This window comes from Pseudomonas sp. ML96 (genome assembly GCF_000761545.1).
Classification (GTDB): Bacteria; Pseudomonadota; Gammaproteobacteria; order Pseudomonadales; family Pseudomonadaceae; genus Aquipseudomonas.
In genome coordinates, this window is the sequence record NZ_JPMY01000006.1 from 165,238 (window position 1) to 220,659 (window position 55,422).

General features: G+C 64.6%; 55 protein-coding genes and 2 tRNA genes (2 of these 57 cut by a window edge). 33 read left to right on the top strand and 24 right to left on the bottom strand.

The window, feature by feature from the left end; genetic code table 11:
• On the bottom strand, positions 1-630 hold the 5' portion of the coding sequence (gene arcA, locus IP89_RS04785) for an arginine deiminase (RefSeq protein ID WP_043308044.1). Its footprint begins 621 nt before the window's first position; only the first 630 of its 1,251 coding nucleotides appear in the window; it begins with the start codon at positions 628-630; the stop codon falls past the left edge of the window.
• Between the two features lie 15 nt (positions 631-645).
• Complete coding sequence (arcD, locus tag IP89_RS04790; protein WP_043308045.1) at positions 646-2,073, bottom strand: arginine-ornithine antiporter; 1,428 nt, start codon at positions 2,071-2,073, stop codon at positions 646-648.
• A 358-nt stretch (positions 2,074-2,431) separates the two neighbouring features.
• On the opposite strand from arcD, the gene IP89_RS04795 reads away from it, so the two are divergent.
• Positions 2,432-2,803, top strand: a complete 372-nt coding sequence (locus tag IP89_RS04795) for a DUF5064 family protein (protein WP_043308046.1) — start codon at positions 2,432-2,434, stop codon at positions 2,801-2,803.
• An 8-nt stretch (positions 2,804-2,811) separates the two neighbouring features.
• On the opposite strand, the gene IP89_RS04800 is transcribed toward IP89_RS04795, so the two are convergent.
• From IP89_RS04800 to IP89_RS04835, 8 genes are all read right to left on the bottom strand, one after another.
• Positions 2,812-4,176 (bottom strand): sigma-54 dependent transcriptional regulator, encoded by a 1,365-nt coding sequence (locus IP89_RS04800; RefSeq protein ID WP_043308047.1) that lies wholly within the window; start codon positions 4,174-4,176, stop codon positions 2,812-2,814.
• On the bottom strand, positions 4,173-5,981 hold the full coding sequence (locus IP89_RS04805; RefSeq protein WP_043308048.1) for an ATP-binding protein: 1,809 nt from the start codon (positions 5,979-5,981) through the stop codon (positions 4,173-4,175). The genes IP89_RS04800 and IP89_RS04805 overlap by 4 nt, the downstream gene beginning before the upstream one ends.
• Before the next feature lie 93 nt (positions 5,982-6,074).
• Positions 6,075-6,150 (bottom strand) — tRNA-Thr (locus IP89_RS04810).
• 344 nt (positions 6,151-6,494) lie between these two features.
• On the bottom strand, positions 6,495-7,700 hold the full coding sequence (locus IP89_RS04815; protein ID WP_043308049.1) for a methyltransferase: 1,206 nt from the start codon (positions 7,698-7,700) through the stop codon (positions 6,495-6,497).
• A gap of 71 nt (positions 7,701-7,771) precedes the next feature.
• The gene (locus IP89_RS04820) at positions 7,772-8,461 is read right to left on the bottom strand and encodes an ABC transporter permease (RefSeq protein WP_043308050.1); all 690 of its coding nucleotides are present in this window, start codon (positions 8,459-8,461) and stop codon (positions 7,772-7,774) included.
• Positions 8,461-9,153 carry an ABC transporter permease gene (locus IP89_RS04825; protein WP_043308051.1) on the bottom strand — a complete coding sequence of 231 codons (693 nt, stop codon included), beginning with the start codon at positions 9,151-9,153 and terminating at the stop codon, positions 8,461-8,463. The genes IP89_RS04820 and IP89_RS04825 overlap by 1 nt, the downstream gene beginning before the upstream one ends.
• A 55-nt stretch (positions 9,154-9,208) precedes the next feature.
• On the bottom strand, positions 9,209-9,961 hold the full coding sequence (locus tag IP89_RS04830) for an ABC transporter substrate-binding protein (RefSeq protein WP_043308052.1): 753 nt from the start codon (positions 9,959-9,961) through the stop codon (positions 9,209-9,211).
• A gap of 11 nt (positions 9,962-9,972) precedes the next feature.
• The gene (locus tag IP89_RS04835) at positions 9,973-10,746 is read right to left on the bottom strand and encodes an ABC transporter ATP-binding protein (RefSeq protein ID WP_043308053.1); all 774 of its coding nucleotides are present in this window, start codon (positions 10,744-10,746) and stop codon (positions 9,973-9,975) included.
• A 371-nt stretch (positions 10,747-11,117) separates the two neighbouring features.
• On the opposite strand from IP89_RS04835, the gene IP89_RS04840 reads away from it, so the two are divergent.
• Genes IP89_RS04840 through IP89_RS04850 form a run of 3 tightly spaced genes read left to right on the top strand, consistent with a single transcriptional unit; the run spans position 11,118 to position 14,368 of the window.
• The gene (locus IP89_RS04840; RefSeq protein WP_052080955.1) at positions 11,118-12,956 is read left to right on the top strand and encodes a CHASE2 domain-containing protein; all 1,839 of its coding nucleotides are present in this window, start codon (positions 11,118-11,120) and stop codon (positions 12,954-12,956) included.
• Positions 12,953-13,453 (top strand): SH3 domain-containing protein, encoded by a 501-nt coding sequence (locus IP89_RS04845; protein WP_043308054.1) that lies wholly within the window; start codon positions 12,953-12,955, stop codon positions 13,451-13,453. The genes IP89_RS04840 and IP89_RS04845 overlap by 4 nt, the downstream gene beginning before the upstream one ends.
• A 15-nt stretch (positions 13,454-13,468) precedes the next feature.
• Positions 13,469-14,368, top strand: coding sequence for a M48 family metalloprotease (locus IP89_RS04850; protein ID WP_052080956.1), 900 nt, complete (start codon positions 13,469-13,471; stop codon positions 14,366-14,368).
• 34 nt (positions 14,369-14,402) lie between these two features.
• Here the strand turns inward: IP89_RS04850 and IP89_RS04855 are convergent, their stop codons facing one another.
• From IP89_RS04855 to IP89_RS04885, 7 genes are all read right to left on the bottom strand, one after another.
• Positions 14,403-16,352, bottom strand: coding sequence for an HD family phosphohydrolase (locus tag IP89_RS04855; protein ID WP_052080957.1), 1,950 nt, complete (start codon positions 16,350-16,352; stop codon positions 14,403-14,405).
• Between the two features lie 114 nt (positions 16,353-16,466).
• The gene (locus IP89_RS04860; protein WP_043308055.1) at positions 16,467-17,117 is read right to left on the bottom strand and encodes a DedA family protein; all 651 of its coding nucleotides are present in this window, start codon (positions 17,115-17,117) and stop codon (positions 16,467-16,469) included.
• Positions 17,118-17,259: 142 nt separating this feature from the next.
• Positions 17,260-18,288, bottom strand: coding sequence for a WD40 repeat domain-containing protein (locus IP89_RS04865; protein ID WP_043308057.1), 1,029 nt, complete (start codon positions 18,286-18,288; stop codon positions 17,260-17,262).
• 69 nt (positions 18,289-18,357) lie between these two features.
• Positions 18,358-18,433: transfer RNA gene (locus IP89_RS04870), tRNA-Phe, on the bottom strand.
• Positions 18,434-18,557: 124 nt separating this feature from the next.
• Positions 18,558-18,830 (bottom strand): oxidative damage protection protein, encoded by a 273-nt coding sequence (locus IP89_RS04875; protein ID WP_043308058.1) that lies wholly within the window; start codon positions 18,828-18,830, stop codon positions 18,558-18,560.
• Positions 18,827-19,894, bottom strand: a complete 1,068-nt coding sequence (gene mutY / locus IP89_RS04880) for an A/G-specific adenine glycosylase (RefSeq protein ID WP_043308059.1) — start codon at positions 19,892-19,894, stop codon at positions 18,827-18,829. Before mutY ends, IP89_RS04875 begins: the two co-directional genes overlap by 4 nt.
• Positions 19,891-22,116: an AsmA family protein gene (locus tag IP89_RS04885; RefSeq protein WP_043308060.1), complete on the bottom strand. Its 2,226-nt coding sequence runs from the start codon at positions 22,114-22,116 to the stop codon at positions 19,891-19,893. Before IP89_RS04885 ends, mutY begins: the two co-directional genes overlap by 4 nt.
• 279 nt (positions 22,117-22,395) lie before the next feature.
• Here IP89_RS04885 and IP89_RS04890 point away from each other — a divergent pair, with 279 nt between their 5' ends.
• Entirely contained in the window at positions 22,396-23,613 is a 1,218-nt protein-coding gene (locus IP89_RS04890; RefSeq protein ID WP_043308061.1) for a sterol desaturase family protein, read from the top strand.
• On the opposite strand, the gene IP89_RS04895 is transcribed toward IP89_RS04890, so the two are convergent.
• Positions 23,610-24,008 carry an acetyl-CoA sensor PanZ family protein gene (locus tag IP89_RS04895; protein WP_043308063.1) on the bottom strand — a complete coding sequence of 133 codons (399 nt, stop codon included), beginning with the start codon at positions 24,006-24,008 and terminating at the stop codon, positions 23,610-23,612. The two genes, IP89_RS04890 and IP89_RS04895, sit on opposite strands and share 4 nt — an antisense overlap.
• Positions 24,009-24,158: 150 nt before the next feature.
• Between IP89_RS04895 and hisB the strand changes: the two genes are divergently transcribed.
• From hisB to IP89_RS04930, 7 genes are all read left to right on the top strand, one after another.
• Positions 24,159-24,752: an imidazoleglycerol-phosphate dehydratase HisB gene (gene hisB / locus IP89_RS04900; RefSeq protein WP_043308064.1), complete on the top strand. Its 594-nt coding sequence runs from the start codon at positions 24,159-24,161 to the stop codon at positions 24,750-24,752.
• The gene (gene hisH / locus IP89_RS04905; protein ID WP_043308065.1) at positions 24,753-25,391 is read left to right on the top strand and encodes an imidazole glycerol phosphate synthase subunit HisH; all 639 of its coding nucleotides are present in this window, start codon (positions 24,753-24,755) and stop codon (positions 25,389-25,391) included.
• Complete coding sequence (locus IP89_RS04910) at positions 25,392-25,649, top strand: DUF2164 domain-containing protein (RefSeq protein WP_043308066.1); 258 nt, start codon at positions 25,392-25,394, stop codon at positions 25,647-25,649.
• A 37-nt stretch (positions 25,650-25,686) separates the two neighbouring features.
• The gene (gene hisA / locus IP89_RS04915) at positions 25,687-26,424 is read left to right on the top strand and encodes a 1-(5-phosphoribosyl)-5-[(5-phosphoribosylamino)methylideneamino]imidazole-4-carboxamide isomerase (RefSeq protein WP_043308067.1); all 738 of its coding nucleotides are present in this window, start codon (positions 25,687-25,689) and stop codon (positions 26,422-26,424) included.
• 11 nt (positions 26,425-26,435) lie between these two features.
• Positions 26,436-27,194, top strand: a complete 759-nt coding sequence (gene hisF / locus IP89_RS04920; protein WP_043308068.1) for an imidazole glycerol phosphate synthase subunit HisF — start codon at positions 26,436-26,438, stop codon at positions 27,192-27,194.
• A gap of 250 nt (positions 27,195-27,444) precedes the next feature.
• Entirely contained in the window at positions 27,445-28,200 is a 756-nt protein-coding gene (locus IP89_RS04925; RefSeq protein ID WP_043308069.1) for an ABC transporter substrate-binding protein, read from the top strand.
• Between the two features lie 144 nt (positions 28,201-28,344).
• Positions 28,345-29,103 carry an ABC transporter substrate-binding protein gene (locus IP89_RS04930; protein WP_043308217.1) on the top strand — a complete coding sequence of 253 codons (759 nt, stop codon included), beginning with the start codon at positions 28,345-28,347 and terminating at the stop codon, positions 29,101-29,103.
• 57 nt (positions 29,104-29,160) lie between these two features.
• Here the strand turns inward: IP89_RS04930 and IP89_RS04935 are convergent, their stop codons facing one another.
• From IP89_RS04935 to gpmI, 3 genes are all read right to left on the bottom strand, one after another.
• Positions 29,161-30,477: a S41 family peptidase gene (locus tag IP89_RS04935; protein ID WP_043308070.1), complete on the bottom strand. Its 1,317-nt coding sequence runs from the start codon at positions 30,475-30,477 to the stop codon at positions 29,161-29,163.
• Positions 30,478-30,506: 29 nt separating this feature from the next.
• A complete protein-coding gene (locus IP89_RS04940; protein WP_043308072.1) occupies positions 30,507-31,754 on the bottom strand; it encodes a murein hydrolase activator EnvC in 1,248 nt (415 codons plus the stop codon).
• A 250-nt stretch (positions 31,755-32,004) separates the two neighbouring features.
• The gene (gene gpmI / locus IP89_RS04945; protein ID WP_043308074.1) at positions 32,005-33,540 is read right to left on the bottom strand and encodes a 2,3-bisphosphoglycerate-independent phosphoglycerate mutase; all 1,536 of its coding nucleotides are present in this window, start codon (positions 33,538-33,540) and stop codon (positions 32,005-32,007) included.
• A gap of 141 nt (positions 33,541-33,681) precedes the next feature.
• On the opposite strand from gpmI, the gene IP89_RS04950 reads away from it, so the two are divergent.
• The 3 genes from IP89_RS04950 to secB are packed head-to-tail and all read left to right on the top strand — an operon-like array spanning position 33,682 to position 34,859.
• Positions 33,682-34,095, top strand: coding sequence for a rhodanese-like domain-containing protein (locus tag IP89_RS04950; protein ID WP_043308075.1), 414 nt, complete (start codon positions 33,682-33,684; stop codon positions 34,093-34,095).
• A 1-nt stretch (position 34,096) separates the two neighbouring features.
• The gene (grxC, locus tag IP89_RS04955) at positions 34,097-34,351 is read left to right on the top strand and encodes a glutaredoxin 3 (RefSeq protein WP_043308076.1); all 255 of its coding nucleotides are present in this window, start codon (positions 34,097-34,099) and stop codon (positions 34,349-34,351) included.
• A gap of 34 nt (positions 34,352-34,385) precedes the next feature.
• Positions 34,386-34,859 carry a protein-export chaperone SecB gene (gene secB / locus IP89_RS04960; protein WP_043308077.1) on the top strand — a complete coding sequence of 158 codons (474 nt, stop codon included), beginning with the start codon at positions 34,386-34,388 and terminating at the stop codon, positions 34,857-34,859.
• A 44-nt stretch (positions 34,860-34,903) separates the two neighbouring features.
• Here secB and trmL read toward each other — a convergent pair whose 3' ends face one another.
• A complete protein-coding gene (gene trmL, locus IP89_RS04965) occupies positions 34,904-35,365 on the bottom strand; it encodes a tRNA (uridine(34)/cytosine(34)/5-carboxymethylaminomethyluridine(34)-2'-O)-methyltransferase TrmL (protein ID WP_043308078.1) in 462 nt (153 codons plus the stop codon).
• A gap of 144 nt (positions 35,366-35,509) precedes the next feature.
• Between trmL and IP89_RS04970 the strand changes: the two genes are divergently transcribed.
• From IP89_RS04970 to IP89_RS05050, 18 genes are all read left to right on the top strand, one after another.
• On the top strand, positions 35,510-36,385 hold the full coding sequence (locus tag IP89_RS04970) for an MSHA biogenesis protein MshI (RefSeq protein WP_256203099.1): 876 nt from the start codon (positions 35,510-35,512) through the stop codon (positions 36,383-36,385).
• Positions 36,385-36,996: a PilN domain-containing protein gene (locus IP89_RS04975; RefSeq protein ID WP_043308080.1), complete on the top strand. Its 612-nt coding sequence runs from the start codon at positions 36,385-36,387 to the stop codon at positions 36,994-36,996. Before IP89_RS04970 ends, IP89_RS04975 begins: the two co-directional genes overlap by 1 nt.
• Positions 36,989-37,666, top strand: a complete 678-nt coding sequence (locus tag IP89_RS04980) for a type II secretion system protein GspM (RefSeq protein ID WP_043308081.1) — start codon at positions 36,989-36,991, stop codon at positions 37,664-37,666. Before IP89_RS04975 ends, IP89_RS04980 begins: the two co-directional genes overlap by 8 nt.
• Entirely contained in the window at positions 37,659-37,970 is a 312-nt protein-coding gene (locus IP89_RS04985) for a general secretion pathway protein GspB (protein WP_256203100.1), read from the top strand. Before IP89_RS04980 ends, IP89_RS04985 begins: the two co-directional genes overlap by 8 nt.
• Positions 37,971-37,975: 5 nt before the next feature.
• On the top strand, positions 37,976-39,580 hold the full coding sequence (locus IP89_RS04990; protein WP_043308220.1) for a pilus (MSHA type) biogenesis protein MshL: 1,605 nt from the start codon (positions 37,976-37,978) through the stop codon (positions 39,578-39,580).
• Between the two features lie 4 nt (positions 39,581-39,584).
• Positions 39,585-40,511: an ExeA family protein gene (locus IP89_RS04995; RefSeq protein WP_043308082.1), complete on the top strand. Its 927-nt coding sequence runs from the start codon at positions 39,585-39,587 to the stop codon at positions 40,509-40,511.
• On the top strand, positions 40,508-41,869 hold the full coding sequence (locus IP89_RS05000; RefSeq protein ID WP_043308083.1) for a lipopolysaccharide assembly protein LapB: 1,362 nt from the start codon (positions 40,508-40,510) through the stop codon (positions 41,867-41,869). Before IP89_RS04995 ends, IP89_RS05000 begins: the two co-directional genes overlap by 4 nt.
• Positions 41,866-43,602 carry a GspE/PulE family protein gene (locus IP89_RS05005; protein WP_305809607.1) on the top strand — a complete coding sequence of 579 codons (1,737 nt, stop codon included), beginning with the start codon at positions 41,866-41,868 and terminating at the stop codon, positions 43,600-43,602. Before IP89_RS05000 ends, IP89_RS05005 begins: the two co-directional genes overlap by 4 nt.
• Complete coding sequence (locus IP89_RS05010) at positions 43,599-44,834, top strand: type II secretion system F family protein (RefSeq protein ID WP_043308084.1); 1,236 nt, start codon at positions 43,599-43,601, stop codon at positions 44,832-44,834. Before IP89_RS05005 ends, IP89_RS05010 begins: the two co-directional genes overlap by 4 nt.
• On the top strand, positions 44,831-45,349 hold the full coding sequence (locus IP89_RS05015; RefSeq protein ID WP_043308085.1) for a hypothetical protein: 519 nt from the start codon (positions 44,831-44,833) through the stop codon (positions 45,347-45,349). Before IP89_RS05010 ends, IP89_RS05015 begins: the two co-directional genes overlap by 4 nt.
• 17 nt (positions 45,350-45,366) lie before the next feature.
• Complete coding sequence (locus IP89_RS05020; RefSeq protein WP_043308087.1) at positions 45,367-45,903, top strand: type II secretion system protein; 537 nt, start codon at positions 45,367-45,369, stop codon at positions 45,901-45,903.
• A gap of 21 nt (positions 45,904-45,924) precedes the next feature.
• A complete protein-coding gene (locus IP89_RS23810) occupies positions 45,925-46,413 on the top strand; it encodes a type II secretion system protein (RefSeq protein WP_081963175.1) in 489 nt (162 codons plus the stop codon).
• A 6-nt stretch (positions 46,414-46,419) separates the two neighbouring features.
• A complete protein-coding gene (locus IP89_RS05025; RefSeq protein WP_043308088.1) occupies positions 46,420-46,863 on the top strand; it encodes a Tfp pilus assembly protein FimT/FimU in 444 nt (147 codons plus the stop codon).
• 14 nt (positions 46,864-46,877) lie between these two features.
• Positions 46,878-47,315 (top strand): prepilin-type N-terminal cleavage/methylation domain-containing protein, encoded by a 438-nt coding sequence (locus tag IP89_RS05030; RefSeq protein ID WP_043308089.1) that lies wholly within the window; start codon positions 46,878-46,880, stop codon positions 47,313-47,315.
• Positions 47,315-48,196: a type II secretion system protein J gene (locus IP89_RS05035; RefSeq protein ID WP_043308090.1), complete on the top strand. Its 882-nt coding sequence runs from the start codon at positions 47,315-47,317 to the stop codon at positions 48,194-48,196. Before IP89_RS05030 ends, IP89_RS05035 begins: the two co-directional genes overlap by 1 nt.
• A 43-nt stretch (positions 48,197-48,239) precedes the next feature.
• Complete coding sequence (locus IP89_RS05040; protein WP_256203101.1) at positions 48,240-48,605, top strand: hypothetical protein; 366 nt, start codon at positions 48,240-48,242, stop codon at positions 48,603-48,605.
• Complete coding sequence (locus IP89_RS05045) at positions 48,602-52,390, top strand: DUF6701 domain-containing protein (protein WP_052080958.1); 3,789 nt, start codon at positions 48,602-48,604, stop codon at positions 52,388-52,390. The genes IP89_RS05040 and IP89_RS05045 overlap by 4 nt, the downstream gene beginning before the upstream one ends.
• Positions 52,391-52,800: 410 nt before the next feature.
• The gene (locus IP89_RS05050; protein ID WP_043308092.1) at positions 52,801-53,547 is read left to right on the top strand and encodes an ABC transporter substrate-binding protein; all 747 of its coding nucleotides are present in this window, start codon (positions 52,801-52,803) and stop codon (positions 53,545-53,547) included.
• Between the two features lie 32 nt (positions 53,548-53,579).
• On the opposite strand, the gene IP89_RS05055 is transcribed toward IP89_RS05050, so the two are convergent.
• Both IP89_RS05055 and dbpA read right to left on the bottom strand, forming a co-directional pair.
• A complete protein-coding gene (locus IP89_RS05055) occupies positions 53,580-54,827 on the bottom strand; it encodes a diguanylate cyclase domain-containing protein (protein WP_043308093.1) in 1,248 nt (415 codons plus the stop codon).
• A gap of 13 nt (positions 54,828-54,840) precedes the next feature.
• On the bottom strand, positions 54,841-55,422 hold the 3' portion of the coding sequence (dbpA, locus tag IP89_RS05060; RefSeq protein WP_043308094.1) for an ATP-dependent RNA helicase DbpA. 792 nt of this gene lie beyond the right edge of the window; the window shows 582 of its 1,374 coding nt (coding positions 793-1,374); its start codon lies beyond the right edge, outside the window — the gene reads right to left on this strand; its stop codon occupies positions 54,841-54,843.

The window sequence follows — 55,422 nt, forward strand, 5'->3', positions numbered from 1 at the left end:
GCCGTACCAGATCTGGAAGTCGGCGTTGACGAAGTCCTGGTGGTATTTGTAGATGGCGCTGGCCAGCAGGGTTTCCTGGCGGCGCGCCGGCCAGTACATGGGGTTGAGGGTGACACCACCGTAGATCCAGCAGGTGGTGTCGCGAGTGAACTGGGTGTTGGGTAGTGGCGGGAAGATGAAGCTGGACTCACCCAGGTAGGCGTTGAACATCTTCGCCACCTCGGAATCCTTGTGCTTGGCCAGGTCGGCGCCGGACACGCCACCGATCAGGTACTCGGCGATGCGGCGTGGCTCCAGGCCTTCGATGAAGGAGCGCACTTCGTTCTGCAAACCAAGGCCAACGCTGTTGGGGGTGAGCTTGCGGTCGAGGATCCACTTCAGGGCCTCGGGGCTGCGGACGGTCTCTTCGAGGAGGTTGTGCATCTCGACGACCTCGATGCCGCGTTCGCGCATCTTGGTCATGAAGTCGAAGTGGTCGCGCTTGGCCTGGGAGACCCAGATCACGTCGTCGAACAGCAGCTCGTCGCAGTTGTTGGGGGTGAGGCGCAGGTGGGCGAGGCCCGGCGAGCACACCATGACTTTGTGCAGTTTGCCGGCCTCGGAATGGACGCCTAGAGGTTTATTGGACATATCGAACTCCTTCTCTTACAGACTCAGGAAGCCGTCATACAGGCCGTAGGCGGCGATGGCGGCACCGATCAGAACGACGATGAAGATGATCTTCTCGACGTTGGTGAACACGGGTTGGTTGAGCTCGCGCTTGGCCTTGGCGAACAGGATCACGCCAGGTGCGTAGAGCAGGGCGGAGAGCAGCAGGTACTGCACGCCGGCGGCGTACACCAGCCACACCGCATAGAGGGTGGAGACCAGGGCGATGAACATGTCCTTGTTGCGCTCGCCGGGCGCGTTCTCGTAGGTCTCGCCGCGCCAGGCCAGCAGCAGGGCGTAGGCGCTGGACCAGAAGTACGGCACCAGGATCATCGAGGTGGCCAGGTACAGCAGGCTCAGGTAGGTGGAGCTGTTGAACAGGGTGATGATCAGGAACAGCTGGATCAGCCCGTTGGTCAGCCACAGCGCATTGGCCGGCACCTGGTTGGCGTTCTCCTTGCGCAGGAACTCCGGCATGGTGTGGTCTTTGGCCGAGGAGAAGATGATCTCGGCGCAGAGCAGGGTCCAGGACAGCAGGGCCCCGGCCAGCGACACCAGCAGGCCGATGGAGATCAGTTGGGCGCCCCACGGGCCGACCACCTGCTCAAGCACGCCGGCCATCGACGGGTTCTTCAGCCCGGCCAGTTCGGCCTGGGCCATGATGCCCTGGCTCAGTACGTTGACCAGCACCAGCAGCAGGAGCACGGCGATGAAGCCGATCACGGTGGCCTTGCCGACGTCGCTACGTTTCTCGGCGCGGGCGGAGAAGATGCTGGCGCCCTCGATGCCGATGAACACCCAGACGGTGACCAGCATCATGTTGCGCACCTGATCCATCACGCTGCCCAGCTTGTCGTTGCCGGCACCCCAGAAGTCGGTGGTGAACACATCGAGCTTGAAGGCGATGGCGGCGATCACGATGAACAGCGCCAGCGGCACCATCTTGGCGATGGTAGTGATGGTGTTGATGAAGGCCGCTTCCTTGATGCCGCGCAGGACCAGGAAGTGCAGCAGCCAGAGCAGGATCGAGGCGCAGATGATGGCGGGTAGCGTGTTGCCTTCGCCGAACACCGGGAAGAAATAGCCGAGGGTGGAGAACAGCAGCACCATGTAGCTGACGTTGCCGATCCAGGCACTGATCCAGTAACCCCAGGCCGAAGAGAAGCCCATGTAGTCGCCGAAGCCAGCCTTGGCGAAGGCGTACACGCCGCCGTCGAGTTCAGGCTTGCGGTTGGCCAGGGTCTGGAACACGAAGGCCAGGGTCAGCATGCCCACGCCGGTGATCAGCCAGCCGATCAGTGTGGCGCCGGCGCCGGCGCTATTGGCGATGTTCTGTGGCAGGGAAAATATCCCGCCGCCGACCATCGACCCGATTACCAGTGCGATCAGCGCGCCCAGTTTTAGTTTGTTTGCCGAATCAGACATCAAACACCTCCAAATGGCGGAGAGAAGTTATGAGCAAATTGGGCGCGCTATTGGGGGCGAGGATATTGACGTCGATCAATAGCTTGCTATCCATTGCTCGATACTACTGTCCCTGTATTGCTGGCAGAGTCGGGGTGGGCCCCGTGGGGTCGCGGATAACGCCGAGATAGAGCGGCTTGTGGGCCATGCTGCAAGCGAGGCGTGAAAGGAAATCTAGTACAGGTTTTATCGCTTGCAAGTTGCAGAAGTAAGACGGTTATTCGTAATGGCTAATTGCTAGCGTTAATTTCGGATAACTACTGGATTTGATATTTCCAATTGGTCTAATTATTTGGCGGGGGAGTTGAGGAGGTAAAAAATGTTCAGCCAAGGCCATCTCGAAGTGCATCGAGAGCCCCTGCAGGTAGGGGTTGGCATCCACCTGTGCTTCGACTATCAGGTGTGCCGGGACGAGTCCGGCTGTCATGTGGACTTTCGCCTGTCAGGCGAGGTGGGCGGGCGCCCGGTGGCGGACGATTTCAGGCTGCGCGATGACGTTGCCTACAACGTTTTGCAGAGCGCCAGACGCAGCCTGCGCCGGCAGGGCGTGGAGGCCAGCGAGCCGGCGCTGTTCGCCTTGCGCGAAGAGCTGGAGCCTCTATTCAGCGATCTGCGCCGGCAGCTGCACAGCGAGCCGGGCGACGCCGTCGATCTGCCGCGCTTCCTGCTGGATCGAGGTGTACGCGACTAGCTCGGGGCTCAGTCCTGCTCGTCGCCACCCCAGTCCAGGCCGTGTTTGCGCAGCTTGTCGTGCAGGGTCTTGCGCGGCAGGCCGAGCGCCTCGGCCAGGCTGCGCAGGGAGCCGTGCTCCTTGGCCATCTCCGCCGTGATCAGCGCCTTCTCGAAGGCCTCGACTCGCTCGCCGAGGTTCTGCCCTCCAGCACCCGCCACCGGCACCGCGCCGGGTATATCGAGGCCCAGGCCCAGGCCCATGGCAAAGCGTTCGGCGGCGTTCTGCAATTCGCGCACGTTGCCCGGCCAGGCGTGGCTGAGCAGCTGGGTTCGTTGGCCCTGTTGCAGCTCGCGGTTCGGCAAACCATGGCGCTGGGCCGCAGCCTCGGCGTGGTGCTGGAACAGCACGAGGATGTCCGCGCCGCGCTCGCGCAGCGGCGGAATGCTCAGCGGGGCGACGTTCAGGCGGTAATACAGGTCGGCGCGGAAACGGCCCTGGTCGGCGGCGATGCGCAGGTCTTCCTTGGTCGCGGCGATCACGCGGATATCCAGGGGAATCAGCTGATTGCCGCCGAGGCGCTCGACCGCGCGCTCCTGCAACAGGCGCAGCAGCTTGACCTGCACATCCGGGCTCATGCTTTCGATCTCGTCGAGGAACAGGGTGCCGCCGTTGGCGAACTCGAACTTGCCGATGCGGCGCTTCTGCGCCCCGGTGAAGGCGCCGGCCTCGTGGCCGAACAGCTCGCTCTCCACCACCGACTCGGCCAGCGCACCGGCGTTGATCGCGACGAAGGGCCCCTTCTTGCGCGAGGACAGATCGTGCAACGCGCGAGCTACCACTTCCTTGCCGGCGCCGGTTTCGCCGAGGATCAATACATCGGTGTTGATCGCGGCCAGGGCGCCGACCTGCTCGCGCAGGCGCAGCATGGGCGCGGACTGGCCGATCAGGCGTGCGCCGAGTTCGCTGCGGTCGGCCAGGGCCAGGCGCAGGCCGCGGTTGTCCAGAACCAGGCGACGCAGTTCCAGGGCGCGGCGCACGCCATCGAGCAGGGCCTCGCTGGCGAAGGGTTTTTCCAGGAAGTCATAGGCGCCGGCGCGCATGGCCTGCACGGCCAGCGGCACGTCGCCATGCCCGGTAATCAGCAGCACCGGCAGCTCGGCATCCTGCTGGTGCAGCTGTTCGAGCAACTGCAGGCCATCGATACCGGGCATGCGAATGTCGCTGACCACCACGCCGGGCCAGTCCGGCTCGATTCGTTCGGCCACACCGCGGGCATCGGCCAGCGTTTCGACCCGCAGGCCCGCCAGGTCGAGGGTCTGCGCCAGGGCCTGGCGCAGGTGCGCGTCGTCGTCGATCAGCAGGACCTGGGTGCGGGCGTCTATGGCGCTCATGAAAACTCCTCGGGCTGTTGCAGGGTGGCGCCGGGTGCGGCGCTGCGCAGCTGCAGGGTAATCAGCGCGCCGCCATCGGGATGATTGGCCAGCAGCAGCTCGCCGCCCAGGGCGCGCATCAGCGTCTCGCAGATGGCCAGGCCGAGGCCGAGGCCCTGCGTGCTGGTCTTGGTGGTGAAGAAGGGCTCGCGCGCATGGGCCAGGGCCTGCTCGGAGAAGCCCGGGCCATTGTCACGTAGCAACAGGTTGACGCCCTGTTCGGTTACTTCGGTACTCAGCCAGATGCGCCGCGGCGGCGCCTTCTCGGCCAAGGCGTCGAGGGCGTTGGCCAGCAGGTTGCCGAGCACCTGGCGCAGACGCGTCTCGCCGGCCTGCACCCACAGAGTGGCGTCCGGCAGGTCGCGGATCAGCTCGACGTCCAGCGCCCGCCGGCGCTTGGCCAGCAGGGCCAGGGCATCTTCCAGGGCCGGCTGCAGGGCGACGCTCTCCGGTGCATGGCGGTCGCGCCGGGCGAAAGCGCGCAAGTGAGCGATGATCGAGGCCATGCGCCCGGTCAGCTCGCTGATCTGCTTCAGGTTGCCGCGCGCATCGTCGGTGCGCTGGTGATCGAGCAGTACGCCGGCGTTGTCGGCGTAGCTGCGGATGGCCGCCAGCGGCTGGTTGAGTTCATGGCTGATGCTGGCGCTCATGGTGCCCAAGGCGCTCAGCTTGCCGGCCTGGACCAGCTCGTCCTGGGTGCGCAGCAGCTTCTGCTGGGCCTGCTCGCGCTCCAGTACTTCGTCCTTGAGGCGGTTGTTGAGTGTCTCCAGGTCGCGGGTACGCTCTTGCACGCGGACTTCCAGTTCGTGCCGCGCCTGCGCGTCCAGGGCGATGCGCTCTATATAGTGGCGCCGCCGTTGCAGCATCAGGCCGAGCAACAGCAGCAGAGCCAGCAGCGCCGCGCCGCCGACGGCCAGCGTGGTGCGCACCTGGCGGTCGACCAGTTGCCGTGGGGCTAGGATGCTCGCGGTCAGCCCGGTTTCCTGCAACTCACGGCTCTGGATCAGCCAGACGCCATCGTCCAGGCGCAGGGGCGACGGCGACGGGGTCGGGTATGGCTGGTTGGCGACGATGGCGGCGCGCTCGGCCTTGTCCAGTTCGCGGGTGGCGCGGAAACGCCAGTCACTGCGCGAGGAGACGATCACCACGCCATTGCTGTCGGTGACCAGCAGCTGCTCCGGCGTATTGCCCCATAGGGCCTCGGAACCATCCAGGTCGACCTTGACCACCAGGATGCCGATCACCCGTTCGCCGTCGCGTACCGGGCTGGAGAAGAAGTAGCCGCGCTTGCGCGAAGTGGTACCAAGGCCGAAGAAACGGCCCTGCTTGCCGCCCAGCGCCTCGCGGAAGTAGGGGCGATAGGAGAAGTCGCGGCCAACGAAGCTGTCGGCCTGGTCCCAGTTCGACGAGGTCAGGGTCATGCCCTGCGGGCTCATCAGGTAGATCACGTCGGCGCCGGTTTCCTCGCGCACTCGGGCGAGCAGATGGTTGGCCTGTTCCTGGCGGGCCGCGTCGGTTGGCGATGCGAGCAGGGTGCGCAGGGGTGGCAGGTCGGCGAGGATGCTCGGCAGCACCTCGAAGCGGCGCAGGTTGCCGAGCAGGTTGGCGGTGTAGAGATCAAGAGTCTGGCGATTCTGCTCGACCAACTCGCCCCGGTAGTAACGCTCGGCAAAGAACTGCAGCGGCCACAGCAACGGGGCGAGTAGCAACGCCAGCAGAGCCAGGCTGCGCCAGCGGGGGCGGTGGGGAGTGGGGACTGCGCTCATGCTGTGTCTGCGTTCCGGGAGTCGCCTTAGTATGCCAGCGCCTCGGTCGCAGAAACGAAAAAGGCCCGCATAGCTGCGGGCCTTTATGTGTCATGGTGCCGGCACCAGGAATCGAACCCGGGACCTACTGATTACAAGTCAGTTGCTCTACCAGCTGAGCTATACCGGCGAAGGGGCCGCCATTATAGCCATTGCTTCGACCCTGTAAACCGAGCAGATCAATCTGTCTCTCTGGGGCATGGCTGGGAAGCTCTTTGGGGCGCGCAAGGTGTGCTGCAGACAGGCCCAGATATCAGCAGCGATATGTTTATGCACAAATAAGAGCTGGGCTTCTGGCGTGCTGCACGGATTTTGTGCGTTGTGCCCGCGTTTCGCATAACGATATGTTTTTTATGGATTTTTTATCTTTGTTCGAAAAATAGGCATCCGGCTCTGACTCAGCTGCGGCAGGCTTTGCAGCGAGTTCTGCAGAAACTGCGCACAGAGTTATCCACAGCTTCTGTGGATGAGCGATCAGCCCCGCTCGGCCAGCAGCAGGAGGTTGCGCGGGGTCAGTTGGTAGGGGCAGAAGGTGCCCAGGCGCACCCGGTAGCCCTGTTCTTCGAGGAACAGCGCGCGATCAAGCAGCAGCCATAGCTCTAGCGGACGGCGGAACAGGCTGCGCAGCAGCTCCAGGTTGCGTACCTGGGCCAGGCGTTGCCAGCCGGCGGCCTCGAGGCTTGGCCAATCGATCGCGTCGTGTAGCTCCACGCCTTTGAGCCCGGCCAAGTCGCGGCAATAGGTGGCGAAATCCTTGTCCAGCCAGCTGACCGGCAGCGAGGGGGTCGGCAGATAGTCGTCCACGCAGCGTTGCTGGCGTTGTAGCAGGTCGAAAGCTAGGCGCCTGGCCATGGACTGATTGCGCTGACGGCGCTGGCGCTGGCCTGCGGTGACGGTCTCGGCCAGGGGCAGGCGCAGGTCGTCGTGGGACAGTTGCAGGCCTGATGCCTGGGCCGGTGTCGACAGCGCCTGGTAGTGCTCGGCGGTGATGCGGTTGTAGCAGCAGGGCGCTACCGCCAGCTGCGTGCAACCGGCCGCGCTGGCCAGCTGCAGCAGGCGCACGTGCAGGTCGCCGCAGGCGTGTAGCGCAACCGGGCTGTGTTCGGCGTGTAGCTGCAGTCCTGCGTCGGCGGCCAGCACGTCCTGCAGCAGGTGAGTGGCCGGCAGGTGCAGGCGGTCGCTGAGCTGCTGCCCGGTCTCGACCAGTTGTGGATCGTATTCCAGGCAGGTCAGCTGCTGGCCGCCCTGAGCCAGCAGGCGGCCCAGGTGACCCTTGCCGGAGCACCAGTCCAGCCAGTGAGTGGGCTGTTGCCGGAACTGCAGGCGCCCGGCGAAGGCTTCGATCTGCTGCCACTTGCGTCCCGGCACATCGACATTCAGGCGCTGTGGCAGGGCGCCCAGTGGTCGCTCGGGGTGCTCGCCCAGCGCTGTGAGCGCAGTGGCTTGCTGCGCCAGTTCGGGGAAGGGGGCGGGGGCCGGCAGCAGCTCGGGGTGATTGTGCTCGGCTTCGGCCTGTTCCAGGCTGCGCGCGCTCAGCCAGGCTGCCAGTTCGGGATGCTCGGCCGCCCAGGGTTGCACAAGGTGGACGAAGGGCTTCGGCCGCCACAGGTGCTGGTGGGCAACGAGGAAGTCGTCCAGGGCCTGAAAGCGTTCACGCAGGGCGGGGCCGGTGAGGATCATGTGGGCGCTGAGGTGATGTTGGTGTGGCGCATTCTATCCCTCTCCCGTTGCGGGAGAGGGATTGGGCAGCCTCAGCGGCCCTGGCAGGCGTCGACGCGCAGCTTGCGTTCCAGCAGCTTGAAGGCGCGCACCATCACGTAGGCGATGACCAGGTAGAACACCCCGGCGGCGAAGAAGATCTCCACCGGCAGGTAGGTGCGGGCGATGATCGTGCGCGACATGCCGGTCAGTTCCAGCAGGGTCACGGTGCTGGCCAGGGCGCTGGCCTTGAGCATCAGGATCACTTCGTTGCTGTAGGCCGGCAGGCCGATGCGCGCGGCGCGCGGCAGGATGATGTAGAGCATCGACTGGGCGCGTGACATGCCCAGCGCACGGGCGGCCTCGACTTCACCGGGCGGCACGGCCTGGATAGCACCACGCAGGATCTCGGCGATATAGGCCGCGGTGTGCATGGTCATGGTGATCACCGTGCACCAGTACGGATCACGCAGGTAGGGCCACAGCGGGCCCTGGCGCACCGCATCGAACTGGGCCAGGCCGTAGTAGACCAGGAACAGCTGCACCAGCAGCGGCGTGCCGCGGAAGAAGAAGATGTAGCCGTAGGGCAGGGCGCGCACGTACCAGTGCTTGGAGGCGCGGGCGATACCCATGGGCAGGGCGAGGATCAGGCCGGCCAGCACGGCGATGGCGACCAGCTCGACGGTCAGCCAGGCGCCTTCGAGGAGCCTGGGCAGGTACTTGTAGATTACTTCCCAGTTCATCAGGTGCTCCGGACGAAGCCGCGGCTGGCGCGCTTCTCGAGGAAGTACATGCCGATCATGGCGATGACGGTCAGGCCCAGGTAGATGAAGGCGGCGACCATATAGAAGGTGAAGGCCTCTTTGCTCGCGGTTACGGCGATCTGCGAGCGGCGCATGATCTCTTCCAGGCCGATCACCGAGACCAGCGCGGTGTCTTTCATCAGGATCATGAACAGGTTGCCCAGGCCGGGCAGGGCGATACGCCACATCTGCGGCAGGATCAGCTTCCAGAGAATGCGGGCCTTGGACATACCGAGGGCCATACCGGCTTCACGATGGCCCTTGGGGATTGCCAGGATGGCGCCACGGAACACCTCGGTGGCGTAAGCGCCGAAACACAGGCCGAGGGCGATGGTGCCGGCGGCGAAGGGGTTCAGCTCCAGGCTGCCGACGCCGAGGAATTCACCGAGGGCGGCGAGGCCCTGGACGGTGCCGAAATAGATCAGCAGCACCCAGAGCAGTTCGGGTATGCCGCGAACGATGGTCGAGTAGGTTCCGCCAAGCCATTGCAGGGGCTTGTACGGGGAAGTCTTGGCCAGCGCGCCGAGCAGCCCGAGCACCAGGCCGAGGGCCAGGGCGGACAGGGCCAGCTGGATGGTCACCAGCGTGCCGGCGGCGAGGGCGGGGCCGAAGCCGTGCAGGTCGAGGATCATGGGAGGCTACTGCAGAATGACGGCCGCCGCCCGGAGGCGGCGGCGGTCGGACGCATCAGTAGATGCTGAACGGGAAGTACTTGTCGTTGATCTGCTTGTAGGTGCCGTCTTCGACGATGGCCTTCAGCGCGGTGTTCAGCTTCTCGCGCAGCGGGTCGTTCTTGCGCACGGCGATGGCGATCTTGTCGTTGTCGAACACCGGCTCACCCTTGAACTCGAAGTCCTTGCCGGCATCGCTCTTCAGCCATTCCCAGTTGACGAACTTGTCAGCCAGCACGCCGTCGAGGCGGCCCGAGGACAGGTCGAGGTAGGCGTTTTCCTGGGTATCGTACAGCTTGATCTCGACGGTGTCGGCCAGGTTGTCTTCCAGCCAGGTGCCGGCGATGGTGGCGCGCTGGGCACCGATGACCTTGCCTTTCAGGCTGGCTTTGTCGGCCTTGAAGTCGGAGCTCTTCGGCGCGATGAACTGCAGCTTGTTGGTGTAGTAGGCGTCGGTGAAATCAACGGCCTGCTTGCGCTCTTCGGTGATCGACATGGAGGCGGCCAGGAAGTCGAACTTCTTGGCGTTCAGGGCCGGGATGATGCCGTCCCAGTCGGAGGTGACCACTTCGCACTCGGCGCCCATCTTGGCGCACAGGGCCTGGGCGATCTCCACGTCGAAGCCGCCGACCTTGCCGCTGGCGTCGATCAGGTTGAAGGGAGGGTAGGCGCCTTCGGTGCCGATCTTCAGTTTGTCAGCGGCCATGGCCTGGGTACCGAAAGCCAGAGTGGCGACGGCGGCCAGCAGGATCTTCTTATAGTTCTGCATGCGTGTTGCTCCTAGTGATTGCTGGACATGAATTGTTTACAGCGAGCCGACTGCGGGTTGTTGAACACCTGCTCGGGCGATCCCTGTTCCTCTACCAGACCCTGGTGGAGGAAGACCACTTCACTGGACACCTGGCGAGCGAAGTTCATCTCGTGGGTGACCAGCAGCATGGTGCGACCTTCGTCGGCCAGCGCGCGGATCACGTTAAGCACTTCCTGTACCATTTCCGGGTCGAGGGCCGAAGTTGGCTCGTCGAACAGGATCACCTTGGGCTGCATGGCCAGGGTACGAGCGATCGCGGCGCGCTGCTGCTGGCCGCCGGAAAGCTGATTCGGGTAAGCGTGGCGCTTGTCGGCGATGCCGACCTTGGCCAGCAGCGCCTCGGCCACCTCGGTGGCTTCCGCGCGACTCTGGCCCAGCACACGACGAGGCGCCTCGATGATGTTGTCGAGGATGGTCATGTGCGGCCACAGATTGAAGTTCTGGAAGACGAAGCCGATCTCGCTGCGCAGGCGATTGATCTGCTTGTTGTCGGCGGCGACCAGGTCACCGTTCTTCGCCGCCTTCAGCTTGAGTTCCTCGCCGGCCACCAGAATCTGGCCCTGGTGCGGGTTCTCCAGCAGGTTGATGCAGCGCAGGAAGGTCGACTTGCCGGAGCCAGAGGAGCCGAGGATGGAGATCACGTCGCCGTCGCGTGCCGTCAGCGAGATGCCCTTGAGCACTTCGAGCTCGCCGTAGCGTTTGTGCAGGTTGCGGATTTCCAGCGCGGGCGTTGCCTCGGCCATGGGGGGTCCTCTTGTTATGCGGATGCGCTCCGGCTGCTGACCGCCTTCCTAGCGTGCGGCTGAACCTAGCATAGCGCCAGCGGCAGCGCCAAGCAGGGTTCCGGCCACGTGCAGGGCGGTTGCGGCCGGTTGTCGCATCGTGACAGTTGCGTGTCGCGCTCAAACAAAAAGCCCGATGCATGGATCGGGCTTCGACGGTTCCGGCCGAGCCTGGGGCCCGTACGCGGAGCGGCGCGCAGTGTACTGGAGCACTCCGGTCAGGTGAAGTGCGCGGCACGCTGGCCAATGGCCAGGGCGCGGACCTTCTTGCTAGAGTCGAAGAGCTCCCCAGAGGATCGGGTCGAGCCCGACCCACTACCAGGGAGTGCGCCATGTCGCAGGCACCGCAGTCGTCGAGGGCCTTTCACGCCAGCCTGTGGCTGGCCTGCGCCCTGGTCATGCTGCTGGTGCCTGTGCTGCTGTTATGGGCGCCGGTGCAGCGCTGGAGCAATGCCCACGGCGACTGGCTGATTCGCCAGCGGGCCACGCTGCAGGTGCCAGACCCACGCATCATCGTGGTCGATATCGACGACACCAGCCTGCAGGCGCTGGTCGGCGAGGCCGGCAAGTGGCCGTGGCCGCGCTCGGTGCATGCCGAGCTGCTCGAACACCTGCTGGCGCAGAAGGCCGAGGCCGTGGTGTTCGATGTGCTGTTCAGCGAGGCCGATCGCTTCCATCCCGATGCCGATGCCTATTTCGGCGAGGTGCTGGCCGGTAGCGACAGGGTCTACCTGGCGGCGTTGCAGCAGCAGGCCAGCGACCCGGCCAGGGCGCCATTGATGACCTCCTACCCGCCGACCACCGGCCTGCTGCCGGCTGATCCGCAGCAGCGCGGCGTGCTGCTGTTGCCGCGGGCCGTCGCCGCCGCGCACTGGAAGACCGGCACCATCAACTTCACCCAGGACGGTGACGGCGTCGGCCGCCGCTACGACGTCTACCGGCGCTTCGGCGACTGGCGCATGCCCTCGCTGCCGGCGCGGGTGGCGATGGGTCGGGGCGTGACACTGCCGGTCGGCGACAGCTTCCTGCTCGACTGGCGCAGCGCCGAGCGCGTGCCCTATCCGCGCGTCCCCTTCGCCGCCGCCCTGGCCCAGGCACGAGGCGAGAGCGGTCAGCTGCCGGCCGATTACTTCGCCGGCAAGATCGTGGTGATCGGCACCACCGCCGCCGGCCTCTACGACCTGCGGCGCACGCCGCTGGACGATCTCTACCCGGCGGTGTTCATCCTAGCCACCGGCATCGACAACCTGCTCAACCAGCAGCAACTGCAGATGGCGCCGGCCTGGAGCATGGCGCTACTGAGCATCGCCCTGCTGCTCGGTCTGCAGCTCATGCTGCTGCGCGAGCGCCTGCTGGCCGCCAGCCTGTTCACCTTGGGCGCCAGTGTGGCGCTGCTGCTCGGCGCCTATCTATTGATAGTGCAGGGCGTGCTGGTCACGGTGCTGCCCAGCCTGCTGGCGTTGTGGCTGCTGCTGGCCCTGGCCCTGGCGGTGTTCTACCGGCGGCGCCGGCAGCAGCTGTCCAACACCATCAGCATGTTCAGCCGCTTCCTCGACCCGCAGGTGGTGGCGCAACTGGTGGCGCGCGAGGACCCGCAGGCGCTGCTGGCCAGCCGTGAGTGCCAGCTCACCGTGCTGTTCTCCGATATCCGCAACTTCACCACCATGTCCGAGCGGCACAGCGCCCAGGAGATTATGCAGATCCTGGAGAACTACTTCGCCGGCCAGGTGGACGTGCTGTTCCGCCACCGCGCGACTCTCGACAAGTTTATCGGCGACGCGATCATGGCCTTCTGGGGCGCACCGCAGGACAACCCCAACCAGGCGGTGGATGCGGTCAACGCGGCGCTGGAGATGATCGACAACGTCGAGCGCTACCAGCGCGATTTCGATCACCCCGACTTCGATATCGGCATCGGCCTGCACACCGGACCGGCGGTGGTCGGCATGGTCGGGACCAGCAAGCGCTATGACTACACTGCCATTGGCGACACGGTGAACCTGGCCAGCCGCATCGAGGGGCTGACCAAGGGCCGCGCGCGCCTGCTGGTGTCGGCCGCGACCATGCAGGCCTGTGGCGATGCGTTCGACTTCGTGGCCCATGGCGACTTCCAGGTGAAAGGCCGCGTCGAGCCGGTGACCCTCTTCGAACCCAGGAGAAAGACTCTATGAGAAACACCCTTACCGCTGCCCTGCTGATCCTGGCAGGTTGGCTGGGCAGCGCTGTGGCGCTGGCCGAAGTGCGCAGCGGCATCACGGTCGAGGCCACCGCCTTGCGCGAGTCGGCCTCCGCCGGTGCGGCGGCGCTGCAACAGTTGCCGGCGCAGACACGCCTGAGCGTGCTCAAGCGCCAGGGTGGCTGGTACCAGGTGCAGACCGGCGCCGGCCAGCAGGGTTGGGTGGCCTTGCTGGCGATTCGTTTCGATAAGTCCGCCGGGGCCAGCGGCGGCAATATCGGCTCGCTGCTCGAGGGCAGCACCGCGGTGGAGCCGGCCAGCGGCGTGGCCACCGGCGTGCGTGGCATCAGTGACGACCAGGTGGGCGGTGGCGGCGGCTCCGGCAGCCTGGCGCTGCAGCGCCTGGATCGCTACGCGGTGACGCCCGGCGCGGCGCGCTCGTTCGCCCAGCAGGGCGGCCTGCGCAGCCAGTCGATTGCCTACCCCCACTGAGTCGGAGAGCGAGCCATGCACAAGATTTTCTGCCGTAGCGCACTGCTCGTCGCCATCTGCGCCGCGCTGCCCGCCTGTGAAAACCTGCAGGCACTGGAGGGCGTGCAGATCCAGGGCGTCGACCTGTCGCCACTGGCCAGCGCCGGCCGCAGCCTCAGCGACATGGGCGAGAAGACCCAGGACGAGGAGCTGGTGATCGGTGCCAGCACCGCCGAGCTGCTGCTCAAGCAGGCGCCGTTGCTGGACAACTCCAGCGTACAGTCCTACGTCAACGAGGTCGGCCGCTGGGTCGCCCTCAATAGCGAGCGCCCCGATCTGCCCTGGCGCTTCGGCGTGCTCGATAGCCGCGTGGTCGGTGCCTACGCCGCGCCCGGCGGTTACGTGTTCATCACCAGCGGCATGCTGGCGCAGATGAATAGTGAGGCCGAACTGGCCGGCGTGCTGGCTCACGAGGTGGCGCACGTGGTGCAGAAACACCACCTCGACGCGATCAAGCAGAAGGCCGGCGCCGGCCTGCTCGCCAGCGTCTCGCGCTTTGCCCTGCAGGCCAGCAAGGCCAGCTCCGGGGACATCAGTAGCAGCGATCCGGCGGCCACGCAGAAATTTGACCAGCTGGTGACCAACCTCTATACCCGTGGCCTGGACCGGGGCGACGAGTACGAGGCCGACCAGATGGGCGCGGTGATTGCCGCCCGTGCCGGCTACGACGCCTACGGGCTGGCCAATGTGCTGCAGGACCTGGGCACCATGAAGCAGGATGACGCCACCCTGGTGACCTTCCTCAAGGTGCACCCGAACATCAATGATCGCCTGACCCGCCTGGAGCCCACCTACCAGTATCTGGACAAGGCCGCCGCCGGCGGCAGCCAGCAGACCCTGGAGCAGCGTTACCAGAAGGCGCTATCGACCAGGTGAGAAAGAGCAGGGCGGCCATGAGCCGCCCTTCTCATCAGTGCTGGTGCTTGTCGCAGGGCTCGTAGTCGCAGACGTGGTGGGCGTACACCGGTGCGCCATTTGGCGGCGGCGGTGTTGCCGGCAGCGCCACGCCCTGGGCCGGGTTGAGGTAGCAGCGCGAGTCGATGAACACCTGGACCAGGTCGCCATCCAGCAGGCCGCTCTTTACCTCCGACTGCAGGATGTCCAGGGCCTTGTCCACCGGCACCGCCGGCTTGTAGGGGCGGTCCGAGGCGGTCAGCGCGTCGTAGATGTCGCAGATGGTCATGATCCGCGAGCCACAGGGGATCTGCTCGCCGGCCAGGCCCTTGGGATAGCCGCTGCCGTCGAGCTTCTCGTGGTGCGCTGCGGCGATTTCCGGGATGCCCTGCAGCGCCGGCGTCCAGGGGATCAGGCGGAGGAATTCGCGGGTGTGTACCACGTGGCGCTCGATTTCTTCGCGCTCCTCCTGGGTCAGGCTGCCGCGGCGAATGGCCAGGGCGCCGAACTCGCTCTCCGAGAGCAGGCCGATCAGGCTGTCGTCGTGGCTCTTCACCACATGGCCCTGGATGTCCTGCAGGTGATGGAAGTCGCCCTCGGTCAGCACGCTCGGCTCGTTGGCCTTGAGGATGTCGCGCAGGTACTGGTCCAGGCGCTCGCACTCCACCGCCAGCTCGGTCTCCCATTGCAGGCGCAGCTGTTCGTCCAGCGTGCCGTACTGCCGGTAGGCCTGCAGCATGCGCCGCAGGGTCTGGTTCTGCAGGCTCTCCTTGGCCAGCGCCACGCGGTAGCGCAGGTTGTCGACCACCGGGTCGGGCAGCTTCTTGGCCTTGGTCAGCACGTGCTCACGCACGCCGACCTTGCCGAAGTCATGCAGCAGGGCGGCGTAGCGCAGCTCGCGCATGCCCTCGTCGCCGAGCGCCTGGTTGCGCAGGTGGGCGTGGGGCGCCTGGGGTAGCTGGCGGGCCAGGGCGATGCACAGGTCGGCGACGCGGAACGAGTGGCCGGCGGAGGTCGGATCGCGCTGCTCGATGGCGAACACCGAGGCCTGCACGAAGCCGTCGAACAGCTGGCTGATGTCATCGAGCAGCTGGCGGTTCTCGATGGCCACCGCAGCCTGGCTGGCCAGAGCGCGTAGCGAGGCCGCCACCACTTCGGCGAAGGCGATCGCCTCGCCCTCGGCGTTCTGGCAGTTGATGAACTCCAGCACGCCGACCACCTCGTGGCGGTGGTTGAGCATGGGAATGGCCAACAACGACATGGTGCGGTAGCCGACCTGCATGTCGAACGAGCGGTTGAAGCGGTAGGGCGCGTCGGGCGGAATGGCGTAGGCGTCGGCGATGTTCAGCTCGGTGCTGGTCAGCGCCACGTAGCCGGCGATCGAGGCCTTGGTCAGCGGCATGCGCTGCTCCTGGAAGCGAGTCGGCATCGAGCTGTTCTGCGTCAGCTTGAACAGCAGCTGCGGCAGCTCGCCCTTCTTGTCGACCAGGAACAGCGAGGCGGCATCGCTGTTGGACAGGCGGCGGCCCTCGGTGAGGATCTTGCTCAGCAGACGTTCCAGGTCCTTCTCGGCGGACAGCGCCAAGCCGACGTCGACCAGTTTCTGCAGGTCGCCGTCCTTGTTCTGCAGGGCGGTGGCCAGTTGGTCGGTCTTCTGTTTCAGGCGGAACTGCTCGGCGGCGAAACCGAGCAGGGCCAGCAGTTCTTCCTCACTGGCCGCCTCGGGCAGTGGCAGGACGCCGGGCGGGGCGTCGAAGGCCACCAGGCTGGCGCCGCAGGCCTGCCATTGGCCCAGCTCATCGGCGCGCAGCAGGCTGTTGTCGAGCAGCAACACTTCCAGGCTGCCCGGGGTGATCTCGCTGGCCTGGCCGACGATGCGCAGGGTGACGCCGGCGCGGGCGAGGCGGGTATGCAGGCTGGTCTCGGCGAAGAGTGGGCTGTGCCCCACCGTGAAGCTGGCTGTCATCACTGATTACCCTCGGCGGCGCGCCGACTCTGGGCGAGGAGCGCTCGCCTGAGTATTGCACCGGTCGCCGGGAGCGACCAGATCAGTGAGGGCGCGTTCGTCGCACCGTTCGGCTTACTCGGCGCGGGCCGCCGCGCGGCGATGACGGAGGACTTCGATCACCCCCGGCAGTACCGAGACGAAGATGATCGCCACGATCAGGTAGTGCAGGTTGCTCTGCACCACCGGCAGGTTGCCGAAGAAGTAGCCGGCGTAGCTGAACAGGGTGACCCAGACAACAGCGCCGATCACGTTGTAAGCGGCGAAGCGGCGGTAGGGCATGTGGCCCATGCCGGCGACGAAGGGGGCGAAGGTGCGCACGATGGGCACGAAGCGGGCGAGGATGATGGTCTTGCCGCCATGCTTCTCATAGAAGGCTTCGGTCACTTCCAGATAGCGGCGGCGGAAGATCTTCGAGTCCGGGTTGGCGAACAGCTTGGCGCCGAAGAAGCGGCCGATGCTGTAGTTGACCGCGTCGCCGAGGATGGCGGCGACGATCAGCAGCGGCACCATGATGTGCACGTTCATCGCGTCCTGGGTGGCGATGGCGCCGGCGACGAACAGCAGCGAGTCGCCGGGCAGGAAGGGCGTCACCACCAGGCCGGTCTCGCAGAAGATGATCAGGAACAGGATGCCGTAGATCCACGGCCCGTAGGCGGCGGTCAGCTCCGCCAGGTGGCGGTCGATATGCAGGATGAAGTCGATGACAAGCTGGATGAATTCCATCTGGGTTCCCCGGTTGAAGCGCGCATGTTAGGAACGGTGCCAGGCTGGGGCAAGCCGTTTGCCGTTACGGGATTCAGTCGGTTTCGCTGCACAGCAGCCTGACTGGACCATCGGGCTGTCAGGCTGCTCGGCCGCTTTAGCGTTAGTCGAGCGTTGCCCCGGTGATCCGCCGCCCGTGGGCAATCAAGCCCATGCGCAAAGGGGCGAGCATTTCTGCCACGGCGAAGTTGCTGCGGGCGGGGAAGCGTAGCGCCTCACCTTTCTGCAAGTCGATCAGTTCTATCTTGCCGTCTTTCAGCCCTCTGGGGTCGAGGGTGCCGGCCAGCGCCAGCCAGGGCATGCCGTCGGCAAAGGTGGCCTGGTGTGCCCATTTCAGCGTGCTGGGGATATCCCGCCGCTTGCTCAGGTCCGCGGTGCTCCATTCGCTCACACCGCCTTGGCGGTTGGCGCTGATCAGGCCTTGCCCATCGGTGCTGAAACCTAGGGCAAGGATCCAGTTACCTGTCTCGTAGGGTTTGCTTTCTTTGAGCAGGCTGAGGTGTAGGCGCCCGTCCTGCTCTGTGACTCTCCACACCTGGAGCGATCCCGATGCATTGCCTGCGGCGATCAGGTCGCCCTGCGGGCTGCTGGCGAGTGCGGTCACACTGTCCATGGCCTTGTAGCGCTCTGGCAGGACCTGCCGCTGTTCCAGATCGTAGAGCATCAGTTCGCCGTCGTTGTTGGCGATCAGGTACAGGTCTTCTCGTGGGCCGAGGGCGACTGGGCCGCGAGCATCGGCGATGGTTGCTAGCGGTTTGCCGCTCTCGCTATCCCAGAGGTGGGTGCTGTCTTCGAAGTAGGAGTTGCTGAAGAAGCTGGAGCCGTCGCGGCTGAACAGCAACTGATTCGCGCGGTATTGATGGGCGCGCAGGCTAATGTGCGCCTCGCGCTGTGTCGCATCCCAGATATGCACTTGGCCTGACTCCATGCCGATCAGCAAACGCTTGCTGGCATTGTGGAAGCGCATGGAGGTTGCGCGGTCGCCATCGGCAAAGCGCTGTTTGAACAGGGCCTGAGTGAATTCGGGGTGTATCGGCGGGAACAGGATGAAGCGCCAGAGCAGTGCGGCGGAACCGGCCAGGAGAGCCAGCAACAGGATGAGGAGCAGTAATTTGCGGCTGTGGTTCTGCATTACGCCTCCGTGCGTAATTTTCGACCAAACGCAAAAAAGCCCGCCTAATGGCGGGCTTTTCTGAAATTTTGGTGCCCAGAGACGGAGTCGAACCGCCGACACGGGGATTTTCAATCCCCTGCTCTACCGACTGAGCTATCTGGGCAACGGGGCGCAATTAAACGGATTTGAAGGAGCAGTGTCAAGCGAGGGAATGAAAAAAATTTCAGTGCAGACGGGCGGTTACGAATTTCCGGGGTGGCGCGGGGCGTTTCCGACCCGCGTCCGCATCAGGCACTCGGTGGCACGTAGCCGTCGGCCTTGGCGTAGTCCTCGCCGGAGAGGAACTTGTCCATCTCGGCCTGGAGGAACTTGCGGTCCTCGGCGTTCATCATGTTCAGCCGACGCTCGTTGATCAGCATGGTCTGGTGCGCCTGCCACTCGTCCCAGGCCTTCTTCGACACGTTGTTGTAGATGTCCTCACCCTTGGCGCCAGGGTAGGGCGGGCGATCGAGGCCGGGCAGGTCTTCGTTGAACTTGCGGCAGTGGACGGTACGGCTCATGACTTTTCTCCTGCATTCAGTGCATCCGCGGCTCGCTTGAGGAGCTTCTTCACCGGGGCGGCCAGGCCCAGGCGCGGCGGGCTGGCGAGGTTATACCAGAGCCAGTCGCCCTCGGCCACGGCGGGGCTGGCCTGCTCCACCCGTACCAGCCAGGGTTCGATGGCCAGCTGGAAGTGGCTGAAAGTATGGGTCAGCCCGGCCAGTTCGCGCGGGTCGCCCAGGCGCAGGGAGTGCTGGCTGGCCAATGGCGCAAGGCCGGCCAGGTCATCCACCTCCGGCAGGCTCCACAGGCCGCCCCACAGGCCGCTGGAGGGGCGGCGATAGAGCAGGATGGCGCCGTCGTGGTTGGCCAGCAGCGGCATCAGCGTGCGCTTCTGCGGCAACGCCTTGCGCGGCTTGGGTTCGGGGAAGTCGCTCTCGCGGCCGAGCAGGTGGGCGCGGCAGCCGTCGCGCACCGGGCACAGCAGGCAGCTCGGCTTGCTGCGGGTGCAGAGGGTGGCGCCCAGGTCCATCATCGCCTGGGTGTAGTTGTTCACTCGCTCATGCGGGGTCAGCTGCTCGGCCAGTTGCCACAGCTGCTCGGCTACCTTGGGCTCGCCGGGATAGCCGTGCTGCGCCTTGTAGCGGGCCAGCACGCGCTTGACGTTGCCGTCGAGGATCGGGGCGCGCAGGCCCATGCTCAGGCTGGCGATGGCGCCGGCGGTGGAGCGGCCGATGCCGGGCAGCTCGGCGAGCTGCTCGACCGAGCGCGGGAACTCGCCGCCATGCTGCTCCACCACCATTTTTGCCGCCTTGTGCAGGTTGCGCGCGCGGGTGTAGTAGCCGAGGCCGGTCCACAGGTGCAGCACTTCGTCTTCCGGTGCTTCGGCTAGTGCCTGTACGGTCGGCAGAGCGTCCATAAAACGGTCGAAGTAGCCGAGCACGGTGCTGACCTGGGTTTGCTGCAGCATGATCTCGGAGACCCATACCCGGTATGGGGTGATGCCCTGTTGCCAGGGCAACTCCTTGCGCCCGTGCAGGTCGTACCAGGCCAGCACGGCGCCATTGAACTGCTCGGGGCTCATCGGTTGAACAGGCCCTTCAGTGCGTCCTTGAGTTCCGGGCTGACCTTGTCGCCGAGCTTCTCTTCCAGCTTCTGGTTGAGCTTGTCGCCAGCCAGCTTGGCGGCGATCTTGCCGAGGCCGTCCTTGTCCAGGCGACAGGCCTTGGCGCCCAGCTCCAGCGGGCCGCGGCAGCGCAGCGGCCATTCCAGGCCGACGTAGCGCTCGTTGACCTGGCAGGCCGGGTCCGGCATGGCGCCCTTGTCGCCCTCGATGACGATGCCGACGCGGTAGTCCATGCCCAGCACGCGCAGGTCGAGGTCGCCGTCGCCGTTCACTGTCAGGCCGGGAATGCGTGCCTTGAGGTCGGGGTTGCTGGCCACGCCATTGGTGAACTTGAGGTTGCCATGCAGCTCCTCGAACGGCGTGTCCTTGCCGCGCGGCTCACCGGACAGCGACTTGCGATTGAGGGTGGCGATGCCCTGGCACAGCTGCTGTTCGAGGTTGGCGTCGACCAGCACGCCATCGCTCAGACTGAAGCTGGCGGTGCCGTTGAGCGCGTCGATCCAGGCCTTCTCGCTGTTGCCCTGGGTCCGCACATCGGCGCTCAGGTCGAGCTGGCCGCGTACCGGCGCCTTCTCGCCGCGGGCCTCGATCAGCTTCTCCACCGGGATGCGCTTGAGCTGCTTGTTGGCGGTCAGCAACGGGATGGACTGGCGCGCGTCGAGCTGCGAGCGCACGGCGAATTCGCCGCCGTACAGGTCGCCACGCAGCTCCTTGAGGTCGATCACGCCGCCCTTGGCGGTCAGGCCGATGCGTGCGTCTTCGACCGGCAGCTTGCTCAGGGTCAGCTGGCCGAGGCTGATGGCGGCCTCGATGTCGAGTTTGCGCAGGGTTTCCAGCGGCAGCAGCGGCGTGCTGCTCCAGGCCTGTTGGGTCGGCGCGCTGGGCAGTTGCGAGGTGCCGTTCTTGCCGGCGGCGGCTACGGCATCCTTGACCTCGTTCTTGCGCGCGGCGCCGGCATCGGCGTCCTTGTTCTGCGGCGGCAGGTAGCGGTCGAGGTCGAGCTTGTCGCCCTTGAGCTGCAGGCGCAGGGCCTGCTTGGCGAAGTCGTTGACTGCCAGGCTGCCGCTGAAGCTGCTGTCGTCCAGCTTCAGTGCCAGGTCGTTGAGCTGCAGGCTGCTCGGCGTGCCGGCCAGGCGGCTGGACAGCTCGAAGCGGCTCAGTGTGCTGTTATCGCTCATGGCCGGCAGGGCGACGCCGAGGCCGTCGAGGAACTCGCGCAGGTTGAACTGTGCCAGCGACAGGTTGCCTTCGAGCTGGGCGGTCTGGTCCAGGTTGCGCAGCTTCAATTCGCCGAGCGCGCGCAGCTGGTTGGCGGAGAGCTTGATGCCGGTCCACTCGGCCACCTGGGCGGATTGGTCGAGCAGCAGCTGGCCCTGGCTGGCGAAGGTCAGGGTCTTGCCGTTGAGCGGCTCACCGGAGGCCTCGCCGGCCAGCTTCACGTCCTGCAGCTGGTAGCGCTTGAGCGCGCGATCGAAGCGCAGCAGACCCTGCAGCTCGGTCTTGGCGCGCAGTACCGGCTGGTTGGTGCCGAGGAAGGCCAGCAGCTTGACCGGGATGTCGGCGCCTTCGCGGATGGCGCCGGAGGACAGCTCGATGCCCTCGGCGCTGAACTGCTTGCCGCTCTTGGCGTCGTGGTAGTCCACCCGCGAGTTGCTGATGGTCAGGCTGTCGATGTCCAGCTTGAGCGGCTGGCGCTCCTCGCTGGCCGGCTCGGCAGGCGCCTGCGGCTGCTCGCCGGTCTGGGCGGTGCTCGGAGCTGGGGTTGCCTCGGTCTTGGCCGGGCGGCCCACGCCTTCCCAGTTGCCGTGGCCCTTGTCGTCGCGCTGCAGGGTCAGGTCGAGGCCGTCGACGCGGATGTCGCTCATCTGCACTTCCTTGTACAGCAGCGGCAGTACGCGTACCGACAGGCCGAGCAGGCGCAGGTTGGCGAAGGGTTTTTCCGGGGTATCGGCGCTGGCCAGGGTGGCGTCGGTCAGCTCCAGGCCGAGCCAGGGGAACAGGCTCCAGCCGATATCGCCGTTGAGTTTCAGCTCGAGATTGGCCTTGTCGCGGGCCAGTTGCTGGATCTCGTCCTTGTAGTCGTTGGGGTCGAATAGATGGGTCAGGGCGAAGCCGAGCGCGACGATGATCAGCAGCAGGCCAAGCACTACCAGACCCAGGATTTTGCCAAAGGCTTTCATGGACCAGTCCTTGTGAGGGAGTTCTTCTTTATAGGGGCGGGAGTATAACGCCGCCTCGCAGCGAGGCGGCGACCCGCACCGCGATCTCCGGGCTGGCAGTGTGCCCGGACGGTGCCGTGGTCGGCAGGCTTTGGATGGCTGCGGCCGCGCGCGGTTCCCCTGGCGTGGAGTGGCGGATGGCGCCTGCGGAAAGAGGAATTGGCGGCGCAAGCCCATCCGCCCTGGCCGATCCGGGGTTAGGCTGGCAGCACAACAAGAACGATTCGCCGCGAGGTGCCGATGAACGTAGTCGTGATGGCCGTGCCGCTGTACATCCTGCTGATGCTGCTGGAGCTCGCCTATGAGCGCTGGAGCGGTCGCCACACCTATCGCCTGGCCGATGCCACCACCAGCATCAATACCGCCGTGCTGCGTGTGCTGCTGGAGGGCCCGCTGCGCCTGCTGCTGGTGATCCCCTATGCCTGGCTGTACGAGCACGCGCGGCTGTGGACGCTCGACCCGACCTCGCCCTGGACCTGGTTGCTCGGCTTCATCGCCGTGGACTTCTGCTTCTACTGGGCGCACCGCAGCCTGCATCGCTACAACCTGCTGTGGGGGGCGCACCAGCCGCACCATTCGAGCGAGGACTTCAACCTGTCCACCGCGCTGCGCAAGGGCGCCTTCCAGACTGCTTTCGACTGGCCGTTCTACCTGCCGCTGGCGCTGCTCGGCCTGCCGTTGCCGCTGTTCCTGGTGCTGCTCGGCGCGCAGCTGGTCTACCAGTTCTGGATTCACAGCCAGCATGTGGGGCGGCTGGGGATTCTCGAGTGGTTCATGGTCACGCCGACCAATCACCGCGTGCACCACGGGCAGAACGACCGCTACATCGACAAGAACCACGGTGGCGTATTCCTGATCTGGGACCGCCTGTTCGGCACCTATGCCGACGAGGACGAGCCGGTGCGCTACGGCGTGACCACCCCGGTGCGCACCTTCGATCCGATCCGCCTGCAGTTCTCCTGGTGGCGCCTGCTGTGGGCCGACGCCGTGGCGACCCGTTCCTGGTGGGACAAGCTGCGCCTGTGGTGGATGCCCACCGGCTGGCGCCCGGCGGATGTCGCCGAGCGGCCCTGGCCGAAGATGGGCGCGGACAAGTTCGACTGCGTCTATCCGGCTGGCCTCAAGTGGTACGCCTTCGTCCAGTTCGTGGCGATCAACGCCATGGCCCTGTGCTACCTGGCGGCGGTCAAGCGCGCCGAGCTGTGGCACGCGCTGCTGCTGGTGCCGCTAGTGCTGGCCGGCTGCGTCGGCCTGGGCCTGCTATTTGAGGGCAAGCGCACTTTGTGGAAGGTAGAGGCGGGGCGTCAGGTGCTGATGGCCAGCGCGGCGCTGGCCTGGGCGCTATGGCTGGCGCCGCAGCAGCTGGCGCTCGGTATCGGGCTGGTGGGGCTGTGCCTGGCCAGCCTGCTGTGGCTGGTCTGGCTGGCGGCGCGGCCGCAGCTGGCGCAGGCGTCCTAGAAGCTGTCCAGCGGCAGGCCGGTGCGTGCGGCCAGGGCCTGGCTTTCCAGGTGATCCTTGGGTGCGGCCAGGCGCAGTGGCTTGCCGGCTTCGGACGCCAGGCGCTTGGCCTCGTCGAGGATGCGCCGGGCCACGCCGCGCTTGCGGGTCAGCTTGCGCACGCACAGGTGCGACAGGCGCCAGCAGTCTTCGCCGCGTTGCAGCAGGGCGGCGCCGAGCAGGCGGTCGTTGAAGCGCCCGGCGATCAGCTTGCCGCTGCCGATACCGTCGGCCAGCAGGGCGTCGACGCTGGCGTAGGGCTCAAGCAGCCAGTCCGGCGCGTCGGCGTAGACCTTGCCCAGGTCGGTGTGGTCCTGGGTGGACGGGCGGCTGACGATTTCGACCAGAACGGGCATGACGACTTCCTCGCAAGAGCAGGCTGCGCAGTGTAAAGCCAGCTCAATCGCGCCGATAGCCAAGGCGCCGACCACCGCCGGTAGCCGCCCAAGCCCCGCCACGCCTATAATGGCGGCCTTTTCCCGTGAACAGCCTGTGGAGCTGGAGAGATGGCCGAACGTACGGCGTCCGTCGAGCGCAACACCCTGGAGACCCAGATCAAGGTCTCGATCAACCTGGATGGTACTGGCAAGGCCAAGTTCGATATTGGCGTGCCGTTCCTCGAGCACATGCTCGACCAGATCGCCCGTCATGGCCTGATCGACCTGGACATCTACTGCAAGGGCGACCTGCACATCGACGATCACCACACCGTGGAAGACGTCGGCATCACCCTCGGCCAGGCTTTTGCCAAGGCCGTCGGCGACAAGAAGGGCATGACCCGCTACGGCCACTCCTACGTCCCGCTGGACGAGGCGCTGTCGCGCGTGGTGATCGACTTCTCCGGTCGTCCGGGCCTGCAGATGCACGTGCCGTTCACCCGCGCGGTGGTCGGTGGCTTCGATGTGGACCTGTTCCAGGAGTTCTTCCAGGGCTTCGTCAACCACGCCCTGGTCAGCCTGCACATCGACAATCTGCGTGGCACTAACACCCACCACCAGATCGAGACCGTGTTCAAGGCCTTCGGTCGCGCGCTGCGCATGGCCGTGGAGCTGGACCCGCGCATGGCCGGACAGATGCCGTCGACCAAGGGCTGCCTGTAAATGCAGACAGTTGCAGTAATCGACTATGGCATGGGCAACCTGCACTCGGTGGCCAAGGCCCTGGAGCACGTTGGCGCCGGCCGAGTGATCGTCACCAGCGACGCCAATGTGATCCGCGAGGCCGACCGCGTGGTGTTCCCCGGCGTCGGCGCGATCCGCGACTGCATGGCCGAGATCAAGCGCCTGGGCTTCGATGAGCTGGTGCGCGAGGTCAGCGTTGATCGTCCGTTCCTCGGCATCTGCGTCGGCATGCAGGCCCTGCTGGAGCGCAGCGAGGAGAACGGCGGCGTCGACTGCATCGGTCTGTTCCCTGGCCAGGTGCGCTTCTTCGGCAAGGACCTGCATGAAGACGGCGAGCACCTGAAGGTGCCGCACATGGGCTGGAACGAGGTCGCCCAGGTGGTCGATCACCCGCTCTGGCACGAGATTCCGGACAACGGCCGCTTCTACTTCGTGCACAGCTACTACATCGAGGCCGGCAACCCGGCGCAGGTGGTTGGTGGCGGTCACTACGGCAAGGATTTCGCCGCGGCGCTGGCCGATGGCTCGCGTTTCGCCGTGCAGTTCCATCCGGAGAAGAGTCATGCCCACGGCCTGCAGCTGCTGCAGAACTTCGTCGGCTGGGATGGCCGCCGGTAAATGAGCCGGGGCAAGAAGGTCGCGCTGCTGGAGCTTGAGGGCGCTCAGCAACAGGCCGCGTTGCAGGTGCTGAAGAACTTCCTGGAAGACCGTTTCGAGCTTGAGCTGGGCTCGTTCGAGGTGCAGGAAGTGCTCGACCTGATCGGTCGCGAGATCGCCCCGCACTACTACAACAAGGCGATTGCCGATACGCAGGCCCTGCTGGCCGAGCGTTTCGCCAGCCTGGAAAGCGATTTGTGGGCGCTCGAGAAGAGCTGACCCATCCACGAATTCACAATTTGAGCAGGTTCACGCGATGCTGATTATCCCCGCTATCGATCTCAAGGACGGCGCCTGCGTGCGTCTGCGCCAGGGCCGCATGGAAGACTCCACCGTGTTCTCCGATGACCCGGTGAGCATGGCCGCCAAGTGGGTCGAGGGCGGCTGCCGTCGTCTGCACCTGGTCGACCTCAACGGCGCCTTCGAAGGCCAGCCGGTCAACGGTGAGGTGGTCACCGCCATCGCCAAGCGCTACCCGAGCCTGCCGATCCAGATCGGTGGCGGCATCCGTACCCTGGAGACCATCGAGCACTACGTGCGCGCCGGCGTCAGCTACGTGATCATCGGTACCAAGGCGGTGAAAGAACCGGAGTTCGTCACCGAGGCGTGCAAGGCCTTCCCGGGCAAGGTCATCGTCGGTCTGGACGCCAAAGATGGCTTCGTCGCCACCGACGGTTGGGCGGAAGTCTCCAGCGTGCAGGCCACTGACCTGGCCAAGCGTTTCGAGGCCGATGGCGTGTCCGCCATCGTTTATACCGACATCGCCAAAGACGGCATGATGCAGGGCTGCAACGTCGAGGCCACCGCGGCCCTGGCGGCGGCCAGCAAGATCCCGGTGATCGCCTCCGGCGGCATCCATAACCTCGGCGATATCGAGAAACTGCTGCTGGCCCGTGCGCCCGGCATCATCGGCGCCATCACCGGCCGGGCGATCTACGAAGGCACCCTGGACGTCGCCGAGGCCCAGGCCTTCTGCGACTCCTATAAAGGCTGAGGACTGCTGACATGGCGCTGGCGAAACGCATCATCCCCTGCTTGGACGTGGACAACGGCCGCGTGGTCAAGGGCGTCAAGTTCGAGAACATCCGCGACGCCGGCGACCCGGTGGAGATCGCCCGTCGCTACGACGAGCAGGGCGCCGACGAGATTACCTTCCTCGACATCACTGCCAGCGTCGACGGCCGCGACACTACCCTGCACACGGTGGAGCGCATGGCCAGCCAGGTGTTCATCCCGCTCACCGTCGGTGGTGGCGTGCGTACCGTGCAGGACATCCGCAACCTGCTCAACGCCGGTGCGGACAAGGTCTCGATCAACACCGCCGCGGTGTTCAACCCGGAATTCGTCGGCGAAGCTGCCGCGCGCTTCGGCTCGCAGTGCATCGTCGTCGCCATCGACGCCAAAAAGGTCGCGCCGGGCCGCTGGGAGATCTTCACCCACGGCGGGCGCAAGCCGACCGGCCTGGATGCAGTGGTCTGGGCCAAGAAGATGGAAGACCTCGGCGCCGGCGAAATCCTGCTGACCAGCATGGATCAGGACGGCGTGAAGAGCGGCTATGACCTCGGCGTGACCCGGGCCATCAGCGAGAGCCTGAGCATCCCGGTGATCGCCTCCGGTGGCGTTGGTAACCTCGAGCACCTAGCCGCCGGCATCCTCGAAGGCAAGGCCGATGCCGTGCTGGCTGCCAGCATCTTCCACTTCGGCGAATACAGCGTGCCGGAGGCCAAGGCCTATCTGGCCAGTCGCGGTATCGTGGTTCGCTAATCGCGTTTCTGCTGGAAAAGCGCCCGCCTCGTGCGGGCGTTTTCATTTGGTTGGTTCGCTTCTTGCGTGGCTCAGAGGGCTGGGGCTTTCCCTTGCATGTCGCCGGCTGCCGGCGTGACGCAGTTCGCGGCCGTGCTCTGGCAGCGTGGCACTATGCGGCGCATGCCGTCTCAGGTGCTTCCTTCAGGGCCTGCCCGTGGAACATGCAGAGAAGTCGCCCAAACAACCACAATTCTGGAGCTGTACTGCAATGTTGAAGTATCTGCACAAGGGCCTGCTGTTCGGCCTGCTGCTTCTGGCCGGTGGCGCGCGCGCCGAGGTTTCCGAAGACTACAAGGTGATCCTGCTGACGGAGAACTTCCCGCCGTTCAACATGGCCATCGACGAGAAGAACTTCGCTCGCGACGACAATATCGACGGTATCAGCGCCGATCTGGTGCGTGAGGTCTTCAAGCGCGCCGGGATAGGCTACAACCTGAGCCTGCGCTTCCCCTGGGACCGCATCTATCGCCTGACCCTGGACAAGCCCAACTACGGGCTGTTCTCCACTACCTACACCGAGGAGCGCAAGCCGCTGTTCAAGTGGGTCGGCCCGCTGGCCAAGAGCGAGTGGGTGTTGCTCGCCGCGCCGGGCAGCACCATCAAGGTCGGCAGTCTGGAAGAGGCGGCCAAGTACAAGATCGGTGCCTACAAGAACGACGCAGTCAGCCAGCACCTGGAATCCAAGGGCATGAAGCCGGACAACTCCCTGCGTGATCAGGAGAACGTGGCCAAGCTGATGAATGGCCAGATCGACCTGTGGGCCACCACCGACCCGGTCGGTCGCTACATCGCCAAGCAGGAAGGCGCCAGCGGCCTGCAGGTGGTGTTGCGCTTCAACAGCGCCCAGCTCTACCTGGCGCTGAACAAGGAGACCCCGGACGAGGTGGTCGAGCGCCTGCAGAAGGCCCTGGATGAGCTGCGTGGCGAAGGCTTCGTCGACGAGATCACCAACAACTACCTGTAAGCCAGTGGCGGCGGGCCGCCCGGAGCCGGCGGCTTACCGCCGGTACTGCGTTTCCCGCTGCGCTTCTGCTACCCTTCAGCCGCCCCGAGGCCGGTCGCGATGGCCGGAACGAGGGCTCTGCCGACTATCAAGGATACGGATATGTTGTTGAAGCGACTGACCATGGTGTTGCTGGGCGCAGGCCTGCTGTTTTCCACTCTGGCACGGGCCGAGCTGCCTGCCGACTACAAGGTGGTGCTGCAGACCGAGAATTTCCCGCCCTACAACATGGCAACCAACGGCAAGAACTTCGCCCGCGAGGAGAACCTCTCCGGTATCGCCGTGGATGTGGTGCGCGAGACCTTCAAGAGCGCCGGCATTCCCTACACCATGACCCTGCGTTTCCCCTGGGCGCGAGTCTACAAGGCCGCCCTGGAAACGCCGAACAACGGCGCCTTCGTGATGGCCAAGCTGCCGGAGCGCGAGAAGCTGTTCAAGTGGGTCGGCCCCATCGGTCCGGACGACTGGGTGATGCTGGCGCGTGCCGACAGCACCATCAATCTGATCAGCCTGGAGCAGGCCAAGTCCTACCGCGTCGGCGCCTACAAGGGTGACGCCATCGAGGAGCACCTGCTCAAGCAAGGTCTGCAGCCGGTCAGCTCGCTGCGTGACCAGGAAAACGCGCACAAGCTGCAGAGCGGTGAGATCGACCTGTGGGCCACCGGCGACCCCGCCGGCCGCTACCTGGCCAAGCAGGAAGGCATCACCGGCCTGAAGACCGTGCTGCGCTTCGACAGCGCCCAGCTGTTCCTGGCACTGAACCCGGAGACTCCGGACGAAGTGGTCGAGCGCCTGCAGAAGGCTCTGGACGGCCTGCGTGCCTCCGGCGAAGTGGACAAGATCTTCCAGAAGTACGTCGACTAAAACCGTCGGCCATGAAAAAGCCCGGGCATGCCCGGGCTTTTTCGTTGTGGCGGTAGATCAGTTGCTGCGGGTGACGTTCAGGCCCTTGAGCAGGTTCAGCGCCTGGCTCAGCTGGTAGTCGTCGTCCTGCGGGCGCGGCGTCTGCTGCTTCTTGCTGCCGCTCGGCTTGTCCGCACCGCCGTTGCCGTTGCCCAGGTGGCCGGCCAGATCGGCTTCCTTGATCAGCTCGCCGCCTTCCTCGCGGGTCAGCTTGGCGCGCGCCACTTCGATGTCCGGCACGATGCCCTGGGCCTGGATCGAGCGGCCGTTGGGAGTGAAGTACAGCGCGGTGGTCAGTTTCAGGGCGCGGTCGTTGTTCAGCGGCAGCACGGTCTGCACCGAGCCCTTGCCGAAACTGTCGGTACCCATCAGCACGCCACGTTTGTGGTCCTGCAGGGCACCGGCGACGATCTCCGAGGCCGAGGCGCTGCCACCGTTGATCAGCACTACCAGCGGCACGCCTTCGCTGGCATCGGCCGGGTCGGCGTTGAAGCGCAGCTCGGAGTTGGCGATGCGGCCTTCGGTGTAGACGATCAGGCCTTTCTTGAGGAAGTGGTCGGCTACCTCCACGGCGGATTGCAACACGCCGCCGGGGTTGTTGCGCAGGTCCAGCACCAGGCCGCTGAGCTTCTTGCCGTTGTCCTTGCGCAGCTTGGCCAGGGCCTTGCCGACTTCCTCGCCGGTATTGACCTGGAATTGGCTGATGCGGATCAGGCCGTAGCCGTCTTCCAGCAGCTGGCTCTTCACGCTCTTGACCTTGATCACCGCGCGGGTCAGTTCGACGTCGAACGGCTTGCCGCCCTCGCGTACCAGGGTCAGGTTGATCTTGCTGCCGGCCTTGCCGCGCATCTTGTCCACCGCTTCCATCAGCGACAGGCCCTTGGTCGGCTGGCCATCGATCTTGACGATCAGGTCGCCCGGCTGGATGCCGGCCTTGGAGGCGGGGGTGTCGTCGATCGGCGAGACCACTTTGACGAAGCCATCCTCGGTGCCGACCTCGATGCCGAGGCCGCCGAACTCGCCGCTGGTGCTTTCCTGCAGCTCGGCGAAGGCTTCCGGCTCCAGGTAGGCGGAGTGCGGGTCGAGGTTGCTGAGCATGCCCTTGATGGCGTTCTCCAGCAGGGTCTTGTCGTCCACCGGCTCGACGTAGGCGGCCTTGATGCGGTCCATCACCTCGGCGAAGGTGCGCAGCTCGTCCAGCGGCAGCGGCGCCTTGCCATTGACCGCGGCGGCGGGCGCCTCGGCCTCGGTGGCTTCGGCGGCCAGCAGCGTGGGGCTGCCAAGCAGCAGGCCGAGGGCCAGGGCGATGGGGGTGAGGCGACGGAATTGCTGCATGTGAACTCCCAATGTGATGAGGCGCGCGGTCATCCCTGTGCGCGGCACCATTGCGCGGGGTCGCTCGGGCGACCCTGCTGGCGGATGGCGAAATACAGCGCCGGAGTGTCCTGGCCGCCGCTGGTGCCGACCGTGGCGATGGCTTCCCCGGCTTTGACGATGTCACCGGCGTCCTTCAACAGGCTCTGATTATGGCCGTACAGGCTCAGGTAGCCGTTACCGTGGTCGAGGATGACCAGAAGGCCGGCGCCGCGCAACCAGTCGGCGAACACCACGCGCCCGCCATGTACCGCATGTACCTGGCTGCCGGCGCTGGCGCCGATCATGACGCCGTCCCATTTGGCCCGGGAATCACCGTCGCGGGTGGAGCCGAAGCGCGCCAGCAGGCGGCCGTTGACCGGCCACGGCAGCTTGCCCTTGGCCTGGGCGAAGGGGCCGCCGAAGCTGGCGCCATCGCTGGAGACGGCCGGGCCTAGCGGTAGCGGACGGCGGTTGGGGGTGCGTGCCTGTTCGGCTTCCAGAGCGGCCAGGCGACGTGCCTCTTCGGCCTCGCGCGCCTGGCGGGCGAGCGTTTCCTCGATGGTCTTGAGAACGCGGGTCAGCTCGATCTGTTCCTGCTCGCGTGCCTTGAGCTTGCGATCGCCGACGCCGTATTCCTTGTTCAGCTTGGCCAGGGCGTTCTGCCGCTCCTTGCGCGCTGCGGCTAGTTCGGTGCGACGGCTATCGAGGGTGCTCTTCTGCTCCAGCAGCTGGTTCTGCTGGTTGGCGATGTCGCTTTCCACGTTGGCCAGCTGGCGCAGGGTCTCGTTGAAGGCCGAGAGCTGCTCGAGGCGGGCCTTGCCCAGGTAGTCGTAGTAGGTGAGGGTGCGTGCGAACTGTTCCGGCTGCTGCTGGTTGAGCAGCAGGCGCAGCGGCTCCTGCTGGCCGCTCTGATAGGCGGCGCGGGCCTGGATGGCGATCAGTCGCTGCTGTTCAAGGCGCGATTGCTGGAGTTTTTTTTTCTCCTGGTCGAGGCGCTTGAGCTCTTCCTCGCTCTTCTGCAGCTCGCCTTCGAGGCCTTTGACCTGCTTCTCCAGGCCGCCCATTTCCTTCTCGGTGCGCTGCAGCTCCTTCTGCACGCCGGATTTCTCCTGCTGCAGCTTTTCCAGCAGCTTCTTCAGCTCGGCCACGTCGGCACGGGCGGCTTCCAGCTGCTTCTGGGTTTGCGCCTTGTCGTCGGCGAAGGCCGGGGCGATCAGGCAGGGCAGGAGGGCGGCGAGGGCAAGGGCGCGGAGCATGGGGGAATCGGCACCAGGGGGAGGGACGGGCCTAGTATGCCCGTGGCGCCGGGCAAAAAAAACGCCCGCAGGCGGCAGCCGGCGAGCGTTTCGCGGATTGCTCCGCTTAAGAGTCTGTTCGCGATCTCGCGAGCTAGAGAAAAACAAGGCGGAAGTGGCTGAGGAAGCGCAGTTTACGAATGGTAAATGAGCATTCCGAAGCTGCTTCCAACGTGGTTTTTCCGACGCGCAGCAGGTCGCGGGCGGGCTCCTATTGCAGTTGGACGATGGTCTTGCCAGTCATCTCCGCCGGTACCGGCATGCCCATCAGGGTCAGCAGGGTCGGTGCTACGTCGGCCAGTACGCCGCCGGCGCGGATGGTCGCCGGGCGCTTGCCTACATAGATGAACGGCACCGGCTCGCAGGTGTGTGCGGTGTGCGCCTGGCCGGTGCACTCGTCTTCCATCTGCTCGACGTTGCCATGGTCGGCGGTGATCAGCGCTTCGCCGCCGACCTTGTCCAGCGCCTCGACGATGCGGCCGACGCAGCTGTCCAGGGTCTCGACGGCGGCGACGGCGGCAGCGAACACGCCGGTGTGGCCGACCATGTCGCCGTTGGCGTAGTTGACGATGATCACATCGAAGCGCTGGTTCTCGATGGCGTCGACGATCTTGTCGGTGACTTCCGGCGCGCTCATCTCCGGCTTGAGGTCGTAGGTGGCGACGTTCGGCGACGGGATCAGGATGCGCTCTTCGCCGGCGAAGGGCTCTTCCCGGCCGCCGGAGAAGAAGAAGGTGACGTGGGCGTACTTCTCGGTCTCGGCGATACGCAGCTGGGTCTTGCCGTTGTTGGCCAGGTATTCGCCGAGCACGTTGGTCAGCGCCTCCGGCTTGTAGGCGCTGGGCGTCGGGATGCTGGCTGCGTACTGGGTCAGCATGACGAAGCCGGCCAGTTGCGGGGCGCGGGCGCGAGCGAACTCCTTGAAGTCGGCCTCGACGAAGGCGCGGGTCAGCTCGCGAGCGCGGTCGGCGCGGAAGTTCATGAAGACGATGGCGTCGCCGTCTTCCACTTTCACCGGCGCGCCGATGGTAGTGGCCTTGACGAACTCGTCGCTCTCGCCGCGCTCGTAGGCGGCGGCCAGGCCTTCCACGGCATTGGCGGCGTTGAATTCGCCCTTACCGTCGACGATCAGGTTATAGGCCTGTTCGACGCGGTCCCAGCGATTGTCGCGGTCCATGGCGAAGTAGCGGCCGGTGAGGCTGGCGATGCGGCCCTTGCCGAGCTTGGCGAAGGTGGCGTCGAGCAGTTCGATGGACGGCTGGGCGCTCTTCGGTGGGGTGTCGCGGCCGTCGAGGAAGGCGTGCAGGTAGATCTTTTCGGCGCCGCGCTGGGCGGCCAGCTCGGCCATGGCGACCAGGTGGTCCTGGTGGCTGTGTACGCCGCCGTCCGAGAGCAGGCCGAGGATATGCACGGCTTTGCCGGTGTTCACGGCTTTATCTACGGCAGCATTGATCTCGCTGTTCTCGAAGAACTCGCCGTCGCGGATCGCCTTGGTCACGCGGGTGAAGTCCTGATACACCACGCGGCCGGCGCCGAGGTTCATGTGGCCGACCTCGGAGTTGCCCATCTGCCCGTCCGGCAGGCCCACGTCCATGCCGCTGCCGGAGATCAGGCCGTGCGGGAAGGTGGCGCGCAGACGGTCGTAGACCGGCGTGCTGGCGGCGTGGATGGCGTTGTACTCGGGATTATCACTGTGGCCGAAGCCATCGAGGATGATCAGGACCAGAGGTTTGGGCATGGCGCTCATGGCGGCTCGCTCGTTCGAGGTGATCAAAAAAGGTCGCGCATTTTAGCGGTGTAACGCCTGCGGCGTCACCGCCGGGCGGGGCTTGGCCGACCTGTGGGGCTGTGTATACTGGCCGCCATTTTAAGGCTATGGAACCCCGCGATGTTGGCCCACCTGATTGAATTTGCCACTAACCACTATGCATTGAGTGGATGCTTCGCCTTCCTGCTGGTGCTGCTCATCGTCACCGAACTGCGCAAGGGCGGTCAGAGCCTGTCCAGCCGCGAGCTGACCGCGCTGGTCAACAGCGACCAAGGTGTGGTGCTGGATATCCGCAATCAGAAGGATTTCTCCGCCGGCCATATCGTCGACGCGATCAATATTCCTTTCGACAAACTGGCCGGTCGCATGGTCGAACTGGAAAAGCACAAGGCCAAGACCCTTATCGTGGTCGACGCCATGGGCCAGCATGCCGGCACTGTTGCGCGTGACCTGAAGAAGGCCGGCTACACCGCAGCCAAGCTGGGCGGCGGCATCGCCAGCTGGCGCGGCGACAACCTGCCCGTGGTCAAGTGACATGTCCGAGGTGGTCGTCTACTCCAGCGCCTGGTGCCCCTACTGCATTCGCGCCAAGCAGCTGCTGACCAGCAAGGGCGTGGCCTTTCGCGAGGTCAGCGTGGACGGCAAGCCCGATGTCCGCGCCGAGATGACCCGCAAGGCGGGCCGCACCTCGGTGCCGCAGATCTGGATCGGCGCTACCCATGTCGGTGGCTGTGATGATCTCTACGCCCTGGAGCGCGCCGGCAAGCTCGACGCGCTGCTGCAGGCCTGAACCCTTTCAGAAACCCGAAACAAGAAGAACCGCCATGACCGAACAAGCGAACAACGGCGCTGCCGCCGAGCAAGAAGGCCCACAATTCTCCCTGCAGCGCATCTACGTGAAGGACCTGTCCTTCGAAGCGCCGAAGAGCCCGGAAATCTTCCGCCAGGAGTGGGCGCCGAGCGTGGCGCTGGACCTGAACACCAAGCAGAAGCAGCTGGACGGCGACTTCCAGGAAGTCGTGCTGACCCTGTCCGTGACCGTGAAGACCGGTGAAGAAATCGCCTTCATCGCCGAAGTGCAGCAGGCCGGTATCTTCCTGATCAAGGGCCTGGACGCCGCTTCCATGAGCCACACCCTCGGCGCCTTCTGCCCGAACATCCTGTTCCCGTATGCCCGTGAGGCGCTGGACAGCCTGGTGATCCGTGGTTCCTTCCCGGCCTTGATGCTGTCGCCGGTGAACTTCGACGCCCTGTACGCCCAGGAACTGCAACGCCAGCAGGCCGCCGCTCAGGCCTGATCGCGTCGCCATGAAAAAGCCGCCCTCGGGCGGCTTTTTTCGTTTCAGGAGCCGGCGAAGTCGAGCTGGCGCCAGCCTTCGTAGACCACCACCGCCACTGCGTTGGACAAATTCAGGCTGCGGCATTCTGGGCGCATCGGCATGCGCAGGCGGTTTTCGTCGGGGAACTGGGCGAGGACCTCGGCAGGCAGTCCGCGACTTTCCGGTCCGAAAAGCAACATGTCTCCCGCCTGGTATTCCATATGCGCGTAGCTGTGACTAGCCTTGGTGGTGAATGCCAAGATTCTGTCGGGGCGAACGGACGTGATACAGTCCTCCAAGGAATAGTGGCGTTTCAATGTCGCGTATTCGTGGTAGTCCAGTCCGGCCCGGCGCAGACGCTTGTCGTCCAAGTCGAAGCCGAGCGGCTCGATCAGATGCAGATGGCAGCCGGTATTGGCGCAGAGGCGGATGATGTTGCCGGTGTTGGGAGGAATCTCCGGCTGGAACAGGACGACATGGAACATTGATCAGGCTCAGGTAGGTCTGTAGCTGCCATTCTACAATGCACTTGGCGCGACTCGCCCGAACAAGGGTGAGCGGAGCAGGGAGCAAGGGGGATTTCGCCGTTGGTGTGGTTCGCGAAAAAAAGAACGACAGCGGACGGGTTGTTGGGCATCGAGACCGGGCCCGAAGGCATTGCCCTGGCGCGTGTACAGCGTGTGCCCGGTGAGGCGCCGCGTCTGCTCGACTGTCTGTTTCGCAAGGCCGCTCCGGCCGAGCAACCCGCTGCGCTCAAGGCCCTGGTCGCCGAGCGTGGCCTGACCGGGATGCCGGTCAATCTGGTTCTGCACCCCGCGACTTATCAGATGCTGCTGCTCGATGCGCCCGACGTGGCCGCCGAAGAGCTGCGCGATGCCATGCGCTGGCGGGTCAAGGACCAGATCGCCGAGCCGCTGGAGCAGGTGGTGGTGGATGCCTTCCGTCTGCCCGATGACGCCTACCGTGGCCGCTCGCGCATGGCCTATTGTGCGGTGCTGGCCAAGGCACGCATGCAGGCCTGCGGCGACCTGATCGAACAGGCCGGCCTGCATCTCCACAGCATCGACATCACTGCCTTGGCGTTCCGCAACCTCGGCCTGCTGGCCGGCGCCGAGAACATGAATATCGCCTTGCTGCGCCTGCGCTCCAGCGAGGGCGTGATCTGCGTGCAGAGCGGCGCCGACCTGTACATGGTGCGGCGCATCGAGCAGGGCCTGGATCGCGCGAATGGCGACTACGGCACCGTGACCCTGGAGATTCAGCGCTCGCTCGACTATTTCGAGAGCCAGCTGGGCAAGGGCTACATCAATCGCCTGCTGCTGCTGCCGACCAAGCGAGACGGCGCGGCTGCGCTGCAGGCGCTGTCCGCCGGCCTGGCGGTCAAGCTGCAGGGGCTGGATCTGCGCGAGCTGTTCCCCGGCCAGGCCAGCGCCGAGATCGACAGCACCGAGCAGGCCTACTGCATGGCGGCTGTCGGCGGCGCCCTGCGTCAGGAGGTGTCCTGATGCAGAACGTCAACCTCTACCAGGTCGAGCGCCAGCGTCGGGATGGCCCGGAAAAGGTGCAGATGCTGCTTGGTCTGGCCCTGCTGGGTTTGCTTTGTCTGATCCACGCCGCCTGGCAGGGCTGGCAGTGGCACGCCGCCGGGCAGCACCAGGCCGCGGCCGAACTCAAGGCGCAGCAGCAGGAAGCGAACCTGGCCACTGCTCAGGCCAGCTTCATCGAACCACACCTGGACGAGCACTTGCCCACCGAGTTGGCCGCTCAGGAGGCGCGCAATCGTGAACTGCAGCGGCTCATGGCTTACCTGCAGACGCTGGCCAAGCAGCATCGCGCCGGCTTCGCCGTACCGCTGCAGGCCCTGGCCGAGCAGCATCCGCAGGGCGGGCTGTGGCTGAATGGCATCCACCTGAGCGACGGCGGCGCGCAGCTGCGTCTGCAGGGGCGCAGCCAGAACCAGGAGCTGCTGCCGGTGTATCTCGACGCCCTGGGCGCCAGCGAAGTATTCAAGGGGCGTGAGTTCGCCCGCCTGGATGTGAAGCGCGGCGAGGACCAACTGCTGGACTTCGACCTGTCCTCGCGCCCCGCCGATCAGGAGAAGAAGGCCGATGAATAAGTGGCTGCAGCGCTGGCAGGGCATGGCCGCCCGTGAGCAGTGGCTGACCTACTGCGTGGGCCTGGCGCTGCTGGGCATGTGCTATCTGCTGCTGATCGGCGACCCGTTGAGCTCTGCAGTGGCGAGCCGCGAGTCCGCCGCCAAGCTGGCCGAAGGGCGCGCCGCCGAGGCGGAGGCTGGACTCGCCGAGCTCGATGCCAGGCTCAAGGCCGATCCCAATATCCCCTACCGCAGTGCCTTGCTCGTGGCCTCCGCCACCCGCGAGGATCTGATCCGCCAGGTCGATACCGGCACCTCCGAGTTGGTGACCCCGGAGAAGATGAAGGCGGTGCTGGAGAGCCTGCTCAAGGCCCAGCAGGGCCTGAGCCTGATGGGCATGCAGAGCTTCAGCGAGCCGGTGCAGCTGCCGCAGGAAAACCAGCCGGCCAGCACAACGGCAGTTGAGAAACCGGCTGCTGCCGAGGTGACCCTGTACCGCCATGGCCTGGTGCTGGAGCTGGAGGGCGGCTACTTCGATCTGTTGCAGTACCTCGCTGCCGTGCAGAGCAGCGGCTGGAAACTGAACTGGGACAGCCTCGACTACGAGGTCGGTGAGGCCGGCCCGAGTCGCGCCAAGATCAGCCTGAAACTCTTCACCTTGAGCCGCAAGGCGGGATGGGTCGGTGTCTAGAACCCTGCTACTGAGCCTACTGCTGGGCTGCGGCCTGGCCCAGGCGGCCGTCGATCCGACCCAGCCGCCGGCCAACCTGCGTCCGGCCAGCGCGGAGCACGCGCCTGCGGCTCTTGAGCTGCAGGCCATACTGCGTGGAGCTCATGGCAGCCGCGCGGTGATCGACGGCCAGACCCTGCGCGTCGGCGAAGAACACGCCGGCCTGCGCGTGCTGGCCATCCATCCGCAATCCGTATTGATCGAGCGTCAGGGCCAGCGAGAGCTGCTGCGCCTGGCTGAACCCGTTATGAAGCCGAGCCGATGATGCCCATGACTCCGAACCTGTCGAAACGCTGTCTGCTGCTGGGCGTGACCTGCCTGCTCAGCGCCTGCCAGACCTTCATCGATGGCGACAAGCAGCTCTACGAACAGAGCGGCAAGATACTCGACGAGAGCGTGCGGCAGGCCGATGCCCAGCGCAAGGTGACCCCGCCGCCCTCGGTGCAGGCGGCCCTGCTGCCACCGCTGACTAGCAGCCTTTACAGCGGCGGCCCGCGCTTCGATGTGGCGGTCAAGGACATGCCGGCCCGCGACTTCTTCCTCAGCCTGATGGAGGGCGCAGGGCAGAACCTGGTGGTGCACCCGGAGGTCACCGGCAACATCACCTTCAGCCTGCGTCGCGTGACCCTGGAAGAAGTGCTCGCCGCCGTGCGCGACAGCTACGGCTACGACTACCGGCGCACCAGCTACGGCTACCAGATCCTGCCGAACAAGATCGTCACCCGCAGCTACGACCTCAACTACCTCAACCTGCAGCGCCTGGGCGAGTCGGACACGCGGGTCAGCTCCGGCCAGGTGGAGAGCACCGAGAGCGATTCCAGCTCCAACAGCAACAATAATGGCGGCAGCTCCAACAGCGACCGCTCGGTGACCACGCTCAACGCCAGCAAGGTGGTGACCACCAGCAATGTCGACTTCTGGAAAGAAGTCGAGGGCGTGGTACGTGCCATCGTCGGCGGCGAGGAAGGCAACAGCGTGGTGGTCAACCCGCAGGCCAGTCTGCTGGTGGTTCGTGCCAACAGCGCCGATCAGGAGAACGTCGCGCGCTTCCTCGAACAGGCGCAGCGCAACCTGCAGCGCCAGGTGGTGCTGGAGACCAAGATCCTCGAGGTCGAACTCAAGGACGGCTTCCAGGCGGGCATCAGCTGGGAGCAGATCGGTAGCGACGGCGGCGGCGCACTCGACGGCGATACCATCACCGGTCCCGACGGCATCGGCGGCGTGTTCAGTGGCATCCTTACCATCGGCGACTTCACCGGCCTGATCCAGCTGCTGCAGACCCAGGGCGAGGTGCGCGTGCTGTCCAGCCCACGCATCTCCACACTGAACAACCAGAAGGCGGTGATCAAGGTCGGTACCGACGAGTTCTTCGTCACCGAGGTGTCGTCCAACAGCTCCACCACCACTGTCGCCGGCGTTACCCAGCCGACCCAGGACGTGACTCTGACGCCGTTCTTCTCCGGCATCTCGTTGGACGTGACGCCGCAGATCGACCAGAACGACGTGGTCACCCTGCACGTGCGACCGACCGTGAGTCGTGTACAGGATCAGAACAAGACCATCGTCCTGGGCGAAGACAACGTGTTCAACCTGCCACTGGCGCTGTCCACCTCGCGCCAGTCCGACTCCATCGTGCGCGCCCGCAGTGGCCAGGTGGTGGTGATCGGCGGCCTGCTGCAGAACACCAACGAGAACAATGACGCCGAAGTGCCGTGGGCCAGCACCCTGCCGATCGTGGGCAACCTGTTCAAGCAGCAGCGCAAGTCGCTGCAGAAGAGTGAGCTGGTCATCCTCATGCGTCCGCAGGTGGTCACCGACGATGTCTGGCTCAACGAGCTCAAGCGCAGCGCGGAAACCTTCCAGGAGCTGAGATAAGGCGATGTACGAGGCCTACTTCGGTCTGCGCGAGAAGCCTTTCGCGCTGACGCCCAACACCGGTTTTCTGGTGCAGCTGGCGCCGTATCAGGCCTGCCTCAATCTGCTGCGCGTGGCGCTGGGTGAGGGTGAGGGCTTCATCAAGGTCACCGGCGAGGTTGGTACCGGCAAGACCCTGCTGTGCCGTGCACTGCTTAACGAATTGGAGGGCGAGCGCTACCAGCTGGCCTACCTGCCCAACCCCGGCATGAGCCCGGTAGGACTGCGCCAGGCCCTGGCCCGCGAGTTGCTGATCGAGGGCATTGAGGAACTGGATGCACAGGGCGTGCTGGATGCCCTGCATCGCCGGCTGATCCAGCTGGCGGTCGAGGGGCGCAGCACCGTGGTGCTGATCGACGAGGCCCAGGCCCTGCCCACCGCGACCCTGGAGGCCCTGCGCCTGCTGACCAATCTGGAGACCGAGCAGGCCAAGCTGCTGCAGGTCGTGCTGTTCGGTCAGCCCGAGTTGGACGCCACCCTGGCGCGCGACGAGTTCCGCCAGCTGCGCCAGCGCATCACCTTCTCCTACCAGCTGCGCCCGCTCGATGTGCGCGACTGCACGCGCTACCTCAACGAGCGCCTGGCCGTGGCCGGTTATCGCGGCGAGCCGCTGTTCGCGCCGCGCGCCATCCGCCGTCTGGTACGTGGCAGTGGCGGCATCCCACGGCTGATCAACATCCTCGCGCACAAGGCGCTGATGGTGGCCTTCGGCGAAGGGCGGCGGCAGGTCGCCAGCGAGCATGTGCGCCGCGCCCAACTGGACACCGAGGGCGCGCAGCCTTTCCTGCGCCGGCGCCCGGCCTGGTTCGGCTGGGGGCTGGCGGCGTTGTCGCTGTTGGTCGTGGTCGGCGCCTGGCCCTGGCTCAGCCAGTGGCGGGAGCTGCTGCCATGAGCCTGGTCAACGACATGTTGCGCGACCTCGAGGATCGTCGCGCCGCGCCCACCGAGCGTCTCGCTCTGGAAGGCCTGCACGCGGTCGACGAGGCCGGTGCCAGTCGTCGCGAACAGTGGGAGCGTCTGCGCCGTGGCTCCATCTGGTTCATGGCGGTGATGCTGATCGCCACCCTGATCGGCGTGATGATCGGCCGGGTGGTCAACGGCCAGATTCCCTGGGGCGGAGTGATGCCCAAGGCCGAGCCGGCGGTTGCCGTGGCGCCGGTGGTGGCGCCGCCGCGGTTGCTGGAGGTGCTGCCGCAGAACGATGCCCGTGGTCTGACCTTGCAACTGCTGCTGGAGCGTTCGGTGCCCTATCAGCGCACCGAGGAGGGCGGGGCGGTCAGCCTACGCCTGCCGGGTGTGGAACTGGTCGGTGGGCCGCAGTCCAGCCGCGTGCAGCGTAACGGTCGCAGCCTGTCCTGGCGGGTCGAGGCGCAGGGCAAGGATGTGCAGGTGCTGCTGGTCGGCCTCGGCGAAGGGCTGGAAGTGCGCGATCGTCTGGAGCCTGCCGGCGACCGCTGGATGCTGTGGATCGAGGTGCCGCTGAACGAGCCGGTGGCCGTCAACGAGGCACCGGTCGAGCTGGATCAGCTTCCCGCCGCCTTGCCTGCCGAAGAACGCGCGGCCGAGCCGGAGATGCCAGCCTGGGCCACCGCGCCTGTGCCGGCGGCCAAGGCGGAGGCGATTGCTCCCGTGGCCGAGCCCGCGCCGGTCAGTGGGCCGCCGGAAGTGAAGATCGAACCCTATCGCCCCGATGGCCTGGCCAATGCACGCCAGGCCATTCAGGCCGGTGACTACCGCAAGGCCATTGTCGAGCTTGAGGCCCTGCAGAAGACCCGTGGTCGCGATCCGGAAGTGATGCGCTGGCTGGCCCGCGCCTACCTGGGCGATGGTCAGCAGGCGCGTCTGCTCAGCTGGCTGCCGGAGCAGCTGGCGAAGATGCCTCAGGACAGCGAGCTGCGCCTGCTGCTGGCACGCGCCCAGCTACAGGCCGGCGACACCATGGGGGCCGTGGCTACGCTGGAACAGAACGCTCCAGCGCTGGACCAGGAACCGACCTATCACGCGCTGCTGGCCGCCAGTTACCAGCAGACCGGGCAATGGCAGCAGAGCGCTGCGCTGTACCGGCAGATGGTCGCCCTGCGCCCGACCCAGGCCACCTGGCAACTGGGCCTGGCCATCGCCCTGGAGCAGCTCGACCAGCCGGCCGAAGCTGCCCGACATTACCGCCTGGCCCTGCAGGGACTGGGGTTGGACGAGAGCGCCCGGCGCTTCGCCAGCGAACGAGCCACGGCGCTGGGAGGCCGAGGATGATGGATGAGGTTCGCCCCTCCGACTTAGCACAGCGCAAGATTCGCCTTGGCGACCTGCTGGTGCAGGCCGGGCTGATCAACGATGCGCAGCTGCAGCAGGCCCTGCAGGAACAGAAGCGCACCGGCTCCAAGCTCGGCCGTACCGTGGTCGACATGGGCTTCGTCGCTGAGGTCAAGCTGCTCACCGCGCTGTCCGAGCAGCTGAAGATTCCCTTCATCGAGCTCAAACACTTCAAGTTCGACCAGCAGTTGGTACAGACCCTGCCTGAGGCCATGGCCCGGCGCTTCCGCGCCATCCCGCTGTCGCGCGAGGGCGGCGGCATCCTGGTAGGCATGTCCGACCCGCTCGACCTGTTCGCCCAGGACGAGATGGAGCGCATCCTCAAGACCCGCGTGCACCCGGCGGTGGTGCGCGAGGCCGAGTTGCTGGCGACCCTCGACCTGGTCTATCGGCGCACCAGCGAGATCGCCTCGATCGCCGGCGAGCTGGAAGGCGAGCTGCAGGACAGCGACTTCGACCTGTCCAAGCTCGGTGCCGACAACGTCAGCGACGCGCCGGTGGTGCGCCTGCTGCAGACGCTGTTCGAGGACGCCGTGCAGATGAAGGCGTCGGACATCCACATCGAGCCGGACGAAGGCGTGGTGCGCATTCGCCAACGTATCGATGGCGTGCTCAACGAGCAGGTGATGAAGGAGCAGCGCATCGCCTCGGCGCTTGTCATGCGTCTGAAGATCATGTCTGGCCTGGATATCTCCGAGAAGCGTCTGCCGCAAGACGGCCGCTTCAACATCCGGGTGAAGAACCGCGCCATCGATGTGCGGGTGTCGACCATGCCGGTGCAGTTCGGCGAATCGGTGGTGATGCGTCTGCTCGACCAGAGCGCCGGCATCGCCAGCCTGGATGCCGGCGGTATGCCGCCGGACATGCTGGCGCGCTTCCGCCGTCTGCTGCAGCGTCCCTATGGCATGGTGCTGGTCACCGGCCCCACCGGCTCGGGTAAGACCACCACGCTGTACGCCGGGCTGGCCGAGCTGAATAGCCCGGAGAAGAAGATCATCACCGTGGAGGACCCGGTCGAATACCGTCTGCCGCGGATCAACCAAGTACAGGTCAACACCAAGATCGAGCTGACCTTCGCCCGCGTGCTGCGCGCCGCCCTGCGTCAGGACCCGGACATCGTGCTGATCGGCGAGATGCGTGACCAGGAGACCGCCGAGATCGGCCTGCGCGCCGCGCTTACCGGTCACCTGGTGCTGTCCACCCTGCACACCAACGATGCGCTGACCTCGGCCATGCGCCTGATCGACATGGGCGCCGAGCCCTTCCTGGTCGCCACCTCGCTTAACGCCGTGCTGGCCCAGCGTCTGGTGCGCCGGGTCTGCGAGAACTGCATGGAAGACCACCAGCCCGAGCCGCAGCAGATGGCCTGGCTGGAGAACCTGCACGGTGCCCCACTGGCCGGGCGTGCCTTCAAGCTGGGGGGCGGTTGCCACCAGTGCCACAACACCGGCTATGCCGGGCGCCTGGGCGTGTTCGAACTGCTGGAGATGGACGAGGCAATGGTCGCCGCGCTGCGCCGCAACGACCCGCACGGCTTTGCCGAGGCAGCCAAGGCCAGCGCCAACTACCGCCCGCTGGCAGCCTGTGCGCTGGACTACGCGCTGGCTGGCGTGACCAGCGTCGAGGAGGTGCTCAAGGTTTGCGCCACCCTCACCGATGAGGTCGTGGTGTGAGCCAGTTTCGCTACACCGGGCGCGATGCCCAGGGCGGCAAGGTCGTCGGCACTCTGCAGGGCGCCAGCAGCGACAGCGTGGCCAGCGACCTGCTGGCGCAGAAGATCACTCCGCTGACCATCGAAGAGCAGGCCGAACAGAGCGGCGAGGACGTGTTTGCCGCACTCAAGGAGAAGCTGCGGCGCAAGAGCATCGACCTCGAGGAGCTGATCATCTTCTGCCGGCAGATGTACAGCCTGACCAAGGCCGGCGTGCCGATCATCCGTGCCATCGGCGGCCTGGCTGAGTCGCACCGCAACCAGTACTTCCGCGAGGTACTACAGGAGGTGCGTGCCGACCTAGAGGGCGGAGTCAGCATGGCGGTGGCACTGCATGCCCACCCCAAGGTGTTCGGCACCCTGTTCATCAGCATGATCAGCGTAGGCGAGAATACCGGTCAGCTCGACCAGGCCTTCCGCCAGCTGTCGAATTACTTGGAGCTGGAGCGCGAGACGCGCAAACGCATCACCCAGGCGACTCGCTATCCGTTGTTCGTGATGGCAGCCATGGGTGTGGCGCTGGTGGTGATCAACCTGTTCGTGATTCCGGCCTTTGCCAAGGTCTTCGAACAGTTCCATGCCCAGCTGCCCTGGCCGACCCGGGTGCTGATCGGCACCTCGCAGTTCTTCCAGGATTTCTGGTGGCTGATGCTGCTGGTCTTCGTCGGCGGGCTCTACGCCTTCTTCAAGTGGGCGGAAACCGAGGCCGGGGCGCTAAAGTGGGACGCGACCAAACTGCGCCTGCCCATCGTCGGCGGCATCTTCGAGCGCATCGCCCTGGCCCGTTTCACCCGCACATTCGCCATGATGTACCGCGCTGGTGTACCGCTGCTACAGACCCTGTCGATCAACAGTGCCAGCGTCGGCAACCGGCATATCGGCCAGGCCATCCTCGGCATGCGCGAGGGTGTCGAGCGTGGCGAGGCTCTGACCCGCACCGCTTCGGCCAGCGGGCTGTTCACGCCGCTGGTGCTGCAAATGATGGCGGTGGGCGAGGAGACAGGTGCACTCGACGACCTGTTCGTCGAAGTGGCCGATTTCTATGAACAGGAGGTCGATTACGACCTCAAACAATTGGCATCGGCCATCGAACCTATATTGATCGTGGCCATGGGCGGGCTGGTGCTGATCTTGGCCCTGGGTGTGTTCCTACCCATGTGGGAGCTGGCTTCCGTGGCCAAGGGCGGCGCGTGAGCCCGGACTACGAGGCCGATTACTGGGTGCGTCGCTCACGCCTATTTGGCTGGGGGCTGACCCTGATCATGGCGACAGGTTTGTTATTGGCGCTAGGCTGGAAAATAGCCGAGGTCAGTGAAGAGCGGGCCATGCAGGCCACTCGCGAAAATCTGGCTGCCAGCCTCACGCATATGGCGGCGGAGCAGATGGCCAAGGACCAGTTACCGGACGCGGCCTGGAGGCAAAGGAATCCGTTCGTGCTGCTGCGTTGGCAGCAGGACGACTATTGCGGCGAGCTGGCCGTGGGTGATGAGCCGGAGGCCGGCTGCTGGTACTGGCTGCCGCAGCAGGCCTGGGTGTTATACCGGCCGCGCTTTGCGGACGGATGGACAAGGGAAGGGAGTGAGGTGCGGGTTTGGCGGTTGCTGGCGGTTCCCGATGTAATGTCGACTGCGTCACAATCGGTTCGCAATGCCTTTGCCCTGGAGCTTGAGGCGGTCCCTGCCGTGGAATTGGCCGCGCAAGGGTTTTGAGTCAGAGAGGAAGCACGATGAAGAACAGCAAAGGTTTTACCCTGATCGAACTGGTGGTAGTGATCGTCATCCTCGGCATCCTCGCCGCGGTGGCGCTGCCGCGCTTCATGAACGCGACCAAGGATGCGCATCGCGCAGCCGTTGAAGGTGTCGCTGGGGCGCTGGCTTCGGCTGTGACACTAGTGCGTTCGCAATACGAGCTGAACCGCAATGGTGGTGTCAACGGTAACGGCTGTACCAGCAGCAATACCTGCCAGATTGATGTGGGTGGTTTTGGCAATGCTGATGTTGATGTTAATGCCAACGGCTGGCCGATTGGCACTGGTCGGTCTGGTACGCCAGGCGCCAATGCTGCTATGAGTGCAAATACCTGCAACCAAGTGTTCACCAGCGTTCTACAGGGCTCTGCGCCTACTGTGGGTACTGGCGGTAATGTTGATTACATAACCACTGGCACTGGCACTACCTGCCGCTTCACCTATCAGCTCGACGATGCGGACGATTTCATCGAATACAACGCCAGCACTGGCGAAGTAACCAACACCTTTAACTAATCCCAATAAGGAAGTAGACCCATGAAGAGACAACAAAGCGGATTTACTCTGATCGAGCTGATCATGGTCATAGTGATTCTGGGCATCCTGGCTGCCTTTGCTCTACCGAGGTTTGCCGACTTGAGTAGTGATGCAAAAAAAGCCTCCTTGAATGGTTTGGCCGGCTCTCTGAAGTCTGCTGCAGCTATTGCGCGTTCTAGTCAGCTGGCCAAGGGTTCTGCTTTGGGGGCCTCTGTGAACTTGGACGGTACAGATGTTGTGATGGTGAATGGTTATCCGCAGGCTCTTACCGCTGGTGCAGGTATCAGTGCGGCGGTAGGTATTGTTGATTCAAGTGACTACACCGCAACCGGCGGTGCCGCAGCTGGGGGCAGTACAGTTACCTACCAGTTAACTGGGAAGCTCAGCGCAACCTGCCAGGTCACCTATAAAGCGGCCACTGCAGGTACTGACAATACAGCGCCAATTACCGCAGCTCCGGTAGTGACCATTACTAACAGCGGTTGCTGATAGCGGATGGAACAAACAGGGCGTGGTTTCACTCTGGTAGAGCTGATGCTGGTGATGGTCATCATCGGCATTCTCGCAGCCGTAGTGGGGCCGCGCTTCTTTGAGCGCTCGGTATTTGATCAGCGCTTGTACTACGAAGAGGCGCTGTCCGCCGTGCGCTATGGGCAAAAGCTGGCGCTGGCCAGCGGCTGCTTGATTCAGGTGAGCCTGAACAATGCCAGTGGCTATAGCGTACAGCGGGCCGCATCCTGTACCAGTGGTAGTTATGTCGATGTGCAGGGCCCGGATGGCCAGACTCCATATGCCCGGGCACTACCTAGTGGGGTAAGCGTCACGTCGACTACCTTCCCGGTAGTGTTTGGCTCCCAGGGCGAGCCCTCGACTGCGGCTGCCGCCACCATCAGTGGTTTCACAATCAACGTGGCTGCAACCACCGGTCTGGTGCAATGAGGCGCCAGCGCGGTATGACACTGATCGAGTTGGTGATCACCATCGTGATTATCGGTATTGCTGCCGCTGCACTTTACAGCGCCATGGCGGCTATCGGTGGACGTTCGGCAGATCCCATGCTGCGGCAACAGAGCCTGGCCATCGCAGAGGCGTACTTGGAAGAGATTCTTCTGCAGCCGTTCCTCGATCCAAGCAATGCCGTATGCCCGGCGGCTCCGGCCAATCGCTCCAGCTACGACAATGTCTGTGACTACAATGGCCTCAATGACAATGGCGCGCGGGATGCCCGTGGTCAGGCCATTACGGGATTGGCTAATTATCGAGTGCAGGCTTCGGTGACTGCTCAAGAATGGGATGTTTTGGCTGCGGCCAACGTACTCTATGTGTTGGTCACCGTGACTGACCCTGCCGGTCAGCAGCTGCAGCTCGGCGGCTACAGGACGCGTTATTGATGGAGCGTCTGCGCGGTTTCACCCTGGTCGAACTGGTGATGGTCATCGCTCTGTCTGGCTTGGTGGCGCTGATGATCACTACCGTGCTGTCGCGGCCGATGGAGGGCTTCGTCGGCCAGAGCCGGCGGGCGATCCTGGTGGATCAGGCGGCAGGTGCCTTGAATCGCATGAGTCGTGATGTGCGTCTGGCCATTCCCAACTCACTGCGTGTCTCGGCCAATGGTCAGGCGGTGGAGATGCTGCTGATTCACAGCGCTGGACGCTATCGCCCTAACCGGGTGGGGGGCGAGGGGTTGAGCTTCTCCAGCGCTACCGCCGGCACCTGTGGCAGCTCGACGACCGGTGCCCGCTGCGACAGCGTGCAGCTGCTCGATGCCAGCATCAATCCTGCGGGCGCCAACTGGATGGTGCTGTACAACGTTGGGGCTGAGTCCGGCGGTAATCCGGTTGCCGGTAGCAATGTCTGGAGCTATGCGAATCCTGGGGTGATCACCCCGACCGGTACCACCTTCAGCGTGGTCAGCAATACTCCGGCAGGTGAGAGCCAGATCATTCTCAGCAACCTGCCTGCCGGCGGCTTCCAGTTCGCCTTTGCCTCGCCGCAGCGGCGTTTGTACCTGGCGCAGGTAGTGGTGGGATATCGCTGTGTTGGCAATCAGTTGTTGCGCTATAGCTACACCCAGTTGCTCAACGCGATTCCAAATAACCCTCCTGCGGGCTCCAATCCGCAACCGGTGGCGGCCAATGTCGCTAGCTGCGGGTTCGTCTATCAGTCTGGTAGTACCCAGCGTGCTGGCTTGCTAGCCCTCAATCTACAGCTCAGCCGGGATGGCGAGAGCGTGCAACTGATGCAGCAGGTCCACGTCGACAATGCCCCCTGATCTGAGACTATCCCGCTCGGCGGGCTTCGGCCTGGTGGCCGCGATGTTCCTGATCATCGTGGTGGCGCTGCTGATCGCTGCCATGGCTCGCTTGTCCACTGGCCAGCATGGCACCAGCAGCCTGGCCATCCAGCAGGCGCGGGCCTACCAAGCAGCCAGATCAGGTCTGGAATGGGGTATTACCCAGGCCTTCAATGCCGGCACCTGTGCGGTGGGTAGTCCCACGCTCGGTGGCAATCTGAGCGAGTTCGCCGTCGCGGTGGCCTGCGGTAGAACCAGCTATACCGATGAGCAGGGCGTGGCCATCACTATCTATCGTTTCACCGCCACCGCGCAGAATGGCACCCCGGCGGGGCGCACGGATTACGCCTATCGGCAACTGACCGCTGTAGTGGAGCGCTCGCCGTGAAGTCGTTTGCCATCTACCTTCGTCTGCTTCTTCTGCCGCTGCTGGTACTGCTCAGCAGTGCCGTATGGGGCGCGGCCTACACCTTGCCTGCAAGTAGTTTCCCGCCGTGTCAGGGGACTTGGACTTCCGGTACCAACAGCTGCAACGCGGTGATCAGCTTTTCTTCCGGCGATACGGTCACCAGCAATAGCGTTCAGACGGTATCTGCCGACGGCGGCTTCGTCCTGCGCGGTAACGTGATTGGCTCTAGCACTGTCAACATCACCCTGCGTGCGGCGTACAACGAGATCCGCACGGCGGGCTCATCGGCCACCACCATCTATGGTTCGGTGCTCAACGATAGCGGGCTGATTACCCTGAGCAACGTCACCATCAATGGCTCCATTCAGACCTCCAGTGGCACCGTGACGCTCACATCGTCCAGCGTGAGTGGCAGCGTAACGGGTACTGGCAACGGCAACCTCACCAGCACCAGCATCACTGGCAACGTAAGCTTTACCAATGGTCTGACAGCCAGCGGGACGACCTTCTCAAGCTCCGTGAGTACCAACGGCAACGCGAACCTTACTGGAGGCTCGGTGGCCGGTACGCTTACCGCAAGGAACGGCGTGACCACCAACGGCACTAACCTCAATGGCAAGGTGACTGCCACCAATGGCAGTTCCTCGATCACCGGAGGCACGATCAATGCGGACATAGAAGGCAGTTGTTGCACTATCACCATCAATGACGCCTATGTAACCGGTAATATCAGCAATAACGGCGCGCTGCAGATCAACAACACGACCATCACCGGTGCAATCACCGGCGGTAATACCGTGACGTTGAGTAATGGCACTATCTATGGCGATGTCTCGGCAGGCAACTGGAACAACGCCATTAGCGGTACCGGCAATAGCAAGGTCTACGGGACCTGCACACCGAGCGTCACTAACCCGACCACGCTGTGTGACGACAGCCCGGTCAGCACCTGCTTCACCGACAATTTCAATCGCTCGGACCTCGGTACCAGTAACTGGGCGGTGACCAGCCGTAACGGCAGTTTCGGTGTGCCGAAGACGGTGGGCAGCCGCCTGCGCTTGACCGACAATACCGGCAACGTGGCCACCGGCGCGACCCTGCAGCGTTTGCTGCCGGCAGCCAACAACTTCGTGCAGGTGCAGTTCAAGTACTACGGTTATAGCGGCAATGGCGCCGACGGGGTGGCGCTGATTTTCTCAGATGCTTCGATCACACCGCAGCCGGGAGGCTATGGTGGTTCGCTTGGCTATGCCCAGTCGAACGGTATCAGCGGATTCGCCGGTGGCTGGCTGGCAGTGGCAATGGATGAGTACGGCAACTTCTCCAACCCTACCGAGACCCGCAGCGGTGGACCCGGCCAGCGCCAGGATTCGGTGTCTATTCGCGGCGCAGGCAGCGGCACCACTGGTTACCGCTATCTGGCGGGTACTGCGGCGAACCTGAATCCAGGAATTGATGTGTCCGGCACTACCGCAGGGCCTGGCCATACATATCGCATAACCCTGGATAGTCGTACGACGGGCAAGACCATGGTCATGGTGGAGCGCAACACCGGCTCGGGTTTTACCACCCTGATCTCGTCCTTCGATGTGCGTACCTTCACCGGCCAGTCGACCCTGCCGAGTGATTTCTTCATGTCGCTGACTGGCTCCACTGGTGGCTCGAACAATATCCATGAACTGGACGATCTGCAGGTCTGCGCGACTCGACTCAATCCGATTGGTCAGCAGATCGATCATATCCGTATCGAGCATGACGGCAGCGCGCTGACTTGCCAGCCGGGGACGGTGACGGTCAAAGCATGCATGGATGCCGATTGCACCAGTCTCTATCCCGATCCAGTGACGGTCACGCTGAGTCCAACTGCGGGGTGGGTCGGTAGTAACAGCCTGACATTGACCGGGGGTATCGGGACTGCGCAATACCGGAGCACGACGCCTGGGAGTATTGTTTTTGGCGTCACCAATGTCAGTGGGCCCCTCAAACCGCTGAGTACGCCGAAGTGCGCCAACGGTGGGGCGATGAGCAGTTGCCCCATGGTCTTTTACGAGAGCGGGTTCATTTTTGATGTACCCCACATGGTCGCGAACACCGAACATGAGGTCAGCATCCAGGCGGTGCGCAAGGATGCCACTACGCAATTGTGTGTGCCGGCTTTCCAGAAGGTCACTCGCACGCTCAAGTTCTGGTCCACCTACGGAGAGCCAAATACTGGCACGCGTGCCGTTGCTGTTAACGGCGGCAGTGTCGCGACGGCAAGCCCTGGTACGGATGTCAGCCTGGCGTTCGATGAGCAAGCGAAAGCCAAGTTCATGGTGCGCTACACGGATGCCGGGCAGATGGCTCTGAACGCAAGTTATATGCCCACCACTGGAAATGACTCGGGGCTGGTCATGCTGGGAAGCGACTCATTTGTTTCTCGCCCAGTCGGTCTGTGCGTATACAGCGATAGCCCCAATAGCGACTGTGCGGTAGGCGATGCCAGTTGCTCCAAATTCGTGGCTGCGGGAGATTCCTTCCGCTTGCGTGTAGGTGGCGTGGCCTGGCAGAGCGGTGACACGGATGGATTGTGCATCGGCAACCTGAAGACACCGAACTACCGGCAAAGCGAAATAGTGCTGACACACAGCCTGGTTGCGCCAGGTGGTGGAGAGTTGGGCAGCCTGAAGGTGAGCAAAATAGATATAGCTGCGGTAGACGGCGGCGAGAAGGTGCTTACCGACCAGAGTATTTCTGAGGTAGGAGTGTTCACCATTACGGCCACACCGCCAACCAGCTATCTCAACGCTCCTGGGGTGGGTAATAGCGACGGCTCTAGCGATAACTCACTAGAGGTGCTCAGCGCTAGCGAAAAAATTGGTCGCTTCTACCCCGCGAGCTTCCAACTCGCCGACCCCATGGTGAGTCCCGTATGCAACGGCTTCACATACGCAGGTCTGGTGGGCCTGGTAGGCCCTCCGGCACAACTGGCAAAGGCAGGGCAGCCATTTTCGGCCAGCGGCTCCTTATCTGCAGTTAATAGAAGCGGCAGCGTGACGAAAAACTATGTTGGCGCCTTCGCGAAGCTGAAGAGCACTGCTCCTGGCATCGCCTATGCCGATCCAGGTGCACAGGGCGTGCTCTCGGGGGCCACCACCAACATCACAGAACAGTCGGTCCCGGGCCAAGATAAGAGGGGCTATCTCGAATACTCAACTAACGGTCTTGCTTACCAGTTCAGCGCGCCTCGCGCGCCCTACAGTCTAGAGGCTGAAGTCAGGGCGACTGATAGCGATGGGGTGACCGGGAGTGTTAAGGACGAAGGGCGAAATCCATCTGGACAAGCTGACTCGGCGTATTTACCGAGCTTCTATCTTGGCCAAGCTCGTATCGGCAATGCCCATGGCTCAGAGCTGCAAGGTTTAGCATTGCCGTTCAGGGTGAATTACTTCAACGGGAGTGTTTACGCGCTCAATACGCTGGATAGTTGCACGGCATTCAAGCCGGTAGTACTAGACCCTTATCAGCGTACCGACAGTGGTAGTGGCACTCCGGCTTTGGCAGATCTTCCTTACGTGCTCTCGGCAGGTGTCGGCGCGTACCAACTTTCTGCACCTGGAGCACAGAGTGGTGGTAGCCAGTGGGTGCGTTTCACCCCGGCGCCCAGTTGGCTCAAGTTTGACTGGAATGGGGATGGGACTCTGGACGATCCAGCGGGGCTCGCGACATTTGGCATCTATAAAGGCGCAGCGCCACTGATCTTCCGCCGCGAGGTTTACCGCTAATCCATGGTCCGGATCGGTGCGATTGCACCAGAATCGTTCGCCTGTGATCTGGCGCTTTCGTGGCGATTTGGCTGCCAGGGGCGCTGGTCAGCGTAGAAAGCAGCGCCGAAATACCTGATTTCTTGCGTAGAAATGAAAAAGGCCGCCTGTGAGGGCGGCCTTTTTGCCTGGGGTGTAAAAGAGGGGATTCCCCGGCCTGCCTGTACCAAGGTCCCCAAAACTGGAGTTACCTGATACTAAGCAGGAGGTGTGCCAGTTTTATGACCGAGCCGGCGCGAAGCTGATTTTTCTGCTTCTGCACCACGCTTCTGGTGATGTCGTGCATGCCGGTGCAACAGGTGCCGGGAGCTGTGCGGATCGAGTTGTGGGGACTAGTCTTCAGAGGGTCTTCTAGCAGTCGGACATGGCGCATGAGCGGATTACGCGGTTGGGCATTGCTGTTTGCGCTGCTGCTGGACGCGCCGGCCATGGCCGAGCATCTGCGCCTGACGGGCGATGCCTGGCCGCCCTTCACCGATCAGACGCTGCCCAACAACGGGCTGGCGGTGGATCTGGTCAGCTCCGCCCTGCAGCGCGCCGGGCACAGCACCGAGTATGTCGAGGTGCCCTGGGCGAGGGTGCTGCGTGGGCTGCAGCAGGGTGACTACGATGTGGTGGTCGCTGCCTGGTACAGCTCCGAGCGCACCCGCTACGGGCTGTTCTCCGATCCCTATCTGGTCAATCGCATTCGCTTCCTGCGCCGCACCGGCATGCCCATCGAGTACACCGATCTGGGGCAGTTGAGCGCCTACAGCATCGCCGTGGTGCGCGGTTACAGCTACGACGCGGCCTTCGATAGCGCCGAGGGGCTGAGCAAAGTGCCGGTGCTGGAGTTCGCCATGGGCGCGCGCATGCTGGCGGCGGGGAGGGTGCAGCTGACCCTGGAGGACGAGTTGGTGGCGCAGTACCACCTCAACCGCGACCTGCGGGAAATCCGCAACTCGGTGGAGTTCATCGAGACGCCGCTGAGCGAGAACGGCCTGCACATCCTGGTGCGGCGCAGCCACCCGATGCACCAGCAGATCGTCCGCGAGTTCAACGCCAGCATCGAGGCGATGCGCGCGGACGGCGGCTACAGGCGCATCTTCCAGCGGCATGGCCTGGAGGGCGACGAATAGGCTGCCTGGGGGCGTGAGCTACGCGCCGACCTTCAATCGACCTGCGAGGTGGCGACAGAGCGTCCGCGGCCGCTGTGCTTGGCTTGATACAGGCGCATGTCGGCCAGGTGCAGGAGGCTTTCCAGGTCGTCCGGGGCGCCGTGGTAGATGCCGGCGCTGAAGCCTAGCGGCGGGGCGCCGCTGGCGTACTTCAGGGCGGCGCACTGGCGGCGCAGCAGTTCCAGGCATTTGCCGACGGTGTCGCCGTCGAGCTGGCTGACCAGGGCGAACTCCTCGCCGCCCAGGCGGCCCAGCAGGCTGTCCGGGAAGGTCTTGCGCAGGGTGCGGGCGAACTGCACCAGGGCGGCATCGCCGCTGGCGTGGCCGTGCTCGTCGTTGATCACCTTGAAGTGGTCGAGGTCGATCATCGCCACGCTGAGATTCTGCTTGCTCTTCTGCGCCTGGCGCATCATCTCCACGCCCTGCTCGTAGAAAGCGCGGCGGTTGTACAGACCGGTCAGCGAGTCGAACAGCGCCGCCTGCTTCAGCGCGTGCAGCATGTCGCGGCGCTCCAGGCAGGACATCACGCGGCAGTTGAGCTCCTCGGGGCAGAACGGCTTACGTAGGAAGTCATCGGCGCCATGCTTGATGAACATGGCGCTGAGCGAGCCCTTGGCGTCGGCCGACAGGCCGAGAATGATCATCTCGTGGCGCTTCATCTTCTGCCGCAGCAGCTTGACCAGCTCGAAGCCGCTCAGGCCAGGCATGCTGTGGTCGACCAGGAACAGGTCGATGTCCGGCTGCTCCTGCAGGATACGCAGCGCCTCGTCGCCGTCGCAGGCGTCGATGATCTGGTACAGGTGCGGGGTCAGTACGCGGCGGATGAAGTGGCGGGTGGCTTCGGAGTCTTCCGCCACCAGGATCTTCACGTGGCTGTTGCTCTCCAGCCGGTGCAGCAGGCGGAAGGCGTATTCGTAGGAGTGCTGGCTCTCCTTCAGCACATAGTCGACCACGCCCTTGAGCAGCAGCTCGTCGCGGCGGTGCTCGTCATAGGAGCCACTGAGCACGATGCAGGGCAGGCTGTACTGCAGCACCAGGTCGACGATCTCGCCGTTCGGCGCGTCGGGCAGGTTGAGGTCGACGATGGCGGCGAAGAACAGCGCCGAAGAGGTCTCCAGCAGCACCTGCGCTTCGCCCAGCGAGGCGCAGAACAGCGGCTCCAGCTCGGGCTCCTGACGGAACAGATGTTCGAGGATCTTCAGCACCAGTGGGCTGTCTTCCACCACCAGAATATTGCGCATCGCCAACTTCCCTCTAGAACATCCGCACCTTCACCGAACGACCCTTGATCTTGCCGCTCTGCAGACGCTGCATGGCCTGCTTGGCGACGCTGCGATCCACCGCCACGTAGGCCTGGTAATCGAAGATGGCGATCTTGCCGACCTTGTCGCCGGGGATGCCGGCGTCGCCAGTCAGCGCGCCGAGAATATCGCCAGGGCGCAGCTTGTCCTTGCGCCCGGCGGCCAGACACAGGCTGTGCATCGGTGGCAGCAGCGCCTCGCCCTTGTCCTTCAGCTCGCCGAGCAGCTGCCAGGTCAGCGGGCTGCCCTGCAGCTCCTCGACGGCCTGGGCGCGGTAGGCCTCGCTGGGCGCCACCAGCGACAGGGCCAGGCCCTTCTCGCCGGCCCGGCCGCTGCGGCCGATACGGTGGATATGCACCTGCGCATCACGCGCCAGTTCGACGTTGATCACCAGCTCCAGGCCTGCAACATCCAGGCCGCGGGCGGCCACGTCGGTGGCTACCAGCACGCTCAGGCTGCGGTTGGCGAACAGGGTCAGCACCTGGTCGCGGTCGCGCTGTTCGAGGTCGCCGTGCAGGGCGGCAGCGGAAATCTT

What these genes read in the sequence shown, in the direction of transcription:
- arcD (WP_043308045.1), bottom strand. Translation starts at nt 2,073, where the DNA reads ATGTCTGATTCGGCAAACAAACTAAAACTGGGCGCGCTGATCGCACTG.
- IP89_RS04795 (WP_043308046.1), top strand. Translation starts at nt 2,432, where the DNA reads ATGTTCAGCCAAGGCCATCTCGAAGTGCATCGAGAGCCCCTGCAGGTA.
- IP89_RS04800 (WP_043308047.1), bottom strand. Translation starts at nt 4,176, where the DNA reads ATGAGCGCCATAGACGCCCGCACCCAGGTCCTGCTGATCGACGACGAC.
- IP89_RS04805 (WP_043308048.1), bottom strand. Translation starts at nt 5,981, where the DNA reads ATGAGCGCAGTCCCCACTCCCCACCGCCCCCGCTGGCGCAGCCTGGCT.
- IP89_RS04815 (WP_043308049.1), bottom strand. Translation starts at nt 7,700, where the DNA reads ATGATCCTCACCGGCCCCGCCCTGCGTGAACGCTTTCAGGCCCTGGAC.
- IP89_RS04820 (WP_043308050.1), bottom strand. Translation starts at nt 8,461, where the DNA reads ATGAACTGGGAAGTAATCTACAAGTACCTGCCCAGGCTCCTCGAAGGC.
- IP89_RS04825 (WP_043308051.1), bottom strand. Translation starts at nt 9,153, where the DNA reads ATGATCCTCGACCTGCACGGCTTCGGCCCCGCCCTCGCCGCCGGCACG.
- IP89_RS04830 (WP_043308052.1), bottom strand. Translation starts at nt 9,961, where the DNA reads ATGCAGAACTATAAGAAGATCCTGCTGGCCGCCGTCGCCACTCTGGCT.
- IP89_RS04835 (WP_043308053.1), bottom strand. Translation starts at nt 10,746, where the DNA reads ATGGCCGAGGCAACGCCCGCGCTGGAAATCCGCAACCTGCACAAACGC.
- IP89_RS04840 (WP_052080955.1), top strand. Translation starts at nt 11,118, where the DNA reads ATGTCGCAGGCACCGCAGTCGTCGAGGGCCTTTCACGCCAGCCTGTGG.
- IP89_RS04845 (WP_043308054.1), top strand. Translation starts at nt 12,953, where the DNA reads ATGAGAAACACCCTTACCGCTGCCCTGCTGATCCTGGCAGGTTGGCTG.
- IP89_RS04850 (WP_052080956.1), top strand. Translation starts at nt 13,469, where the DNA reads ATGCACAAGATTTTCTGCCGTAGCGCACTGCTCGTCGCCATCTGCGCC.
- IP89_RS04855 (WP_052080957.1), bottom strand. Translation starts at nt 16,352, where the DNA reads ATGACAGCCAGCTTCACGGTGGGGCACAGCCCACTCTTCGCCGAGACC.
- IP89_RS04860 (WP_043308055.1), bottom strand. Translation starts at nt 17,117, where the DNA reads ATGGAATTCATCCAGCTTGTCATCGACTTCATCCTGCATATCGACCGC.
- IP89_RS04865 (WP_043308057.1), bottom strand. Translation starts at nt 18,288, where the DNA reads ATGCAGAACCACAGCCGCAAATTACTGCTCCTCATCCTGTTGCTGGCT.
- IP89_RS04875 (WP_043308058.1), bottom strand. Translation starts at nt 18,830, where the DNA reads ATGAGCCGTACCGTCCACTGCCGCAAGTTCAACGAAGACCTGCCCGGC.
- mutY (WP_043308059.1), bottom strand. Translation starts at nt 19,894, where the DNA reads ATGAGCCCCGAGCAGTTCAATGGCGCCGTGCTGGCCTGGTACGACCTG.
- IP89_RS04885 (WP_043308060.1), bottom strand. Translation starts at nt 22,116, where the DNA reads ATGAAAGCCTTTGGCAAAATCCTGGGTCTGGTAGTGCTTGGCCTGCTG.
- IP89_RS04890 (WP_043308061.1), top strand. Translation starts at nt 22,396, where the DNA reads ATGAACGTAGTCGTGATGGCCGTGCCGCTGTACATCCTGCTGATGCTG.
- IP89_RS04895 (WP_043308063.1), bottom strand. Translation starts at nt 24,008, where the DNA reads ATGCCCGTTCTGGTCGAAATCGTCAGCCGCCCGTCCACCCAGGACCAC.
- hisB (WP_043308064.1), top strand. Translation starts at nt 24,159, where the DNA reads ATGGCCGAACGTACGGCGTCCGTCGAGCGCAACACCCTGGAGACCCAG.
- hisH (WP_043308065.1), top strand. Translation starts at nt 24,753, where the DNA reads ATGCAGACAGTTGCAGTAATCGACTATGGCATGGGCAACCTGCACTCG.
- IP89_RS04910 (WP_043308066.1), top strand. Translation starts at nt 25,392, where the DNA reads ATGAGCCGGGGCAAGAAGGTCGCGCTGCTGGAGCTTGAGGGCGCTCAG.
- hisA (WP_043308067.1), top strand. Translation starts at nt 25,687, where the DNA reads ATGCTGATTATCCCCGCTATCGATCTCAAGGACGGCGCCTGCGTGCGT.
- hisF (WP_043308068.1), top strand. Translation starts at nt 26,436, where the DNA reads ATGGCGCTGGCGAAACGCATCATCCCCTGCTTGGACGTGGACAACGGC.
- IP89_RS04925 (WP_043308069.1), top strand. Translation starts at nt 27,445, where the DNA reads ATGTTGAAGTATCTGCACAAGGGCCTGCTGTTCGGCCTGCTGCTTCTG.
- IP89_RS04935 (WP_043308070.1), bottom strand. Translation starts at nt 30,477, where the DNA reads ATGCAGCAATTCCGTCGCCTCACCCCCATCGCCCTGGCCCTCGGCCTG.
- IP89_RS04940 (WP_043308072.1), bottom strand. Translation starts at nt 31,754, where the DNA reads ATGCTCCGCGCCCTTGCCCTCGCCGCCCTCCTGCCCTGCCTGATCGCC.
- gpmI (WP_043308074.1), bottom strand. Translation starts at nt 33,540, where the DNA reads ATGAGCGCCATGCCCAAACCTCTGGTCCTGATCATCCTCGATGGCTTC.
- IP89_RS04950 (WP_043308075.1), top strand. Translation starts at nt 33,682, where the DNA reads ATGTTGGCCCACCTGATTGAATTTGCCACTAACCACTATGCATTGAGT.
- grxC (WP_043308076.1), top strand. Translation starts at nt 34,097, where the DNA reads ATGTCCGAGGTGGTCGTCTACTCCAGCGCCTGGTGCCCCTACTGCATT.
- secB (WP_043308077.1), top strand. Translation starts at nt 34,386, where the DNA reads ATGACCGAACAAGCGAACAACGGCGCTGCCGCCGAGCAAGAAGGCCCA.
- trmL (WP_043308078.1), bottom strand. Translation starts at nt 35,365, where the DNA reads ATGTTCCATGTCGTCCTGTTCCAGCCGGAGATTCCTCCCAACACCGGC.
- IP89_RS04975 (WP_043308080.1), top strand. Translation starts at nt 36,385, where the DNA reads ATGCAGAACGTCAACCTCTACCAGGTCGAGCGCCAGCGTCGGGATGGC.
- IP89_RS04980 (WP_043308081.1), top strand. Translation starts at nt 36,989, where the DNA reads ATGAATAAGTGGCTGCAGCGCTGGCAGGGCATGGCCGCCCGTGAGCAG.
- IP89_RS04990 (WP_043308220.1), top strand. Translation starts at nt 37,976, where the DNA reads ATGACTCCGAACCTGTCGAAACGCTGTCTGCTGCTGGGCGTGACCTGC.
- IP89_RS04995 (WP_043308082.1), top strand. Translation starts at nt 39,585, where the DNA reads ATGTACGAGGCCTACTTCGGTCTGCGCGAGAAGCCTTTCGCGCTGACG.
- IP89_RS05000 (WP_043308083.1), top strand. Translation starts at nt 40,508, where the DNA reads ATGAGCCTGGTCAACGACATGTTGCGCGACCTCGAGGATCGTCGCGCC.
- IP89_RS05005 (WP_305809607.1), top strand. Translation starts at nt 41,866, where the DNA reads ATGATGGATGAGGTTCGCCCCTCCGACTTAGCACAGCGCAAGATTCGC.
- IP89_RS05020 (WP_043308087.1), top strand. Translation starts at nt 45,367, where the DNA reads ATGAAGAACAGCAAAGGTTTTACCCTGATCGAACTGGTGGTAGTGATC.
- IP89_RS23810 (WP_081963175.1), top strand. Translation starts at nt 45,925, where the DNA reads ATGAAGAGACAACAAAGCGGATTTACTCTGATCGAGCTGATCATGGTC.
- IP89_RS05025 (WP_043308088.1), top strand. Translation starts at nt 46,420, where the DNA reads ATGGAACAAACAGGGCGTGGTTTCACTCTGGTAGAGCTGATGCTGGTG.
- IP89_RS05030 (WP_043308089.1), top strand. Translation starts at nt 46,878, where the DNA reads ATGACACTGATCGAGTTGGTGATCACCATCGTGATTATCGGTATTGCT.
- IP89_RS05035 (WP_043308090.1), top strand. Translation starts at nt 47,315, where the DNA reads ATGGAGCGTCTGCGCGGTTTCACCCTGGTCGAACTGGTGATGGTCATC.
- IP89_RS05040 (WP_256203101.1), top strand. Translation starts at nt 48,240, where the DNA reads ATGTTCCTGATCATCGTGGTGGCGCTGCTGATCGCTGCCATGGCTCGC.
- IP89_RS05050 (WP_043308092.1), top strand. Translation starts at nt 52,801, where the DNA reads ATGAGCGGATTACGCGGTTGGGCATTGCTGTTTGCGCTGCTGCTGGAC.
- IP89_RS05055 (WP_043308093.1), bottom strand. Translation starts at nt 54,827, where the DNA reads ATGCGCAATATTCTGGTGGTGGAAGACAGCCCACTGGTGCTGAAGATC.